General features: G+C 38.0%; 58 protein-coding genes, 5 tRNA genes and 1 CRISPR repeat array (2 of these 64 running past the window's edge). Of the genes, 29 read left to right on the forward strand and 34 right to left on the reverse strand.

From position 1 onward, the window contains the following. The 7 genes in view from rplV to rpsJ are tightly spaced (at most 20 nt apart) and all read right to left on the reverse strand, a layout consistent with a single transcriptional unit that may run on beyond the window. Window positions 1-204: the 5' portion of a 50S ribosomal protein L22 gene (gene rplV, locus CCAL_RS08660; RefSeq protein ID WP_169938266.1), read on the reverse strand. Its footprint begins 129 nt before the window's first position; only the first 204 of its 333 coding nucleotides appear in the window; it begins with the start codon at window positions 202-204; its stop codon lies off the left edge, out of view. A 10-nt stretch (window positions 205-214) separates the two neighbouring features. Then, window positions 215-496 (reverse strand): 30S ribosomal protein S19, encoded by a 282-nt coding sequence (rpsS, locus tag CCAL_RS08665; protein WP_169938268.1) that lies wholly within the window; start codon window positions 494-496, stop codon window positions 215-217. A gap of 2 nt (window positions 497-498) precedes the next feature. Beyond that, window positions 499-1,332 carry a 50S ribosomal protein L2 gene (gene rplB / locus CCAL_RS08670; RefSeq protein WP_169938270.1) on the reverse strand — a complete coding sequence of 278 codons (834 nt, stop codon included), beginning with the start codon at window positions 1,330-1,332 and terminating at the stop codon, window positions 499-501. Window position 1,333: 1 nt separating this feature from the next. After that, the gene (locus tag CCAL_RS08675) at window positions 1,334-1,615 is read right to left on the reverse strand and encodes a 50S ribosomal protein L23 (protein WP_169972375.1); all 282 of its coding nucleotides are present in this window, start codon (window positions 1,613-1,615) and stop codon (window positions 1,334-1,336) included. A 1-nt stretch (window position 1,616) separates the two neighbouring features. Beyond that, window positions 1,617-2,231 (reverse strand): 50S ribosomal protein L4, encoded by a 615-nt coding sequence (rplD, locus tag CCAL_RS08680; RefSeq protein WP_170016407.1) that lies wholly within the window; start codon window positions 2,229-2,231, stop codon window positions 1,617-1,619. After that, on the reverse strand, window positions 2,228-2,806 hold the full coding sequence (gene rplC / locus CCAL_RS08685) for a 50S ribosomal protein L3 (protein WP_170016405.1): 579 nt from the start codon (window positions 2,804-2,806) through the stop codon (window positions 2,228-2,230). The genes rplD and rplC overlap by 4 nt, the downstream gene beginning before the upstream one ends. Before the next feature lie 20 nt (window positions 2,807-2,826). Beyond that, window positions 2,827-3,135, reverse strand: coding sequence for a 30S ribosomal protein S10 (gene rpsJ / locus CCAL_RS08690; protein WP_169938278.1), 309 nt, complete (start codon window positions 3,133-3,135; stop codon window positions 2,827-2,829). Window positions 3,136-3,412: 277 nt separating this feature from the next. Here rpsJ and CCAL_RS08695 point away from each other — a divergent pair, with 277 nt between their 5' ends. The 5 genes from CCAL_RS08695 to CCAL_RS08715 all read left to right on the forward strand — a co-directional run bounded on the left by CCAL_RS08695 (window position 3,413) and on the right by CCAL_RS08715 (window position 9,687). Continuing rightward, window positions 3,413-4,504 (forward strand): ATP-binding protein, encoded by a 1,092-nt coding sequence (locus CCAL_RS08695; RefSeq protein ID WP_170016403.1) that lies wholly within the window; start codon window positions 3,413-3,415, stop codon window positions 4,502-4,504. A 9-nt stretch (window positions 4,505-4,513) separates the two neighbouring features. Further along, window positions 4,514-5,335, forward strand: coding sequence for a hypothetical protein (locus CCAL_RS08700; RefSeq protein ID WP_170016401.1), 822 nt, complete (start codon window positions 4,514-4,516; stop codon window positions 5,333-5,335). Continuing rightward, window positions 5,328-5,894 (forward strand): ribonuclease HII, encoded by a 567-nt coding sequence (locus tag CCAL_RS08705; RefSeq protein WP_170016399.1) that lies wholly within the window; start codon window positions 5,328-5,330, stop codon window positions 5,892-5,894. Before CCAL_RS08700 ends, CCAL_RS08705 begins: the two co-directional genes overlap by 8 nt. An 86-nt stretch (window positions 5,895-5,980) precedes the next feature. Beyond that, window positions 5,981-8,752, forward strand: coding sequence for an EAL domain-containing protein (locus tag CCAL_RS08710; protein ID WP_172285149.1), 2,772 nt, complete (start codon window positions 5,981-5,983; stop codon window positions 8,750-8,752). After that, the gene (locus CCAL_RS08715; protein ID WP_170016393.1) at window positions 8,752-9,687 is read left to right on the forward strand and encodes a bile acid:sodium symporter family protein; all 936 of its coding nucleotides are present in this window, start codon (window positions 8,752-8,754) and stop codon (window positions 9,685-9,687) included. The genes CCAL_RS08710 and CCAL_RS08715 overlap by 1 nt, the downstream gene beginning before the upstream one ends. Before the next feature lie 2 nt (window positions 9,688-9,689). Here CCAL_RS08715 and CCAL_RS08720 read toward each other — a convergent pair whose 3' ends face one another. The 11 genes from CCAL_RS08720 to CCAL_RS08770 form a co-directional block, all read right to left on the reverse strand. Next, window positions 9,690-9,908 (reverse strand): hypothetical protein, encoded by a 219-nt coding sequence (locus CCAL_RS08720; protein ID WP_169972378.1) that lies wholly within the window; start codon window positions 9,906-9,908, stop codon window positions 9,690-9,692. 71 nt (window positions 9,909-9,979) lie between these two features. Next, complete coding sequence (locus tag CCAL_RS08725; RefSeq protein ID WP_170016391.1) at window positions 9,980-10,612, reverse strand: protein-L-isoaspartate(D-aspartate) O-methyltransferase; 633 nt, start codon at window positions 10,610-10,612, stop codon at window positions 9,980-9,982. Window positions 10,613-10,664: 52 nt separating this feature from the next. Next, window positions 10,665-11,402, reverse strand: coding sequence for a carbon-nitrogen hydrolase family protein (locus CCAL_RS08730; protein ID WP_236860511.1), 738 nt, complete (start codon window positions 11,400-11,402; stop codon window positions 10,665-10,667). Continuing rightward, window positions 11,392-12,414: a ribonucleotide-diphosphate reductase subunit beta gene (locus CCAL_RS08735; protein ID WP_169938296.1), complete on the reverse strand. Its 1,023-nt coding sequence runs from the start codon at window positions 12,412-12,414 to the stop codon at window positions 11,392-11,394. The genes CCAL_RS08730 and CCAL_RS08735 overlap by 11 nt, the downstream gene beginning before the upstream one ends. A 69-nt stretch (window positions 12,415-12,483) precedes the next feature. Beyond that, complete coding sequence (locus tag CCAL_RS08740; protein ID WP_169938298.1) at window positions 12,484-13,584, reverse strand: PepSY-associated TM helix domain-containing protein; 1,101 nt, start codon at window positions 13,582-13,584, stop codon at window positions 12,484-12,486. A 66-nt stretch (window positions 13,585-13,650) separates the two neighbouring features. After that, window positions 13,651-14,073, reverse strand: coding sequence for an RDD family protein (locus tag CCAL_RS08745; RefSeq protein ID WP_170000434.1), 423 nt, complete (start codon window positions 14,071-14,073; stop codon window positions 13,651-13,653). Further along, on the reverse strand, window positions 14,073-14,681 hold the full coding sequence (gene pyrE / locus CCAL_RS08750) for an orotate phosphoribosyltransferase (protein ID WP_169938302.1): 609 nt from the start codon (window positions 14,679-14,681) through the stop codon (window positions 14,073-14,075). Before pyrE ends, CCAL_RS08745 begins: the two co-directional genes overlap by 1 nt. Window positions 14,682-14,683: 2 nt before the next feature. After that, window positions 14,684-15,241: a ribosome recycling factor gene (frr, locus tag CCAL_RS08755; protein WP_172285150.1), complete on the reverse strand. Its 558-nt coding sequence runs from the start codon at window positions 15,239-15,241 to the stop codon at window positions 14,684-14,686. Between the two features lie 150 nt (window positions 15,242-15,391). Then, on the reverse strand, window positions 15,392-15,730 hold the full coding sequence (gene secG / locus CCAL_RS08760) for a preprotein translocase subunit SecG (RefSeq protein ID WP_170016389.1): 339 nt from the start codon (window positions 15,728-15,730) through the stop codon (window positions 15,392-15,394). A 63-nt stretch (window positions 15,731-15,793) separates the two neighbouring features. After that, window positions 15,794-16,177 carry a thiamine-phosphate pyrophosphorylase gene (locus CCAL_RS08765; protein WP_169938307.1) on the reverse strand — a complete coding sequence of 128 codons (384 nt, stop codon included), beginning with the start codon at window positions 16,175-16,177 and terminating at the stop codon, window positions 15,794-15,796. Beyond that, window positions 16,170-16,874 carry a Bax inhibitor-1/YccA family protein gene (locus CCAL_RS08770; protein ID WP_169938309.1) on the reverse strand — a complete coding sequence of 235 codons (705 nt, stop codon included), beginning with the start codon at window positions 16,872-16,874 and terminating at the stop codon, window positions 16,170-16,172. Before CCAL_RS08770 ends, CCAL_RS08765 begins: the two co-directional genes overlap by 8 nt. Before the next feature lie 147 nt (window positions 16,875-17,021). On the opposite strand from CCAL_RS08770, the gene CCAL_RS08775 reads away from it, so the two are divergent. Genes CCAL_RS08775 through CCAL_RS08795 form a run of 5 tightly spaced genes read left to right on the forward strand, consistent with a single transcriptional unit; the run spans window position 17,022 to window position 21,899 of the window. Then, on the forward strand, window positions 17,022-17,663 hold the full coding sequence (locus CCAL_RS08775; protein ID WP_170016387.1) for a carbonic anhydrase: 642 nt from the start codon (window positions 17,022-17,024) through the stop codon (window positions 17,661-17,663). Beyond that, entirely contained in the window at window positions 17,656-19,554 is a 1,899-nt protein-coding gene (locus CCAL_RS08780) for a mechanosensitive ion channel family protein (protein WP_170016385.1), read from the forward strand. Before CCAL_RS08775 ends, CCAL_RS08780 begins: the two co-directional genes overlap by 8 nt. Continuing rightward, on the forward strand, window positions 19,551-19,703 hold the full coding sequence (locus CCAL_RS08785) for a hypothetical protein (RefSeq protein ID WP_169938315.1): 153 nt from the start codon (window positions 19,551-19,553) through the stop codon (window positions 19,701-19,703). The genes CCAL_RS08780 and CCAL_RS08785 overlap by 4 nt, the downstream gene beginning before the upstream one ends. Before the next feature lie 37 nt (window positions 19,704-19,740). Continuing rightward, a complete protein-coding gene (locus CCAL_RS08790; protein WP_170016383.1) occupies window positions 19,741-20,802 on the forward strand; it encodes a GGDEF domain-containing protein in 1,062 nt (353 codons plus the stop codon). Continuing rightward, entirely contained in the window at window positions 20,802-21,899 is a 1,098-nt protein-coding gene (locus tag CCAL_RS08795) for a GGDEF domain-containing protein (protein ID WP_170016382.1), read from the forward strand. Before CCAL_RS08790 ends, CCAL_RS08795 begins: the two co-directional genes overlap by 1 nt. Before the next feature lie 95 nt (window positions 21,900-21,994). Here the strand turns inward: CCAL_RS08795 and CCAL_RS08800 are convergent, their stop codons facing one another. The 3 genes from CCAL_RS08800 to CCAL_RS08810 are packed head-to-tail and all read right to left on the reverse strand — an operon-like array spanning window position 21,995 to window position 24,829. Next, window positions 21,995-23,278: a TRAP transporter large permease gene (locus CCAL_RS08800; RefSeq protein ID WP_170016380.1), complete on the reverse strand. Its 1,284-nt coding sequence runs from the start codon at window positions 23,276-23,278 to the stop codon at window positions 21,995-21,997. Further along, complete coding sequence (locus CCAL_RS08805; protein ID WP_169938323.1) at window positions 23,275-23,832, reverse strand: TRAP transporter small permease; 558 nt, start codon at window positions 23,830-23,832, stop codon at window positions 23,275-23,277. The genes CCAL_RS08800 and CCAL_RS08805 overlap by 4 nt, the downstream gene beginning before the upstream one ends. 4 nt (window positions 23,833-23,836) lie before the next feature. Further along, complete coding sequence (locus CCAL_RS08810) at window positions 23,837-24,829, reverse strand: DctP family TRAP transporter solute-binding subunit (protein WP_169938325.1); 993 nt, start codon at window positions 24,827-24,829, stop codon at window positions 23,837-23,839. 231 nt (window positions 24,830-25,060) lie between these two features. Between CCAL_RS08810 and sodB the strand changes: the two genes are divergently transcribed. Further along, window positions 25,061-25,684: a superoxide dismutase [Fe] gene (gene sodB, locus CCAL_RS08815; RefSeq protein WP_170016378.1), complete on the forward strand. Its 624-nt coding sequence runs from the start codon at window positions 25,061-25,063 to the stop codon at window positions 25,682-25,684. 53 nt (window positions 25,685-25,737) lie between these two features. On the opposite strand, the gene CCAL_RS08820 is transcribed toward sodB, so the two are convergent. Genes CCAL_RS08820 through CCAL_RS08830 form a run of 3 tightly spaced genes read right to left on the reverse strand, consistent with a single transcriptional unit; the run spans window position 25,738 to window position 30,121 of the window. Then, window positions 25,738-26,904 carry a MalY/PatB family protein gene (locus CCAL_RS08820; protein WP_169938330.1) on the reverse strand — a complete coding sequence of 389 codons (1,167 nt, stop codon included), beginning with the start codon at window positions 26,902-26,904 and terminating at the stop codon, window positions 25,738-25,740. 15 nt (window positions 26,905-26,919) lie between these two features. Next, the gene (gene recJ / locus CCAL_RS08825) at window positions 26,920-28,497 is read right to left on the reverse strand and encodes a single-stranded-DNA-specific exonuclease RecJ (RefSeq protein WP_170016375.1); all 1,578 of its coding nucleotides are present in this window, start codon (window positions 28,495-28,497) and stop codon (window positions 26,920-26,922) included. Beyond that, complete coding sequence (locus tag CCAL_RS08830; protein WP_169972388.1) at window positions 28,487-30,121, reverse strand: CTP synthase; 1,635 nt, start codon at window positions 30,119-30,121, stop codon at window positions 28,487-28,489. The genes recJ and CCAL_RS08830 overlap by 11 nt, the downstream gene beginning before the upstream one ends. 207 nt (window positions 30,122-30,328) lie before the next feature. On the opposite strand from CCAL_RS08830, the gene CCAL_RS08835 reads away from it, so the two are divergent. The 5 genes from CCAL_RS08835 to CCAL_RS09475 all read left to right on the forward strand — a co-directional run bounded on the left by CCAL_RS08835 (window position 30,329) and on the right by CCAL_RS09475 (window position 34,938). Further along, window positions 30,329-30,544 (forward strand): DUF4492 domain-containing protein, encoded by a 216-nt coding sequence (locus tag CCAL_RS08835; protein WP_169972389.1) that lies wholly within the window; start codon window positions 30,329-30,331, stop codon window positions 30,542-30,544. 28 nt (window positions 30,545-30,572) lie between these two features. Further along, entirely contained in the window at window positions 30,573-32,075 is a 1,503-nt protein-coding gene (locus tag CCAL_RS08840; protein ID WP_170016373.1) for a phosphoethanolamine transferase, read from the forward strand. Between the two features lie 78 nt (window positions 32,076-32,153). Continuing rightward, complete coding sequence (locus tag CCAL_RS08845) at window positions 32,154-33,683, forward strand: cytochrome ubiquinol oxidase subunit I (protein WP_170016372.1); 1,530 nt, start codon at window positions 32,154-32,156, stop codon at window positions 33,681-33,683. Beyond that, window positions 33,676-34,794, forward strand: a complete 1,119-nt coding sequence (gene cydB, locus CCAL_RS08850) for a cytochrome d ubiquinol oxidase subunit II (protein WP_170016436.1) — start codon at window positions 33,676-33,678, stop codon at window positions 34,792-34,794. Before CCAL_RS08845 ends, cydB begins: the two co-directional genes overlap by 8 nt. Window positions 34,795-34,803: 9 nt before the next feature. Further along, on the forward strand, window positions 34,804-34,938 hold the full coding sequence (locus CCAL_RS09475; protein ID WP_257792133.1) for a hypothetical protein: 135 nt from the start codon (window positions 34,804-34,806) through the stop codon (window positions 34,936-34,938). Between the two features lie 79 nt (window positions 34,939-35,017). Here the strand turns inward: CCAL_RS09475 and CCAL_RS08855 are convergent, their stop codons facing one another. The 3 genes from CCAL_RS08855 to CCAL_RS09405 form a co-directional block, all read right to left on the reverse strand. Beyond that, complete coding sequence (locus CCAL_RS08855) at window positions 35,018-35,701, reverse strand: response regulator transcription factor (RefSeq protein WP_170016367.1); 684 nt, start codon at window positions 35,699-35,701, stop codon at window positions 35,018-35,020. Between the two features lie 187 nt (window positions 35,702-35,888). Continuing rightward, on the reverse strand, window positions 35,889-36,905 hold the full coding sequence (locus CCAL_RS09400) for a PDC sensor domain-containing protein (protein ID WP_228026740.1): 1,017 nt from the start codon (window positions 36,903-36,905) through the stop codon (window positions 35,889-35,891). A gap of 33 nt (window positions 36,906-36,938) precedes the next feature. Continuing rightward, window positions 36,939-37,238, reverse strand: coding sequence for a hypothetical protein (locus CCAL_RS09405; protein ID WP_228026739.1), 300 nt, complete (start codon window positions 37,236-37,238; stop codon window positions 36,939-36,941). Window positions 37,239-37,523: 285 nt separating this feature from the next. Here CCAL_RS09405 and CCAL_RS08865 point away from each other — a divergent pair, with 285 nt between their 5' ends. Next, window positions 37,524-39,350, forward strand: a complete 1,827-nt coding sequence (locus tag CCAL_RS08865) for an aryl-sulfate sulfotransferase (RefSeq protein WP_170016364.1) — start codon at window positions 37,524-37,526, stop codon at window positions 39,348-39,350. Window positions 39,351-39,642: 292 nt separating this feature from the next. Then, complete coding sequence (locus CCAL_RS08870; protein ID WP_170016362.1) at window positions 39,643-41,490, forward strand: aryl-sulfate sulfotransferase; 1,848 nt, start codon at window positions 39,643-39,645, stop codon at window positions 41,488-41,490. 125 nt (window positions 41,491-41,615) lie between these two features. On the opposite strand, the gene CCAL_RS08875 is transcribed toward CCAL_RS08870, so the two are convergent. Next, window positions 41,616-41,691, reverse strand: a tRNA-Ala gene (locus CCAL_RS08875). Window positions 41,692-41,808: 117 nt separating this feature from the next. On the opposite strand from CCAL_RS08875, the gene CCAL_RS08880 reads away from it, so the two are divergent. From CCAL_RS08880 to CCAL_RS09595, 7 genes are all read left to right on the forward strand, one after another. Next, a tRNA-Gly gene (locus CCAL_RS08880) sits at window positions 41,809-41,883 on the forward strand. Window positions 41,884-41,896: 13 nt separating this feature from the next. Then, window positions 41,897-41,982, forward strand: a tRNA-Leu gene (locus tag CCAL_RS08885). Between the two features lie 21 nt (window positions 41,983-42,003). Then, a tRNA-Cys gene (locus tag CCAL_RS08890) sits at window positions 42,004-42,077 on the forward strand. A gap of 16 nt (window positions 42,078-42,093) precedes the next feature. Then, a complete protein-coding gene (locus CCAL_RS08895) occupies window positions 42,094-42,249 on the forward strand; it encodes a hypothetical protein (protein ID WP_169938356.1) in 156 nt (51 codons plus the stop codon). Window positions 42,250-42,296: 47 nt separating this feature from the next. Next, window positions 42,297-42,386, forward strand: a tRNA-Ser gene (locus CCAL_RS08900). Window positions 42,387-42,566: 180 nt separating this feature from the next. Further along, window positions 42,567-42,947 carry a hypothetical protein gene (locus tag CCAL_RS08905; RefSeq protein WP_170016360.1) on the forward strand — a complete coding sequence of 127 codons (381 nt, stop codon included), beginning with the start codon at window positions 42,567-42,569 and terminating at the stop codon, window positions 42,945-42,947. Between the two features lie 26 nt (window positions 42,948-42,973). Next, the gene (locus tag CCAL_RS09595; RefSeq protein WP_394346920.1) at window positions 42,974-43,246 is read left to right on the forward strand and encodes a phage integrase N-terminal SAM-like domain-containing protein; all 273 of its coding nucleotides are present in this window, start codon (window positions 42,974-42,976) and stop codon (window positions 43,244-43,246) included. A gap of 400 nt (window positions 43,247-43,646) precedes the next feature. On the opposite strand, the gene CCAL_RS08915 is transcribed toward CCAL_RS09595, so the two are convergent. Then, window positions 43,647-44,915 carry an ArsS family sensor histidine kinase gene (locus tag CCAL_RS08915; protein ID WP_170016358.1) on the reverse strand — a complete coding sequence of 423 codons (1,269 nt, stop codon included), beginning with the start codon at window positions 44,913-44,915 and terminating at the stop codon, window positions 43,647-43,649. Continuing rightward, window positions 44,908-45,579 (reverse strand): response regulator transcription factor, encoded by a 672-nt coding sequence (locus CCAL_RS08920; protein ID WP_216656461.1) that lies wholly within the window; start codon window positions 45,577-45,579, stop codon window positions 44,908-44,910. Before CCAL_RS08920 ends, CCAL_RS08915 begins: the two co-directional genes overlap by 8 nt. Before the next feature lie 190 nt (window positions 45,580-45,769). Between CCAL_RS08920 and CCAL_RS08925 the strand changes: the two genes are divergently transcribed. From CCAL_RS08925 to CCAL_RS08940, 4 genes are read left to right on the forward strand one after another with little or no spacing between them, the layout of a single operon-like run. Beyond that, entirely contained in the window at window positions 45,770-46,609 is an 840-nt protein-coding gene (locus CCAL_RS08925; protein ID WP_170016356.1) for a hypothetical protein, read from the forward strand. After that, window positions 46,602-47,165 (forward strand): hypothetical protein, encoded by a 564-nt coding sequence (locus CCAL_RS08930; protein WP_172285151.1) that lies wholly within the window; start codon window positions 46,602-46,604, stop codon window positions 47,163-47,165. The genes CCAL_RS08925 and CCAL_RS08930 overlap by 8 nt, the downstream gene beginning before the upstream one ends. Window positions 47,166-47,188: 23 nt before the next feature. Beyond that, a complete protein-coding gene (locus tag CCAL_RS08935) occupies window positions 47,189-48,952 on the forward strand; it encodes an FAD-dependent oxidoreductase (RefSeq protein ID WP_170016352.1) in 1,764 nt (587 codons plus the stop codon). After that, entirely contained in the window at window positions 48,949-49,476 is a 528-nt protein-coding gene (locus tag CCAL_RS08940; RefSeq protein WP_170016350.1) for a cytochrome c3 family protein, read from the forward strand. Before CCAL_RS08935 ends, CCAL_RS08940 begins: the two co-directional genes overlap by 4 nt. A gap of 685 nt (window positions 49,477-50,161) precedes the next feature. Next, a CRISPR array of direct repeats spans window positions 50,162-54,611; the repeat unit is 30 nt; unit sequence GTTTCAAAAGCCAACGGCTTAAATTTTAAC. Between the two features lie 136 nt (window positions 54,612-54,747). Here CCAL_RS08940 and cas1 read toward each other — a convergent pair. The 4 genes in view from cas1 to cas3 are tightly spaced (at most 9 nt apart) and all read right to left on the reverse strand, a layout consistent with a single transcriptional unit that may run on beyond the window. Next, window positions 54,748-55,746, reverse strand: a complete 999-nt coding sequence (gene cas1 / locus CCAL_RS08945; protein ID WP_170016348.1) for a CRISPR-associated endonuclease Cas1 — start codon at window positions 55,744-55,746, stop codon at window positions 54,748-54,750. A 9-nt stretch (window positions 55,747-55,755) separates the two neighbouring features. Further along, window positions 55,756-56,034: a CRISPR-associated endonuclease Cas2 gene (cas2, locus tag CCAL_RS08950; protein WP_170016346.1), complete on the reverse strand. Its 279-nt coding sequence runs from the start codon at window positions 56,032-56,034 to the stop codon at window positions 55,756-55,758. 8 nt (window positions 56,035-56,042) lie between these two features. Further along, a complete protein-coding gene (gene cas4, locus CCAL_RS08955) occupies window positions 56,043-56,540 on the reverse strand; it encodes a CRISPR-associated protein Cas4 (RefSeq protein WP_169938582.1) in 498 nt (165 codons plus the stop codon). After that, a protein-coding gene (gene cas3, locus CCAL_RS08960; RefSeq protein ID WP_228026738.1) for a CRISPR-associated helicase Cas3' crosses the window boundary here: on the reverse strand, window positions 56,540-57,010 show its 3' portion. 1,734 nt of this gene lie beyond the right edge of the window; only the last 471 of its 2,205 coding nucleotides appear in the window; its start codon lies off the right edge, out of view; the stop codon is at window positions 56,540-56,542. The genes cas4 and cas3 overlap by 1 nt, the downstream gene beginning before the upstream one ends.

A 57,010-nucleotide genomic window follows, 5' to 3' on the forward strand; every position in this document is an offset into this window, starting at 1 on the left:
ACTGCTAACTACAACCTCCTCAGGCTCAAAACCGCCGTTTGCAACAGCTGAGCTGATAGCGTTTGCTATAAATTTAGCACCGCGATTTGGCATAAATTGCAAACTTGCAAGGGCTAATTCGGCATTCATGCCTTGAACTTCACGTGCAATTAGTCTAGCTTTTGTAGGAGAGAGTCTTACAAATTTTATAATAGCTTTACTCATACTCTACCCCTTACTTGCCGATTTTCTTTTGCACAGAGCCTTTATGACCCTTAAATGTGCGTGTTGGAGCGAATTCACCAAGTTTATATCCAATGTGGTTTTCAGTAACATACACAGGGATAAAGCTTTTGCCGTTATGAACGTTAAATGTTAATCCAATCATTTCAGGTACGATCGTGCTACGTCTTGACCATGTTTTGATTGGTTTATTGTCATTTGCAGACTTAGCCGCAACGACTTTTTTCATTACATGCTCATCTACGAAAGGACCTTTTTTGAGTGATCTTGCCATCTCTATTTTCCTTTCCTTCTTGAAATTATAAGCTTATCGCTTGCTTTTTTGCGGCGAGTTTTAGCACCCTTAGTCGGTTTACCCCATGGAGTAACCGGATGACGACCAGAGTTTTTCTTACCTTCACCACCACCGTGTGGGTGATCTACCGGGTTCATCGCAGAACCACGAGTTTGTGGGCGGATACCGCGGTGGCGATTACGTCCTGCTTTACCTATAGTAACATTTGCCCAATCTTCGTTGCCGACAACACCTACAGTAGCCATACACTCAGCAAGAACTTGTCTCATTTCACCGCTTGGCATTCTTAGGATAACGTATTTTTCTTCTTTACCCATAAGTTGTGCATAACCACCAGCTGAACGAGCGATTTGAGCACCTTTGCCAGGTTTTAACTCGATATTGTGAACGATAGTACCAACAGGGATAAAGCGTAATTTCATAGCGTTACCCGGTTTTATATCAAGTGATCCTTCGTCGATCGAAGCTACAACATCGCCTACGTTTAAGCCGCTAGGTCTGATGATATATCTCTTCTCGCCGTCTTTGTATGATATAAGTGCGATACGGCAGTTTCTGTTTGGATCGTATTCGATCGCTTCAACTTTACCTTCGATACCGAATTTGCGGCGTTTGAAGTCGATGATACGATATAATTTCTTAGCACCTGCCTCTTTATGGCGAGATGTTATACGACCATTATTATTTCTACCACCAGTTGCAGGAAGTTTGATAAGAAGACTTCTAACACTTGGTTTAGCCGTAATGTCTTCTGAACTTAGTCCAGTGATATATCTACGGCTTGGAGTATATGGTTTATATGATTTTATAGCCATTTTATGCCTCCGTATTTTCTAGGCTTACGCCTTCCGGTAATTTGACATAAAATTTCTTGAAATCATCTCTTACGCCAACTCTACCTCTAAAACGCTTAACTTTGCCGTCCATTCTAAGTGAATTTATGCGAAGTGGCGTTACACCGAAATACTCTTTTAAAACCTCTTTTAAGCCGTTTTTAGTAACCTTTGGTGAAGTTTGGATAACTACAACGCCTTGTTCTTGAAGGCCAAGAGTTTTTTCTGTATAAATAATTGTTTTGATATCAGTTATATCTGCCATTTTAGCCCTCTTTTGTTATAGTTTGTAGTGCTGCTTTTTCGATAATAACTGCACTATATGTTGCTACCAAATAAGCATTTACTTCACTTGCATCAACAACATAGCAATTTGCTAGGTTTCTAAAAGCTAAAAGTGTTTTATCGTCAAGTAGATCTTTAACTACTAAAACATCTCTTACGTTTAGAGCTTTGATAACTTTTGCAGCATCTTTAGTTTTTCCGCTTTCGATAGCGATGCTATCAACAGTAAAAAGCTTATTAGCTGCTGCTTTTTCATTTAGAGCAAATTCAAGAGCAAGTCTTTTTTGCTTCTTGTTTACTTTTTGGAAATAGTTTTTATTATTTGTAGGACCAAAAGCTACTGCACCGCCAACCCATACGTTTGTTCTAGTTGAACCGGCACGTGCACCACCACGACCTTTTTGTCTCCATGGCTTCTTGCCGCCACCGCTTACAAATGCACGACTTTTAGTGTGAGCCGTGTTTGCTCTCATGCTAGCTAGGTAAGATTTTACATAAAGATAAAGATTGTGCGGATTTACTTCTGCAAATTCTGCAGGAAGCGCAAGTTCGCCTGACTTTTCAAATTTCTCGTTTAATACTAAAACTTTACTCATTTTACAATCCTTATTCTACCCATTGCACCGTTATGTCCCGGAACGCAACCTTTTACAACAACGATACCGTTGTCTGCGTCAAAACTTACTAATTCATTTTTAACGGTTACTTTCTCATTTCCCATGTGTCCAGCCATTTTCATACCAGGTTGAACACGTCCAGGCCATTCGCAGTTACCGATAGAACCGTGACGTCTATGGAAGCGTGAGCCGTGAGATTTAGGACCGCCTGCGAATCCGTGTCTTTTAACAACGCCTTGATATCCTCTACCTTTTGAGTTAAAGCTAACTTTTAAAACTTTAGCTTCTGTTAAAGGTGTAACATCAAGATTTCCAGCCTCTGTATTTACTACAGTCAAAGTTGCAAATTTGTTAAATTCGGCAGTTAGATTGTATTTTTTTTGCTGACCAGCTATGGCTTTATTAGCTGCTTTAGTGTCTGCATAAGCAACGATAGCACGTTTATTAGCATCAACTTCGCATACCTTAGCTTCAACAAGTCTTAGTAGTGTAACCGGTGTGCTTTGAGCAGATACCGTTCTACTCATGCCTATTTTTTCTACGATATATTCCATACTCTTTTCCTTTTATCCGCTTACTTCATAGCACGAACTTCGACATTTACTTCTGGAGCAAGGTCGAGTTTGGTTAGGCTATCTACGGTCTCTGGAGTAGCTGCTACAATGTCAAGCATTCTAGCGTGTATTCTCATTTCAAACTGCTCACGTGAGTCTTTATTTACGTGTGGAGAGCGTAAAACTGTGTAGCGTTTGATCTTCGTAGGCATTGGCACCGGACCACGAACATCGGCACCGGTTCTTTTGACAGCTTCTACAATTGCTGCAACTGTGCGGTCTAGAACTCTATGGTCATAAGCTTTTAGCTTAAGCCTGATTCTTTCCATGTTTTTTCCTTTAAAAAGAACTTGTCGCAAACTCGCGACCTCTTTACATAATCAAAACTTGCATAGGATTTTCTACTTTGCTACTCTCGTAACTTTTCAAGAAGCATTGAAATTTCAATGGCTTTAATCATACAAGCAGACCTAAGTCTTTCGTAAAGAGATCGCGATTCTACTAAAAAAAATCTAAATTTGCAAGTAAATGGGTAAATTTGAGTTAAATTTAGTAAATTTATTTCCTTTTAAAAAGGAAAGTATATAATTTGCAAAAGGATAAAATTTGAAAGATTTGGATTTTTTTTATCATTTGCCGTTAAAAAGCATAAAATTCATCGCCAGAAAGGAGTTTATCTCCAGTGCGAAAACACTTATTTTAGGATATCCCGGAAGCGGCAAAACAAGCCTTATACTTGACGCACTAGATGAGTATAAACAAGAGGAAAAGCTTTACATAAATTTAAAGGATTTACGCATTAATGCCGATACAATCCTTGCAAATTTGATAGAATTTTTAAAAGAAAATCAATCCATAAAAATACTTGCGATCGACAATGCGACAACGCAAGATCAAATGCAAAAATTATCTCAAATTTCAGAACTTGAAAAGATCATAATATCAACAAACAACAAAACTCTAACCATACCAAATTTTAGAGTTCTTCACCTTGAGTATCTCGACTACGAAGAATTTATGCTGTTTTTTAGAAAAAACATTTCACCAGAGGCTTTTTTTAGCCATTTTTTAGCTCATGGAACATCTGTGGCAAACACCATGGTAGAGCCGAGCGAAACAGCGCAAATCACACAAAACAAACTAAGAGCGGAGCTTAGTCAAACAAATTTACAGATCATAAAAGAATGTGCGAAAAAATGTGCCGAAACCATAAGCGCACATGAAATTTATAAAATTTTAAAAGAACGGATAAAGATCTCAAAAGACAGCGTTTATGCCGGACTTATCGAGCTTGAAAATAACGGCTTTATAAAATTTTTGAGCAAATTTAACGAGCCAAATGCGGCAAAAAAGCTATTTTTTAACGATTTTTCCGTAAGAAATGCTCTAAATTTAAAAAAAGACTTTAATGCAAATTTCTCAAATATTGTCTTTTGTGAGCTTTCAAAATTTAAAGATGAAATTTTTTATACGAATGAGTTTGATTTTTTCCTTACTAGAAGGAAACTCGCTATAATATGCGTTCCATTTACGGATAGCGAAATAGTGTTTTTAAAATTTAAAAAACTTCATGCGACGCTAAAACGCATGAATATAACTAGACTGCAAGTTATCAGCGTAGCAAACGCCGGTGAAATAACCATAGAGGGTATAAAATGCGAAATTTTGCCGTTTTCACGCTGGGCTTTGGGTATATAAGGAGAATTTATGAGAGCGATTTTTATGGTTTTGTTGTGTGTTTGCACACTATTTTCTTATGAGATAAGACATGAAAACGAGGGTAAAATTTACAAATTTACAGGTGATGCAAATGGAGAAAAGTTTGAATTTTACATAACAAATCTTAGCGCCGAATTTGAGAATTTTAACTCCAAAGATGCTCTAAAAATTCCTCCAAAAATGCAAGGTCATCTATTTTTTAAGGGCTCTAAATTTGAATTTAGCAAAGGCGAGATAGTATATGATAACGGCAAAATACTCCAAATAAACGCACTTTCAGAGTGGCTAAATTTAAGCATAAAAAGAGAGCAAGGTGATAAATTTGAAGGCAAGCTAGCCATAAAAGGCAAGGCGATGAAAGCTACGGCAAAGAAAGTTTTTACATATGAAACCTTGGTGCTAGCGTCACAAACCATAAATTCAAATAAAACAAGAACGGAGGTTTTATCAAGTGATTATTTTGGTTCTAAATTTAAACAAAAATACAAAAACACACTCTCATCAAGGCTCGACGAACTAAGATCACAAAACAAAAACGCAATATCTTCTGTAAATTTAGAGTATCAAAACGACAAAATCAGAAGCTCGGTCACGCTAAAAAACGATAGTAAATTTTGCTCTACCGTGAAGATAAAAGATCAAAAAAAGCTAAAGCTAAAGGATGTTTTTAAAAGTAATGATCAGAATTTAACAAGTGAAAATTTCATGATTTCTCCACTTGGAATCTCATTTTGTGATGAAGAAAAAACTATATCCATAGAAGAGATAAAACCCTATCTTAAAGAAAATTTCGGACTTTTAGATGAATAAAATTTGTGGGATTGACGAAGCGGGACGGGGAGCGCTTGCAGGATGTATGGCGGTTGCCGCTTGCGTGCTAAAATGCGAGATAAAAGGACTAAATGATTCAAAACAACTAACCGAGAAAAAACGTGAAGAGTTATTTGAGCAAATCGTGGCAAATTCAAATTTCTTAATCACCTACTTTTCAAACAAACAGATCGACACTTTGGGTCTTAGTGAGTGTTTGCGCCGTGCTTTAAATTTATTTAAACTACATTTTAGCGAGTATGAAATTTTATACGACGGCAACGCAAACTACGGCACCGGCATAAAAACGATGATAAAAGCCGACGGTAAAATCTCAGAAGTAAGTGCAGCAAGTATCTTGGCAAAAGTTAGCAGGGATAGACTAATGAGAGCTTGGGATAAAATTTACCCCTCATACGGATACGCTCTACATAAAGGATATGGAACAAAAGCGCACATTAATGCGATACAAAATTTAGGAGAAAACGAACTTTTGCGAAAAAGTTTTACACTTAAAAAGGTCGAAAATTCGCTATTTGAAGATACCAGCCTTTATTGAAACAAAATTTTATAAGGTGCCTATTTAATTAAGCTCTTTAACCATAAAGTTATGCTAGCATATCAGATTAAAATTTAAGGAACACCTTGTTAAGAAATGTATCTTCAATGGGGAAATTTGCCTTTTCCTCGATAATCATCACCGCATTTGTCATTATGGCGATGCTTGAATGTTTTAACCTGGCTCATATTTATTCAAATTATCAAAATAATATATCAAATTTAAAAGAATTTTTTATACTACAAGAGAAAGAATCAATCCGCAAAGAGGTATATGAAACAACAAGTAAAATACAAAGCGACTACGACAGGCAGTATAAAAATTTTATAGACGCAATCAAACATAAAACCCTAAACGCGCTAAATGCAGCTAGAGAATTTCATAAAATTTCATCAAGCAGAGACGAATTTATAAAAAAAATGAGAGAGGATGTGACCAGCGAAGACGAAGGGTATTTTGTATATGACCTTAGTGCAACGCCTTTCATACAAAGCGAATTTCATTCGACAAAAAACGTCAGCACGGTCGTTTCAAATATCGTCTATAACCATATCGATATAACCACAACCACAAAAAAAGGACGTAACTTCATAAGCCACGCTATCGTCTATGAGCCGGCAGGCGTCGTCATAGGATATGCGAAAAATTTGGATGAATTTAATGAAAATTTCACAAATAAAACAAGAGACTACATCCGTTCGTTATCAAACGGAGATAGCTATATCTTCATCATCGATAGGAAAAACAACAAAATAGTTAGCGGCGACTCAGAAGAGATACAAGATAGTAGCTTTAGCTTATTTGACGAAAAACGCAGACAGGCCCTATACAAAATAGGCAGCGCTACAAGAGGCGGTAACGAGGCATTTATAGCCTACAAATGGCTAAAGCAGGACAAAACAATAACTGAAAAAATATCTTTCATCAAAGATATAAATTTACTAGACTGGTCGATCGGCACAGGGATATACCTGGACGATATGCATAACTACTTAGATAAACAAAAAAATATCTTTTATAGCGACTTTGGCTCAAAACTTATACTGTTTACCTTTTATCTTTTGGTCGTTGTTGCCGTGCTTTATATGCTAGCAGTTAGCGCAAAAAAGAGAGTAGTAACGTCATTTACCACTTTTGCAGACTTTTTTAACAACCAAACCGACTTAAAACGCCTTGAAACGGACAAGATAAAATTTCAAGAACTAAAAGACATAGCAAGCAATATCAATAAAATTTTAGATGAAAAAGATGAGTTGCTTGATACGAAAAACCAAATACAACTTGCCTTAAATAAATACAAAAATTCACTCGAGACATCAAATATCGTCTTTAAATTTAACGAGAAAAACCTCATAACATTTGCAAACAGCGCATTTTGTGACTTGATCGGTTACGCAAAAAATGAACTCATCGGCAAACCGATTAGAAGTATCTTTATAAAAGAGAGAAACAACAGCAAGATAAAAGAGGTAAACGAAGCCGTCTTAAGAAAGAGCGAGTGGGAAGGCGTCCTAAAAGCACAAAAGAAAAACGGCGAGATATGCCATATCAAAGCAAATGTAGTGCCGATAGAAACTACAGACGCAAAAAGCAAGCTTAACTTTTTATGCATCTGCCAAGATCTTACGACGTTCATGGAGCATCAAGAACTTATGCGAACTGAGCTACAAGACCCGCTAACAAAACTGCCTACAAGGCAAATGCTTATTAACAAACTATCAAAGCAGCAAGGTCAGTTGTTTGTAGCAAATTTTGATATATTAAAATTTAGACAGATAAACGAATACTACGGTCTTGACATAGGAGATATGGTTTTAAGTGAGGTCGCAAATATAGTTAGAAAACTAACAAAAGATAAAAATTTAGAGCTTTATAAACTAGAAAGTAACAACTTCGCCATAGTAGGAGATAAAAAGCACTGGAAAAACGATGACTTTTACAAATTCTGCGAAAAAGCCATAGAGTATTTTAAGACAAATTCCGTCATCGTAGAAAACAATAAATTTTATATCGATCTAGCCTTTGGTATATCTTCGGATATGCAGATCATGACATCAGCTATCGCAAAAGAACAAGCTAAAGATATGAACCAACAGATAGTAGTATTTGAAGATAAAAAGGACGAGCTAGCGCACAATGTCGTCCTAACTAGAGCCATACAAAAAGCCATAGAAGAAGACAAAATAGTGCTATATAAACAAGCAGTGATCGATAATAGCACAAATACTGTATCAAAATACGAATGTCTTGTTAGGATGGTAGACGACACAAATAACGTTGTTCTTCCGATAGACTTCCTTGCCGCTGCCAAAAAGTCAAATTTATACAAAGAGGTAACAAAGATCGTCATCGAAAAGGCATTTGCGTATTTTGCAAAAAATAACGAAAATTTCGGTATCAACCTAACGATAGATGACGTGATGGATGGTGAATGCCTATCGCAGATCAAAGATCAATTTAGAAAACATCCCGGCATAGGTGAGCGTTTAACTATAGAGCTTACAAAAAATCAAGAGATAAACGACTTTGATAAGATAAATTTATTTATCGACGAGGTTCGCAAATTTGGTTGTAAAGTCGCGATAGATAACTTCGGTACAGGATATACAAATTTCGAATATCTTCTAAAGATCAAAACAGACTTTATCAAGATCGATGGTTCTATCATAAAAAATATCGACCACGACGAGCACGCAAGAAAAATCGTCAAGCTAATGATAGAGCTTGCTAAAACACTTGGCATACAAACGGTTGCCAAATACGTGCACTCAAGCGATGTAAGCAAAATGGTAAATTCTATCGGTGTAGATGCCTCTCAAGGTTTTTACTTTGACATGCCAAAACCACTTGGAGCATAATGAAAGCGTTAATTTTCCCCATACTAGCTATTATTTCATCAGCACTTGCCTGTTTTATGCCTGAAATTTTTGTAGGCTACAAAGGTCACATTATCACTCTTTTAGTTATTATCATGCTTGGCATGGGTATGACACTCACGTTTAATGACTTTAGAGATATATTTTATAAAAAGTCTGCCCTAGGCATCGGTATAACCCTTCAGTTTGTCGTAATGCCTATTGTCGCACTTGGCGTCTCCATGATGTTTGGACTAGAAAACGAGCTTATGGTTGGGATGATGCTAGTTGGCACTAGCGCAGGAGGCACAGCCTCAAATGTTATAACCTATATCGCAAAAGGAGACCTAGCCCTATCCGTAAGCATGACACTTTGCTCTACTCTGCTCTCTATCGTTTTGATGCCGTTTTTAACCTGGCTTTATATCGGGCAAAAAGTTCCTGTTCCTGCCATAGATATGTTAATAGATCTTATTAAAATAACACTTGTTCCACTAACGATAGGAATTTGTTTAAACACATTTGCCCACAAATTTATACAAAAAATTCAAAAAGTAATGCCTACTATTTCAATGGGCGCGATCATACTCATCATCGCGATAATTGTTGCGGCAAATAATGCAAATATCCAAAAAGTAGGACTTTTAGTAGTTTTAGCGGTCATGATACATAACTGCTCTGGGCTTTTGTTTGGCTACTTTGGAGCAAAAATTTGTGGTTTTAGCGAAAAGATAGCACGAACGATCGCTATTGAAGTAGGTATGCAAAACTCAGGGCTTAGCGTAGCCCTTGCCATAAAATATTTTTCAGGACTTAGCGCATTGCCAGGAGCTATATTTAGCATATGGCATAATATCTCGGGCGCTCTACTGGCTAGCTTTTGGGCTAGCAAAACTAACCTAGCACAAAAGAGTAGCATTAAAGCTACCCTTTTGTAGTTTTACTTTTTGTCTTCTAGTTTGGCTAGGTGTCCTGCCAAAAACGAGCCAAATTCCTCTTGCGTGAGAACTCTTTTATCCCCAAGCAAAGCTTTACACTCTTTACCAAGCTCGCATAAAATTTTACGATTTACCTCGCTTTGTGATTTACCATTTTTAGCAAGTATGTTGTTTAACTCATAATCCTCTGAAAAATTTACCAACTCTGCGTCTTTTGCCATTTTAACTCCTTGTAAAGATATTTTAAAAGTATACGCCTTTTTGGTTAATGCATGGATAAATTTAAATCAAGTTACTCTCTGCCTGTTAGCAAAGACACAAAAAGACACTCGTCAAAGATATGCTCACTTATATTTGCATCAGAGTCCTTTTTATACTGGACTATGTATTGTTTATCGGCTTTTTTTATAGGAGCCACTAAAATTCCACCGCTTTTAAGCTGGTTAAAGAGGGTTTGAGGCACTTCGTCGGTTGCTGCAGAAAGAAGAATTCTATCATATGGAGCATAGCTTTTCCAGCCGTTATTACCGTCGTCATATCTTACATGAACATTTCTGATCTTTAGCGTTTCAAAACGTTTTTTTGCCTGCATGGCTAGTTTTTCGATACGCTCTACACTAAAGACGCGGTGAGCAAGGTTTGAAAGTATAGCAGCTTGATAACCGCTTCCACAGCCTATCTCAAGCACATTATCGATATTTTCACACTCAAGTGCGCTTGTCATCTTTGCCACGGTTAGCGGTGAGCTTATCCATTGATTACCTGCGATAGGTTGGGCATTAAGTGAATACGCATGTGCGCCAACAGGAGAAAATATCTCCCTTGGGGTGTTACAAATAGCCCTATAAAGCTTTGGTGTAAGCATTATCTCATCAGCTATATCATCGGCTAAATTTTTACATTTTATCTCTTCTAATGCGTTCAATTTTCTCTTCCTAACTTTTACATAATTTCTAAATTTTGTTTTATTTGAGTGATTAAATTTCTGTCAAATTTTGTGCTTTTTTGAATTCTCCATCCGGTAAAAAAACACCACTAAACTCAAGATCAAGCGAACTTGCAACTACGACATAGCAAATATTTACCATAGCTAATGCCTTGCAAAGTAACACAAAAGCTTCTTTCCTCTCTTTGCCCCACATAGCCGGGACTAAGATGATCTCAGCACTCTTAAGCCTTTGCCAAAGATCTATAAATCTAAGCTCAAAGCAGATCAAAACTCCGACCTTAATACCTTTAAATTCAAAAATTTTTACCTCGCTCTCATCGGCAGCACTAAATTTTTCATACTCCAATTTTGGACGAAAGAGTTTTGTTTTGGATTGAGCGTGAAAAACTTGCGTATCATTTAGGATAACAAATTCATTAAATATCCTTGCAGATACTTTTTCATGCTCTTTAGTGGTATCAGTCTTTTGTATGCTCTTTAGATGGGTAAAGGCTAAAAATTTATCTTCGCTTAAAGCGTCTTGCAACTCCTCCATCAAGATAGAGTCAAAGCTACCTAACATCTGTGGTAGCATGGCGCTATTTGCTCCTGCAAAAAATCCGTCAAAATCATATCCGCTAACACAAAGCTCGCTTGCAAGCATTAGCGAATTTCTGGGGGCTTGTGAGATTTTATCCATCAACTCAAGCTTTCGTAATTGAACATTTGATGCACTAAGCGTTACCGGATATAAATTTAACTCCGTTAAATTTTGATCAGAAGTCATCAAAACTTAAGCTGCCCTTTGAGTAGTTTGTGACCTTGCTTTCAAAGAAATTTGACTTTTGATCGTTAAATTTAGCAAAGTCATCAACCCATTTTATCGGATGTTTGGCATTGTATTTGCGCTTTAAGCCAATAGCAACCAAGCGTTGATCTACAAGATAATGGATGTATTCTTCGATGATATCGTCGGTAAGACCCATGATTTGATTTTGAGTGATATATCTACCCCATTTTATCTCTAAATTTCCGGCTTTTTCAAACATGTCATAAATTTTTGCTTCAACTTCAGCCGTAAAGAGGTCTGGGCGCTCGGTGCGAACACTGTTTATCATGTTTTGAAAAAGTAGTAAGTGAGTTATCTCATCTCTTTGGATAAAGCGTATCATTTGGGCTGAGCCTAGCATTTTACCGGCACGTGCAAGCGCATATATCGCCGTAAATCCGCTATAAAAATAAATTCCCTCTAAAATTTGGTTTGCCACCATTGCAAGCAATAGCTTTTCATCCGTTACCTCGCCAGCTAACTCCTCATAAACGCTTGAGATATAGTCATTTTTCTCCCTTAAAACCTCGTCGTGCTTTTCCATCTCATAGATAAGGTCGGTATTATCACATATCGCCTCAACCATAACAGCATAAGACTTAGAGTGGTTTGCCTCTTCGTATGCTTGGCGAGCTAGACATGCGTTGATCTCAGGAGCAGTGATGTATGGATTTATATTGTCGGCAAGGTTATTTGTTTGGAAACTATCCATGGAGATTAGTTGGCTCCAAACAAGGTCATACATGCGCTTTTCTGCCTGAGTTAGGTTGTAGGCGTAGTCGCGCACGTCATCAGTAGTATCTACTTCTTTTGGAAACCAGGTGTTTGCCTCCATTAAGTCCCAAAGCTTTAACGCCCATTGATACTTTGCCTTGGTGAAATTTAAGATCCCGTGCGGATTGCCGTTAAATACGCGACGATCTGTCAAGGTTTCATTTGAACTTGGATTATAAATTCGTTTTCTATTCATGTTTTACCTTTAGTTTTTAGGTGATTTTACCCAAAATAAGGTTAAATAAAGTTTGTGACACACACCAAGTTATCTATTTATACGTTTAAAAGTAAGCATAAACCCACTAATCGTCAAAATACAAAATAAAATACAAACAAGCGAAAATATAGCTCTTCCAACCTCGCCAAAAACATCTCCTTGATGAATGCTAAGCACAAATCGACTTACATCTCTTGGAGTTTTAAATTTGCTATCGTTTTTGTTTGGCTCGACTTTTATCTCCGAACTAAATTCCATCAGCTTTCCGTTCTTAGCCACCTTGAAAAATCTCTCATCACCCTTATCATGTCGCACACTATAAATACCGCCTTGCACAACCAGTGTAGTATCGCGTAAATTTGAGTCGTCATAAATTTCATCGATATATTTAAATTTTTCGCTATCTAGCGGATTAAAAGCTCTTTTATGATGCTTGTGGCTCATGCTTGCGGTTTGTAGTCCAAATGCTTTGTTTACGCCATTTTTGATAAATCCGTAAGACCAGTAAAGCCCTGTTAAAGCCATTATGAGCAAAAAAAGTGCACACCACACACCAAGCACACCATGTATCTTGTATAAAAACGCATATCCGCGACTTTTAAAGCTTATGCTCATTGCATTTTTGATACCGCGTCTTAGCAGCGGCATATAAAGCCAAATTCCACTTAATATCAACAGCACAAGGCTTACCGTGCTAATGGCAACTATATGTTTACCGGCAATTCTTGCTGTGTCATTTTGCATAAAAGAAAGGGCTAAATTTCTATGAAGCATAAGCATAAACTGCGCGACTTGCCTAGTCTTATCCTCTTTGATATCGCCCGTGTAGGGGTTGATAAAAAGTGTTTGAAGGGAATTTGTGGTTTGAATTCTTGCTATTAATGCGTCATCTTTAAGGCTTGAGATTTGCATGCTGGCAAAGCCTATTTTTTCATATTTTTTGATAATGTTTTCTAAAATCTCACTTGGCTTTAGCCTTTTTTCATCCAGTGGCTCGACCTTTAAATTTGAGCTATTTACGACGCCAATTATCTCATTTTGATACTGGACAAATACTGCACTAAGCGTGATAATCAACAAGGGTAATGTAGCAAGAAATGACAAAAGCAAGTGGAGATTAAAGACAAATTTATTGCGCCTAAAAAGCATTATACTCCTTTTTGAAAAAGATATTTTATATCAAAAAGGAGTATTATACAATAATAAAAAATTATTTTAAATATTTTTTTTACAAACAGGAGCACTTTTAGTAAGGATATCATGTAAATTTAATCTATCCTTCCTAAAAAAACAAAGCAATAACCCAACCACACTAAAACCGGCGATAGCAAAACAAATATATCGCAAGATGGCGTGAATAAAACCAACCTTGCGCCCAGTAGCTAAATTTATAAGGTAAATTCCTTGCGCCCTATAACCTGGGCTTTGGGCACTTATTGCAAAAAATAGCGATAAAAGCAGGCAAAAAGCGATGTTGCACATAAGTATGGCAATTTGCGAATTTTGAAAGTCGTTTTTGCCATCCATTATAAGATAGGTCGTTATATAAAGGATCGGCATGAAGATTATAAACATATCGATAACAAAGGCTTTAAAGCGCAGATACACAGGCGCTATCGTAGCCTTTGTTTTTGGCATTAATTACCCCTACTTCCGGGCTTTATCGCTTCGCTTCCGTTTTTGCAGAGTGGACAGTCGCTTGGCTCATAAATTTCAAATTCGAAATTTCCAAGCGCAAAAAGCGGCTTATTAAATGGCAGCTTACACTCAGGTTTTCTATCGCTGTTAATGTTTGCAAGTGAGCAAAAACCACGATTGGCAAGTGCGGCAAAACCAACTACAACACCGCCAAGCTCTTCGATTATCCTAGCGCTTTCAAGAGCCGAGCCTCCAGTAGTAATGATATCTTCACAGATTATAAATCTCTCGCCCTTTTTAACCTCAAAACCGCGTCTTAGACTCATAATCTTATTTACGCGCTCGGTAAATATAAATCTTTTTTTAGCAGCACGCGCTAGTTCGTAACCCGCCAAAACTCCGCCTAAAGCAGGAGAACAAACGCTATCAAATTCAACACCGCTTTTAACTATTACGCTTGCTAGCTCGTCAGATAATTTTCCGGCTAGTTCAGGGTTTTCAAGAACCTTTGCGCTTTGTAAATAAAACTGCGAGTGGTTGCCACTACTTAATAAAAAATGACCCTCCAAATACGCTCCGGCTTCGCGATAAATTTGCTCTAAATTCATTATCAAACCTTTAAAAGTTCAGCCTCTTTGTCTTTAACAAGAGTGTCTATTTTTGTATTGTAAGCGTCAGTTATCTTTTGAACTTCCTCTTGTCCTTTTTTGCTCTCATCCTCGGAAACCGCTTTATCTTTTTCTAGCTTTTTAACATCATCATTTGCGTCTTTTCTGATGTTTCTTACGGCGACTTTTGCCTTTTCGCCCATTGCTTTAGAGCGTTTTACGTTTTCTTGGCGTTGCTCGATAGTCATAGGTGGGAAAAACAGCTTAACGCATTCACCATCGGAATTTGGATTAACACCGATATTTGCGGCTTGTATAGCAGATGATATAGCCTTTATCATGCTTTTTTCCCAAGGAGTTATCGTGATAGTTGAAGCATCACTAGCAAGAACGGTAGCGACTTGATTTAAAGCGGTCATAGAACCGTAGTAATCAACCGTGACATTATCAAGGATGTTGATATTTACTTTACCTGTTCTTAGTGTTGTAAAATCTCGCTTAAGGGCAGCTATAGCTTTTTCGCAACTCTCTTTTTGGGCTGAATAAATTTCATTTAACATTTTTTTCCTTTATTAAAATTTTTATGCTTTTAACCTAAGCCGGTGCAAGTCTTGCGGCTTCAAGGATCGTTTAATTAAGAAGCCGTAGCTGCAAAACCTTAAGCCTAAAATTTATAAAACCGCAAACCGCCAAAAGCGATTATGCGATGATTATTTTGCTGCCGGAACAGGTGCGCTAGGAGCTTCCGGCACTGCCGGTGCAGCTGGACTTTGTGGTATTACAAGCGATTTTACGTCTACACTATCTACCAACGAGCGCTTCATGTCTTTGTTGTAAAAATATCCAAGAACCAGTGTGTTTAGTATAAAAAGTAAACCTACGATAAAAGTAAATTTAGCTAAAAATCCCGCCGGTCCCTTTGCTCCAAACAAGCTTTCGTTGCTACCGCTATATGCGCCAAGACCCATAGACGAACTTTTCTGCAATAAAACCGCGATAGTGATAACTACAGCCAAGACGAATTGTAAAATTAAAAACAATACACTCACTGAAATTCCTTTAAATTTGAAAAATATTGATGGTCATTATACAAAAAAAGTTTTGAATTTTGATTAAATTTGCTTTTCTATCTCGTAAAGCTCATAGCGTATGGATTTGAATAATTCGGAGTATTGCAAATCAATAAGTTTAAAGCACTCTTCAAGCACACGTGCGCTCTCTTGAGCTCTTTTTAAATTTGCCACAGTTAAATCGCTTAAATTTGTTCTAGCTTGCTCGGCCTTTGTGCTTGGTTTTAGCACATCGTTTGCGGCATCTCTAAATTTAATATACTCTTTTGAAGAAATTTTTGCCTTGTGGCGGAGGTTTTTTATCTTATATGCGAGGTTTGCCTCGTCAAAGACATAACGCATTATATCCTCAACTACGCGCAAACCCTCTCTTAAGCGATTTAAATTTGCATCTATCACGCGATAAATGCGTTCATTTTCACTCATCTCTTCCAAAAATTCCTAAAATTTGAAGAAGCGAAGTAAATAAATTCACAAAATCAAGATACAAGGCAACAGCACCCTCGATAGGTGTTTCATAGTTACCGCGGATAATATTTTGCGTATCATAAAGTATGTAAGCACTAAACAAGATAGCGCCTATACTAGCTATCGCTAGTTGAACCAAAGGACTTGCAAAGAAAATATTTATCAAGCTTGCCACGACGATAACGACAAGGGCGATAAAAAGCATCTTGCCCATTGTAGTAAAATCGCGCTTTGTATTCATAGCAAATACACTAAGAGCACCAAATGCAACAGTCGTAAGAGCAAAAGCTTGAGCTACGATACTAGCGCCACTTGGCATACTTAAGATGGCAGATAAAAGCGGGGTAAGCGTAAGACCGCTAACAAATGTAAAGGCAAATAATAAGACCATATTTAGCCCCTCTTTGCGCTTAGCCGCCATAAGACCGAAAAGCAAAACAAATTCGACTATTACAAGTCCCCAAAATAGCATTTTGTTACCCGCAAAAACATGCGCCATGCTAATGCCCACATAAGCACCCGCAGTAGCTGAAAGTAAAGATGCGGCAAAAAGCTGATAAGTTTGCTTAATAAACGAACTTAACGAACTTTGAGAATACGCAACCTCTTCTCTTTGAGAACTTTGATCAGCGTAGTTTCTGTTATACAAACTCATATTAACTCCTTAAATTTTTCCCCTAAATTTAGCCAAAAATAGGTAAATAATAATTAAAATTTTACTTAATTACGAAAAAATCACAAACATGTTCGTATTAAATAAAATTTGATATAATTAAACACAATTAACGTTTTTGGAGATCTGATGCAATCACTACTTGAAGGTGCCGTTAAATTTATGGAAGACGGCTTTTTGGAGCATAAAGAGCTTTTTGAAAGCTTACAACACGCTCAAGATCCACACACCCTTTTTGTCTCTTGTGTTGATTCTCGTGTTGTGCCAAACCTCATCACAAACTGCCTTCCTGGCGAACTTTTTATGGTAAGAAATATCGCAAATATCGTCCCTCCTTACCGTGTAAGTAGCGAATTTTTAGCTACTACATCGGCTATAGAGTATGCGCTTGAGGTATTAAATATCAAAAATATCATAATCTGCGGTCACTCAAACTGCGGAGGATGCGGGGCGCTATATCAGGACGAGTCTAAATTTATAAACACGCCAAATGTTAAGAACTGGATAAAGCTGATAGAGCCTATAAAATACGAGGTCTTAAAATTTACAAGCGACGATCCTGCAAAAATGGCTTGGCTAACAGAGCGCTTAAATGTCATAAATTCGATCGAAAATATCCTTACGTATCCAAATGTCGAGCGTAATTATTTAGATGGGAATTTAGCTATTTACGGCTGGCATTATATAATTGAAACGGGAGAAATTTTTAGCTATGATTTAGAGAGTAAAACCTTTAAACTTTTAGCTATCAGACAGGATACTCATGAGTAAAATTTTACTTGCGTTTTTACTATGCTTTAACCTTGCTTTTGCGGGTGAAAAAGGCGAAAACAACCAAACCGCTTCACTTGAGCCAAAAAATATAGTAGAAGCCACCGCTCAAATTCAAACCCTAAACGGGCAGATACAAATTTTAAAACTACAGCAACAAGACTCAAACGCCTCAAATACAAGCGCTTCAAATTTATCTACTCTTGAAAAGAGAAAAGAGAAGCTTTTAGACAAAATTCCATTTCTTATCATGCAAATAGACGTCAAACAAAGCGATATAGATAAATTTAAAGCACGAAAAAATTCTGCAGAAAACAAGGTCGCAAGATATGAAAAGTCAGGCAATAAAAAGCTCTTTGCACAAAATGCCATCGAGCTTGAACAGCTAAGGATAAGCGAAGCCTACTATACTGCACTCATAAAGCTTGAAGAGTTGTTTAAAAAGGGTGCAAAAGACAGTCAGATAAAAGATCTCATCGTAGCCGAGCTTTTAAATTTACAGACAAATTTATACCTAAACATTAAAGATCTAAAGGAATTTTTAGGCGATGATGTGGCGACATATAGCAACGAGATCGCCCTGCTTGAACTGCAAAAACAAACATCTGAAGAAATTTTAACATATATAAAAAACAACGCCGCACTTTTAAGCTCAAGCTTCATACTCTCTGAGTTAAATTTAAAAAATGCGATCGATCTTATAAATGAAAAAGTTCCCGTCAATACAAATAAATTTAATCTCGGCAAGACGGCCATTATAATTTTTATATTTTTATTTTTTATATCACTAACAAGACTTTTAGCAAAATTTACCTACTGGTTTATCTCGCTATTTGCAAAATTTGAAGGTAGCGAGGACATAAAAGATCAAATTCTTGACATCGTCAAACGACCGATAAGTTCGATACTTATAATCTATGCACTAAATATCTGCATAAGAATCGGCTACTATCCTGTGCCTATGCCTATAAATATCGCAAATACCTTTTCGATAATTTATATCTTGGCGTTTGCCTGGCTACTTTTAACCATGCTTGATGGATACGGACTTATACTAATCGGCAAGATCGCTCAAAAAAGCGGACGAAAAGAGGTTGTAAATTTAATCCTTAAAATTATATATTTTATCGTTCTTACGATAGCAACCTTGCTTGTTTTAAGCCGCCTTGGATTTGATATATCGGCACTTATCGCCTCCCTTGGTATCGGCGGTTTGGCTGTTGCTTTTGCGGCAAAAGACATCATCGCAAATTTCTTTGCCTCGGTTATGCTTCTTTTTGATAACTCCTTTTCACAAGGCGACTGGATAGTTTGCGGTGATATAGAGGGAACGGTTGTCGAGATAGGACTTAGAAAAACAACGGTTAGAAGCTTTGATAACGCACTTATATTTGTGCCTAACTCAAAGTTGGTAAGCGACCCTATACGAAACTGGACAAGACGTAAAATCGGACGCAATATCAAGCTTACCATCGGACTTACTTATAACTCAACTATTAAGCAGCTTCAAAAATGTATAGACGACATAAGAAATATGCTTCTTGATCATCCAAGTATATCAAAGCCTGATAACGGTGGTCAGTTTATGGCAAAAGATAGCAGGTCTAGATTTAAACAAAATATCGTAAGTATCGATGATCTAGCAGGTTATAAGAGCAACTTAACCGTAGCGCTTGATAACCTAAACGACAGCTCGGTGGATATCGTTGTAAACTGCTTTGCCAAAACAACCGTAGGCGCTGAATACGTCCTTGTAAAGCAAGATATTATATTTAAGATCATGCAAATCGTAAGCGAAAACAACCTTTCGTTTGCATTCCCAAGCCAAAGTCTTTATATAGAAAATACAAATTTACCACAAGATGAAATTTTACAAAAGGAGAATTTATGAGCACGGAATTTGAAGACGACTTCGATTATGAAGAGAGTATAGGAGATGATGACTACGACTCATCTAACACGTATAGTTATAATTATGACGAAAACGACTATGACTACGATGACGGTGACGAGGAAGAAGATAGCTACGAATCTTATTAAACGCTATTAAAATTTACATAAAGGAAGTTGCACTTTCATGAGCAAAGAAGTAGGACATGCTAGTTATAAAGCCGTAGAAAATATCTACAAAACGCTTTTATACATTTTAATCATAATAAATTTAACCTGTGTGCTTTTGTTCTACTTTATAAATGCAAATATCGCTATATTTTACGCCATGTCGGTGATTGTATTTGTATTAATGAGGTTAAATTTTAACATCAAACACAGCATGCTAATATCGGTGCTGTTTCATGCAAATACGATTATCGGCGCTACCTTGGGTTCTGTAGTATTGGGCTGGGCTTCAGGCATGTGGATCATGCTTGCATGCACCATACTTGTAAATTACTTTTTGGATTTTGACTCAAAACGTATCACATACGCGATCGTTATCATGGAGCTGCTTATATTAATAGCACTTTACTTTTTTACAAAAGATATCAACATCGGGCTTTCGAAAGAAATTTTACTTATAACAAACACAGCGAACATTATCTTGATATTTTATACAAGGATAAAACTTTCAACATACGCCGACATCATAACGGCAGCTGACTATCAGCGACTTAAAAACGAAACGGATGAGCTTGAAAAGCTTTCAAAAAGAGACTTTCTCACCGGTCTTTTAAATAGGCGCTCTATAAAAAATATCCTAAGATACGAGCTAAGCGCGTTAAAAGAGAATGAAAATCCAAACTCAAATTTAGTCGTTATGCTTGGCGATATAGATAACTTTAAAACGATAAATGATACATTCGGACACGAGCGAGGAGATGCGGTTTTAAAAGATGTTGCCGATATGCTTGTAAGTATCTTCAGAAAAGATGACTATATCTGCCGATGGGGCGGGGAAGAATTTCTTATAATACTTCCGAATACAAAAACCGACTTCTTATACAAGATCACCGCAAGGCTTACGCGAAGCATAAATTCTATCAAACTACCCGATAAATCAGCTGTGAGTATGACATTTGGTATGGTTGTTTGCACAAATAAAACGATCATCACGATGGACGAGCTTATAGGCAAGGCAGACGCCCTGCTTTACCAAGGTAAAAGAAACGGTAAAAATCGCATAGAATGGAAATTTGACTAGTGAGTATCTTTGTTAAAAATATAAAAAGAAACATAAATCCTGAGCTATTTTTACAGATAGTTTTAACCCTGTCATTGATAACTCACATTGTGTATTTTGTTTTATTTCTCATCGCAAAAGAAGAGAGCCTAGCCGTGGTTAATATATTTTCGATAATAAGCTATATATTTTCGATTAAAATTTTAATAGACAACAAAACAAACGCAAAACTATCGTTTTTTATATTTCAAATAGAAACATTTGTATATGTATTTATCTGCACTATGGTGCTTGGCTGGGGATACGGCTTTGGTTTATTGTTTTTAACCTCAACGTTTACCATGCTCTTGCCCGCATTTGCTTACAGAAAAGTCAACCACACTATCATAACGATACAAACCATAGCCGCCATTATATGCTTGCTGTTTCTTGCGGGGGAACCAAATAGACCATATGACGCGTGGCGTGATATTTTCATGGTGATAAACCTTAGTGTAATGACCTTTTTTGCTATAGCTATAGCCTATCTGCTTGAAGTGTCTAACAAGCTAATCTACGCAAGCGTCTTAAAACAAAAAGATAAAATTCGCATGATAGTTAACCACGACCCATTAACAGGGCTTTTAAACCGAACTTCTATGAATAGCGTCATGGACAAGAAGAGTCTTTTTGAAAATATAAATTTCTCCATCGTAATGTGCGATATAGACAACTTTAAAATCATCAACGATACTTACGGACATAGCGCAGGAGACGCGCTTTTGGTTGATTTTGCAGGAATTTTACACAAAACATTTAAAGAAAACGACTATGTTGCTCGCTGGGGCGGAGAAGAATTTCTTATCATAACTTACAACGCGACATCTGGCGAAGCTCTAAAAAGTATGCAACAAGTAAAAGAGCTGATAAGTCAGTCAACAACCACATATCAAAACACCGCCATAAAAGCAACGATGACATTTGGTATGGTATCGCACGATGGAAAAGAGCCATTTAATATAAAAGACATGATAAGACAAGCCGACGCACTACTTTATCAAGGTAAAAAACGAGGTAAAGATATCATTGTAAATGAAAAATACAACCACGCGCTATGGGGGGGGGCGGAGCACCCCTAAATAACACAAAGCCCTCTTTATATCAAATCCAAATTTAAAGTATATAAAATTTAAAGATTATGACGGAGGTTATCCGCCATAATCATAAAGAAGTTTTAATTGCCATACATTAAATTTGGCAACCAAAGTGAAATTTCAGGTATATAAGTTATAAGTATAAGCCCCACAAACAGCGTTAATGTCCATGGTAAGCACGACATGATAACATCTTTTAAGCTCATGCCCGTTAGTCCGCTAGCAACAAATAGGTTAAGCCCCACAGGTGGCGTGATCATGCCTATCTCCATATTCACGATAAGAACTATACCAAAATGTATCGGATCGATACCTAGCATAGTAGCTATCGGTAAAAGCAGCGGCACCATGATCATAACAACAGATGACGGCTCCATAAACTGACCCATGATAAATAGCAATATATTTACGATGATCAAGAATGTTATCTTGCCGATATTTGCACTTAGCATAGCATCCGCGATAGCTTGAGGTATCTGCTCACTTGTAAGTAGATATGCAAACACAACCGCGTTTGTAATGATGAAAAATATCATCGCGGTAGTCATCGCCGAATCAAGACATATAGCCCAGATGTCCTTAACTTTTATATCCTTATACACAAAAAGCGATATAACAAGCGCATAAACGGCACTAGCCGCAGCAGCCTCGGTCGGAGTAAAAATTCCGCCGTAAATTCCGCCTATAACGACAACAATGATCAAAAGCGCCCAAAACGCCTTACCGAATTTCTTAATACGCTCACTCATCGGCTCAGGAGTAGTTGCCTTAAAGCCTAGTTTTCTTGCTCCGATATAAGTTTGAGCTATCATCATAGCACCAAGCATAACACCCGGTATAACGCCCGCCATAAATAGCTTACCTATACTAACCTCAGCCGTTACACCATAAACGATCATAACAACAGAAGGCGGTATCAAAATTCCAAGTGAACCCGCAGTCGAAATTCCTCCTACGGCGTAAGTTGCGGGATAGCCCGCCTCTTTTATAGCTACAAACATGATAGAGCCGATCGCAACAACCGTTGCAGGAGAACTTCCAGAAACTGCCGCAAATATTATACAAGCAAATATCGCACTCATCGGAAGACCACCAGGCAAATGTCCTACCATAGACTTTGCAAATTCTATAATACGCTTAGCAGAACCACCTTTGCTTAGTAAATTTCCCGCCAAGATAAACATAGGTATCGCCATAAGCGAAAATTTGTTTATACCGTCAAATATAAGTTGAGGAATTCCCGCTAGCTCCAAGTCTGTAAAAAGTATCATAGTAAGCACAGTGCTTGCGCCAAGTGAAATGGCTACAGGCACACCTATAAGCATAAGCCCAAAAAGAGCGATAAATAAAAACGCTATGGTCATTTTTGCTCCTTTTTAACAACAGAAACAGCATCTCTGATGGTTTCGGCTTCTGCATTTACGATAACTTTGTCAGCAGGTGTTTTGGCTATCTCGAAAATTTTCTCTCCAGCCCTATAGCTTGCACCCAAAAATGCTATCGGAAGAACAAGCATTGGTATCCATTGAGGAATTCCAAGGTCAACGCTCATAAATTCCATCTCGTGAAGTATCATGAGGTATTGAACACCGTAAACTACGATAAATAACAAAAATACCGTTGTTAGGATACTTGAAAATATCATATAGACTTTAGCGATCTGTGGAGGAAATTTTTCTATTAGTATGGTTACGCTTATATGAATGCCCTTTTTAAAACCATAAGCGGCAGCGAAAAATGCAGACCAGATGAAAAGGTAGTTTACCGTTTCACCTGCCCATGCCCAGCCACTGTTAAAACAGTAGCGCATAACGACATTGATAAAGGCTAGCAGCGTCCCGGCTGCTATACCTACGACGGCGATCGTCTTGTTTACACTAGCGATGCCGACATCTAAAATCTGAAAAAATCTTTGCATAGTATTACTTTGCATTTATAGTTTTTTCTACTAGATCTTTACCTATGATATCGTAAAATTTAGGATAGATAGGTTGCATAGCCTCAGACCATTTAGCTCTTTGAGTATCATCAAGTTTGAAAATTTCAAGCTTCTTAGTCTCTGCTGCGTATTTTTCAAGCTCTGCTATAACGTGTGCGTCCTCTTTAGCGGTCTCTTCACGCTCATAATCAGTAGCCTCACTAAGTGCTTGAGTAACATACTTTTTCATATCTTCAGGCAAACTCTTCCAGAATTTATCGCTAACTACTACAAGATAGCCAAGATATCCGTGGCTTGAAAGCGTAAGCGAACTTTGAACTTCATGGAATTTTGTGTTATAGAAATTTGAAAGCGGGTTTTCAGTCGCATCTACAACGCGTTGTTGAAGCGCAGAGTAAACCTCCGAGAACGGAAGAACTTGAGGGTTGCCTCCGACTGCTTTCATTTGTTCTTCTAAAACTTTTGAGCTTTGAATTCTAAATTTTTGTCCTTTAGCATCTTCGGGATTTACGATAGGTTTTGTGCTTGAGCTAAAGTGTTTAAAGCCCGCATCCCAATAATCAAGCGCAACAAAACCTTTTTTAGTAACTAGGTCTTTTAAAGCCTGACCAACTTCGCCGTCTTGAACTTTATGCAGGTGATTTTCATCTGCAAATATAAACGGTAGATCAAAAAGCTGAAACTGTGGAACGATAGGCGTAAATTTTGAAAAACTAGGCGCTGCCATTTGAACGTTGTTTAGCTTTAAAGCACCAAATACACGATCATCATCAACAAGTTGAGCCGAAGGGAAAACTTGAACTTTTATCTTACCGCCGCTTATCTCCTCAACGCGTTTTGCGAAGAAATCAGCCGCTTTTCCTTTTGGTGTACTTGCCGCAACAACGTGCGCGAATTTTATTGTATATGTTTTTTCAGCTGCAAATGCACTTACTGCAACTGCGCAGCTTAGTATTGTTGAAATTAAAACTTTCATGAGTTTCTCCTTTGTTTGGTTTTAAGCCCATTATAATATTTAAATTTTTGATTTTGTATAGTTTGTTACATTTAGTTACTTTTATTTCATTACAAATGTTACTTTTTTACTCATTTAATATTTTAAAAGTGGTAAAAATATCCTATAAACGATAAAAATACTCAATTAATAATTTAGTTACAAATTTGTAATATAATGTGACTTGTAAAATTCAATATATAAGGAACCAAAATGTTTACACTAAGACAACTTCCGTTTGACGCTAAAACAAATGCCGTCGTAAGCGAGCAAACCTGTAATTACCACCACGGCAAACACCACGCAACTTATGTCGCAAATTTAAATAATCTAATAAAAGATAGCGAATTTGCAAATGCAGGACTTTATGAGCTTCTAATAAGCGCTAAAGGCGGACTATATAACAATGCGGCTCAAGTTTATAACCACGACTTTTACTGGGATTGTATAGCTAAAAAAAGCCAGATGAGCCAAGAGCTACAAGCGGCGCTATCAAATGAATTTGGTAACTTTAAAGACGAGTTCATTAAAGCCGCTACAACACTTTTTGGTTCAGGCTGGGCATGGCTTGTTTATAGCCCGTCAAGCCAAAAATTAGAGATCGTTCAAACTTCAAATGCCGTAACTCCGGTAACCGAAGGTAAAATTCCACTTCTTGTTGTAGATGTTTGGGAACACGCGTATTATATTGATAACTTCAATGCTCGCCCAAAATACCTCGAAACATTTTATGAAAACATAAACTGGGAATTTGTTTCATCTGCTTATGAGTGGGCAAAGAAAGAGGGTTTAAATTCCGTTAAATTTTATATCGACGAACTTCACGGAAATAAATAATAGTTACCATTTGTAACATAAGTCTTAGGTGAACTACACCTAAGACAAATTTATCATTTTGCGTTTTGATAAGCCAAAACTCCGGCTTTTAATCGCCTAAGCCCTTCCAAAACTCGCTCTTTTTGGGTTGCAATATTCATTCTAACAAAACACTTTCCACCACGATATGCATTGCCGTCATTTAGCCACAGTCCTGCTTTTTCTCTTAAAAATTTAGTAAATTCGCTTGAATTCTCACAAATTTTAGAGCAGTCTAGCCATAACAAATAAGTGGCGTCCGAAGGAACTAGACGGATAGGTAAATTTTCTCGCTCGATAAATTCCTTAACCAAGAGTTTATTTTCATATACATAACGATTTAGCTCATCAAGCCATGCCTCACCCTCGTTAAATGCGGCTATAGTTGCCGTTATAGCAAAGGCGTTTGCTTCGGCAACCTCGTCTGTATTTAAAGCTCTGTTCATCCTGACTCTTAGAGTTTTGTTTGGAACGATAACGGCTGAAGTCTGAAGTCCTGCGATGTTAAATGCCTTTGTGGCAGAAACGCAAGTGATAGAGTTTTGCGCACAAATTTCATTTATACTAGCAAATGGCACGTAACTTTTCCCGGGATCGGTCAAGTCGCAATGTATCTCATCACTAAGCACTAAAACGCCGTATTTATAGCAAAGCTCACCGATGCGAGCAAGATCGGTTTTGCTCCAAATTTTACCTGCTGGGTTTTGAGGGTTGCAAAGCAACATCATAGTCGTGAGCGGATCTGAAAGCTTTTCTTCAAGATCATCAAAGTCGATACAATACTCACCATTTTCATAAACAAGGTCGTTTGATAGGACTTGTCTGCCGTTGTTTGTTATGCAGTTAAAAAACAGATGATAAACCGGGGCTTGGACTACTACCTTGTCTCCAACGCTTGTAAATTTGCGCACGGCAGAGCTCATAGCAGGAACTATACCCGTGCAAAACATCATGGAATTTGGCTCAAATTTTACTCCATGTCTGCGTTGCCACCAAGAGCAAATCGCCTCATTCCACTCATTTGGGATATACGAGTAGCCAAATACGCCATTATCAAGTCTTTTTTGTATAGCAGATAAGATTTCTGGTGCAGCCTTAAAGTCCATATCTGCCACCCACATAGGCAGTTCATCGCCATTGGTGCGCCATTTTGATGAATTGGTGCCACTTCTGTCAACCAAGGTATCAAAGTCGTATTTCATGCTCTTCCTTTAAATTTAGCTTATTTCCCTGATCAAAAGTTGCGGAGTGATGAGTCCGCGAAATGAATTTTTTGAAACCGAAAATACTATGTCTATGACATCACCCGCTCTTGCATGATGATTAAAGTTAAAAAACAGCGCCTCAAGCGTCTTATCATCTTTTTGCAATATAAGCTTTAAGTGATTTTGGTCCCTGCCTATGAGGCGTTCATTTTTCACTAAAATATCTCGTATCTTAAACACAGGGCGTGGATTTTTCTGCCCGTAAGGCTCGAAAGACTCTAAAATTTCAAGCAACTCAAAGTCGATTTCGTTCGCATCTATATCACCAAGCAACTCATCTGAATGAAGAAATGTTTGCAGGTCATCCATTAAAAAGCAGCTTTGATTTATCGCCTTTTTAAATTTCTCTAAATTTTCCGGATCGCAAACAAGCCCTGCCGCACCCTTGTGTCCGCCGTAACTATTTAAAAGTTCGTCATGTTGTGCGATAAGCGAAAGTATATCAAGCTTACCAACACTTCTGGCACTGCCTTTGGCTCTTCCTTTATCTACGCTAAAAACTATAGCCGGCTTACCAAAATGCTTTGCTAAACGGCTTGCAACTATGCCGATAACTCCCTCATGCCACCGCTCACCCCAAGTTACAATAATCTCGTCATTTTCAGAAACATCCTTTAACGAGCACTCAAAGAGCGTCCTCTCCTCTTCTTTACGAGAGTTATTAAATTCTATGATCATGTCAAGGTATTCATAGGCTTCGTTTATGTTTTTAGAGCGTAAAAAATAAAACGAATTCATCGCATCATCCATGCGACCGGCCGAATTTATAAGAGGTGCGATAAGAAAACTAATGTCGTCACACTCGAATTTATCCTTGCCGTAAAATTCTTTTATCGCTGTAAATGCGGCACGTTTTGAGCTGTTTAACCTTATAACTCCCAGTTTAACAAGCATCCTATTCATATCTCTTAATTCCATCATATCAGCTATGATAGCTATAGCTAAGAGCTCTAAAAATTTCGCCATATCATAGTTTAGTTTGCAAATTTCTTTCATCGCGCCAACTAAATACCACGCAACTTCTGCACCGCAAATTTCGATATTTGGAAAGGAGCAGTCAGGCTGCTTTGGGTTAATGATAGCATAGGCCTCAGGCAAGATAAGCGGGGGCATATGATGATCTGTTATGATGAGATCAATGCCCTTTTCTTTACAAATTTTGGCTGCCTCGTTTGCACTTATGCCGTTATCAACGGTGATGATAAGCGATACGTTATCATCGAGTTCATCGATCATATCAGGACTTAACCCGTATCCATCCTTAAAGCGATTTGGTATGCGAACTTGATAGTTGCTAACTCCCAAATCATCAAAAAATTCTGCCAATATCACACTAGAGACGACGCCGTCTACATCATAATCCCCAACAATGACTATATGTTCTTCACGCTCTATCGCCTCTTTGATACGCGTCGCGCCTTTAAAGATATCCTTTAAGACGCTTGGAGTAGGAATTTCAGAAAGCTTCTTGTGTATGTCTTTGCTAAATCTAAGCTCTAATAAATTCCTAATCTCCTCCTTACTTAGCATGGTTTGCTATACTAGCGCGTATAAAGCCCAGTATTGTTGGGTTTGGCTTTGTTAAACGCGAAGTAAATTCAGGGTGAAACTGCACTCCTATAAACCATGGGTGGTTTTTGATCTCGATAGCCTCTATCAAGCCGTTGCTTTCACCGCTTACTATAAGCCCGGCTTTTTCAAAACTCTCTCTGTATTTTGGATTTGCCTCATAGCGATGGCGATGGCGCTCTTTTACGGTTTTTACCTTGCCGTAAATTTCACTTAACAAAGAATTTGCTTTTATGTCACATGCATAAGCGCCAAGTCTCATAGTGCCACCTAACGGGCTTTTATGTGTGCGAATTTGCTTTTGACCGCTAGCGTCTATAAAGCTGTCTATTAGATAGATGATCGGGTTTTTGCATTCGGTATTAAATTCGATCGAATTTGCATCTTCGAGTTTTAAGACATTTCTTGCAAATTCTATAAGTGCAAGCTGCATGCCAAGGCAAATTCCAAGATACGGGATCTTGTTTTCACGGGCAAATTTTATCGCCTCGATCTTTCCGCTAACACCACGTTCGCCAAAGCCGCCTGCTACCAAAACACCGTCAACATCTTTAAGCAACTCTTCGACATTCGTTGGCTCTATCTTCTCGCTATCTATCCACTTTAAATTTACTCTTGCGTCTAAATTTGCTCCTGCATGGATGATACTTTCGGTTAGACTCTTATAACTCTCTTTTAGATCAACGTATTTGCCTACAAAAGCTATAGTCGTCTCGTCAGTTGGCGCGATGATACGTTTTACCAAACTATCCCATTGCGACATATCAGGTTTTAGCTCGCCAAGCCCTAAATTTTCAGCTATAGGAGTTAGTATGTCTTGCTTTAAAAACGCAAGCGGAATTTGATAGATACTTGCGCTGTCCGAGCTTTCTATAACGCAATTTTTCTCCACGCCGCAACTTGACGCGATCTTATCTTTTAACTCACGGTTTAGAGTCATTTCGCTTCGGCATATTATCATATCGGGGCTTATGCCGATACGGCGAAGCTCGCCCACACTGTGTTGTGTAGGTTTGGTCTTTAACTCGCCGGCAACTTTGATATAAGGCACGAGCGTTAGGTGGATATTCATAGCGCGTTTTTTACCAACCTCAACACGAAGTGCACGGATAGCTTCTAAAAACGGCAAACCTTCGATATCGCCGACTGTTCCGCCGATCTCTACTATCAAAACGTCTTTACCCTCTCCTGCTTTTTTGATACGGTCTACGATCTCACCAACGATATGAGGTATAACCTGTATCGTCTTACCAAGGTAGTCCCCTCTTCGCTCTTTTTCTATAACGGCGCTATAAACGCGACCTGTCGTAAAGTTATTATCCTGACTTAGGCTTTCATCTAAAAATCTCTCATAATGTCCAAGGTCAAGGTCTGTCTCCGCACCGTCATCCGTAACAAAAACCTCACCATGTTCAAGAGGGCTCATAGTTCCCGGGTCAACGTTTATATAAGGATCTGCCTTTAGCATACTTACCTTTAAGCCGACATTCTTTAAGAGTGTGGCGATACTAGCAGCCGCGATACCTTTACCAAGTGAGCTTAAAACGCCACCTGTTATAAAAATATACTTCGTCTCTTTAACCATAAATTTTCCTTTATTTTAATATTTTAATGGCTCAATTATATCTTTTTAAATTTAAAATACACCATGTTTTAATCACAAAACACCCACAAAAGCGGTTTAAATATATAAAGAGCAAACAGGAAAATTCGAGTAAAAACGACATTGTTTCACGCAAAATGACTTGATAACTAAAACCTAGTTTAAGTTTGATTATTATAGACTTTGCGGATGAGTAAAAACTATCTAATAAATTTCTTTAAACTATACAGCGACGGCTTTAAAAACATGAAACTCGGCAAGAGGCTCTGGGCGATTATTTTAATAAAGCTTCTCATTATGTTTGGTATACTTAAGATATTTTTCTTCAGTGAAACACTCAATACCAAATTTCAATCAGACGACGAAAAAGCAAATTTTGTCATCGAAAATTTAACAAAAGAGTAAAAATTTATATTTATGTTGGATACAAAAGATGAAAATTTTTATAAATTTGGCATTAGCGCTGGCATGCGTATATATGTGCCTAGGAACCGGGAGATTAACATACAGCGGAGGATACAACGAGCTTTTAAAGCTACTTCTTAATACCTTATATCTTTATGGTAGCGTTTGGCTTTTTGTGAAATTTCGCTATATTTTTTGGCTGATATTTTTCCCTTTCGTGCTATTTTTATGCTTTTATGCACCGGTGGGACTTACAAACGGTATGGTAAATGAGGCATTTGTAATGTCGATATTTGGTACCTACTTAAGCGAGGCTAGCGAATTTTCAAGAACTCTGCCTGCAGAGTATGTTTTGCTTTCGATTTTTTCTTTATCTTTGATAATTTATCTTAGAAAAACAAATAAAACAGTTTTAACAAAAAGGCAAATTTTTATATTTTTTACACTTTTTGCCGTAGCCACAGCTACTGGAAAACTCTGGGGTATAGCAACTACTAGTTCTTTTTTTAAGTCAATTAAGTTTTTTCAAAAATCATACAACGACTTAAAACTATATCAAAACACGGTCATAAAGCCGCAATGGCAAATAAAAAGCATAGATAACAAATACCAAAACCATGTCGTTGTTATCGGTGAGAGCGCAAGACGTGACTATCATGAAATTTACGGCTATAGCATCAAAAACAACCCGTTTTTAAGCAGTGTAAACGGCACTTTCATAGACGGCTTTAATGCAGTCGGGATAAACACCATCCCTTCACTCAATGGAACTTTAAATCACAATAGAAATTTAAATTTAAACATCGTCGATCTGGCAAATTTAAGCGGCTTTGAAACATTTTGGTTTTCTAACCAAGGCTATCTAGGATGCTACGACACACTTACTACCTTGGTTGCTAAACGCGCAAAAAATGTGTATTTCATGCCAAAAGAAGGAGGCGGTAAATTTGATAGCGATTTGGTTGGTCATTTTGCTAAAATTTTTGATACTCCATCACAAAAACCGCGTGTTATATTTTTGCATTTTATAGGCTCTCATCCGATAACTTGCAACAAGCTATCTTCAAAAGAGTATCTTAAATACCCAGACGAAGCGACATTTAAGATAAACTGCTATGTCGAAAGCATAAGGCAAACGGACAACGACCTTAAGTCGGTTTATGAAATTCTGACAAGAAATTTACAAGAAAACAACGAAAGTTTTTCTATGATATATTTTAGCGATCACGGGCTAACTCACGTCAAAAAACCTGTTGAACTTTTGGCGGTAGAACATATAGCAAAAGAGCATTTACAGGTACCTTTACTTAAAATTTCAAGCGATGATAATGGTAGAAAATTTATACAAAACGAGAGTTATCAAAGCCATTTTCCACAAAGCTTTGCAAAATGGATCGGTGTGCAAACTGAAAATTTTAACGAGATAAGTGATGTTTTTGAAGAAGTCAAACAAGATGATTTTTTAAATTCAAAAATGCTGATAAAAAATATAAGCGGTGATCCCGCAATTGATATTAGCAGCTTTAAATAGCCGTTTTTAGCAAATTTATTTAAAAAAAATGAAATTTGTATTATAATCGAGAATAATAATTTTTTTTAAAGGAAAAATATGGCTGAATTAGCTTCGGTTGATTGGTCTAGGGCACAGTTTGCATTAACGGCTCTGTATCATTTTCTATTTGTTCCGCTCACACTGGGACTTAGCTTCATTATCGCGATAATGGAGAGCATTTATGTCAAAACAGGCAACAAAGAGTGGCGTGACATAACCAAATTTTGGCTAAAACTTTTTGGCATTAACTTCGCTATCGGTGTTGCGACGGGCATCATAATGGAATTTGAATTTGGCACAAACTGGGCAAATTACAGCTGGTTTGTGGGTGATATCTTCGGAGCACCGCTTGCGATAGAAGGACTACTTGCGTTCTTTATGGAAAGCACATTCTTTGCCGTAATGTTCTTTGGTTGGGATAAAGTAAGTAAAAAATTTCACCTTATCTCTACTTGGCTTGTTGCGATCGGCTCAAATTTAAGCGCACTTTGGATACTTGTCGCAAACGGCTGGATGCAATACCCTATCGGCATGAAATTTAATCCAGATACCGCAAGGATGGAGATGGAAAATTTCTTCGAAGTAGCACTTAGCCCGGTCGGTATCATTAAATTTTTACATACGGTTACTAGCGGATATGTCATCTCTGCACTTTTTGTTATAGGAATTTCGGCATGGTTTATCCTAAAAGGTCGTCATCTTGTTATGGCAAAAAAGAGCATGATAGTAGCTACTAGTTTTGGACTTATCACGTCTTTGTTTTTACTATTTAGCGGTGACGAGAGCGGATACCAAGCTGCAAAAGCTCAACCCATGAAACTAGCTGCAATGGAAGGTCTTTATAAGGGAGATACTAGACAAGGTCTAGTCGCTATGGGAATTTTGGATCCAAGTAAAAAACCCGGTGATGACAAAGATCCGTTCTTAATAGACCTTGAAGTACCTTACATGCTATCTTTGCTTGGCACAAGAAGCATAGAGGGCTTTATACCGGGGATCGACGACTTGGTTTACGGAAATGAAACACATGGCATAGAAAGTGTCGCAAGCAAGATGGAAAAAGGCAAAATCGCAGCCGACGCGCTTAAAATTTATAAAGAAGCTAAGAAGTCAGGCGATACGCAAACAGCCCAAGATGCTGCAAAAATTTTAGATGAAAATATGAAATTTTTAGGCTACAACTACCTTGATAAACCAGAAGATGCCATTCCTCCTGTAGCAACTACATTTTACAGCTTTCACCTTATGGTTACACTTGGGGGTTACTTTATAGCGCTATTTTTGGTTGTTACCTACCTTTGCATGGCAAACGAGATCGAAAACTTTCCAAAACTCCTTTGGCTTTGTGTGCTTAGTATACCGCTTGGATACATTGCGGCTGAGGCAGGATGGATAGTGGCAGAAGTCGGTCGCCAACCTTGGGCGATACAAGACCTCATGACCGTAGGTGTCGGCGCTACAAATTTAGCCGATACAAACGTGAAAATTTCTTTCACGCTATTTGCCGTGCTTTTTACGACGCTACTTATAGCTGAGATAAAAATCATGTCAAAACAGATAAAGATAGGATTTGAAAGTCATGTTTAGTTTAGAAATTCTTCAATTTTACTGGTGGTTTATAGTTAGTTTGCTTGGCGGGCTGCTTGTGTTTATGATGTTTGTTCAAGGCGGACAAACACTTATCTTTTCACTCGCTAAAAACGAACTTCAAAAAGATATGATCATAAATTCTATCGGTCGCAAATGGGAGCTTACCTTTACCACGCTTGTTATGTTTGGCGGCGCTTGTTTTGCGGCATTTCCACTCTTTTATGCAACAAGCTTTGGTGGTGCGTATTGGGTTTGGCTTGCGATCTTGTTTTGTTTTATACTTCAAGCTGTAAGCTACGAATACCGCAAAAAACCTGATAATTTTCTAGGTGTAAAAACTTATGAAATTTTTCTTTATATAAACGGCTCGCTTGGCGTTATCTTGATAGGAATGGCAGTTAGTACATTTTTTTCAGGAAGCGACTTTATGCTAAATGAAAGAAATTTCGTTGATTGGCAAACACCTTGGCGCGGACTTGAAGCTTTAGCTAACCCGATGCTATACCTGCTTGGTCTTGCGATGTTTTTCCTGTCTCGTATAGGCGGTGCTTTATATCTTATAAATAACATAAACGACGAGGAGTTAAGGGCAAACGCAAGAAAAGCGGTGCTTAAAAATACCATTTTGTTTTTACCGTTTTTCTTGGCATTTTTGTTTTGGATACTTACAAAAGACGGATTTGAATACGATGCAAACGGCGTGGTTACGCTAAGCAAATACAAATACTCTCTAAATTTAGTAAAAATGCCTATGATCGCACTTGCGATGACTGTTGGTATCGTAACCGTTCTTTATAGTGTTTTTAAAGGTGCTTTTACAAAGAGTATACACGCGATCTTTCCTTATGGACTAGGTGTAGTCTTGGTTGTTACTTCATTGTTCTTGATCACAGGACTAAACAATACCGCGTTTTATCCGTCTTTTAGCAACCTACAAAGCTCGCTTACGATAAAAAATGCAAGCTCAAGCCACTATACACTAAACGTCATGGCTTATGTTAGCCTGCTTGTACCTGTGGTTTTAGGCTATATCTTTGTGGTTTGGAGAGCTATAGATAGCAAGAAGATCACAAAAGAAGAGATCAAAAACGATCAACACGCTTATTAAGGAGAGATGATGATATCGGCTTTAGTATTTTTCTTTTTGTGGATTTTATCTCTGTTTTTAGGGTATAAATTTGTGCTCTTAAACATAAAAGAAGTTGAAAAATATCCGCAAAGATACTTTGACTTTGAAGATAAAAACAAATAAACAGACGGGGCTTTCCCGTCTTATCGTAAATAAACCTAAATTTAAACTTACCAAATATACTTTAAAACCAAAACAAAAGCTACTTACTAGCACACAGCATGTATCCGCCGTCAAAGATGTTTTTGACATTTAAATTTAACTCGTTTTTAAGACGTGATATAGCCTTTTGCGCGCTGTTTTTGCTTGTCGGCTCATTACTGTAAACAAATTCGTCTATCATCTCATAGCCAACTAAAGAATTTAGATTGTAAGCTAGTAGCCAAAATAGTCTATTTTGTAAAAACGTAAGATATATTTCTTGACCATCTTTGTAAATTTTTTCCTTAGCCAAATTTATGCTAACCCCGTCACTTATCTTGACAAGCTCGTCTTCGTTTTTAAAAGTTAAAGTCACAAGCGCACCCCTAATAGTTTGCATGTCGATCGGTTTTTTCAAAAACAGTGTCGCACCCTGCTTTATGCTTTTAATTAAATTATGATCTGTATCATACGAAGTAAATATTATAAATTTTTGACGTGATTTTACCCTCAATATCTCTTTCATCATATCAAAGCTGTTCATTAACGGCATGTGAATATCGGTTAAAATTATATCGGGGTTAAATTTATTAAACAGTTCAACTCCTTCATACCCATCCCTTGCAACATTTACGGCTTTACAACATGGACGCAACCCTTCAGTTATCGTTTCACGAGCTATCTCGTCGTCTTCAGCGATTAAAACCGAGATCGTTGATAATAAGCTTAATACCTCATCATTCATATTTTTCCTTTTAATTTATAGCAAAACTAAAACAAAACACCGTTGGATCTTTGACGCTCAAGAGCTTTAAATCACCGCAGATTTTCTCGTTTGCGAGCTTTTTACCAAAGTAAAGTCCGATCCCGCTACCAAATTCTTTTGTCGTCTTTGGAGTATCAAATATCTTTTCTTGTATGCGTTTATCTACTCAGCAACCAAACTCACTTACCTTGATATAGCAGTATTTCTCATCAAATTTCACACTTATACTAATCACTCTTGATTTAAAATCATCTTTAAATTTTTCCACTACGGCATCTTTTGCGTTGTGGATTAAAATAAGCAAAATTTGCTGGATGATATTTTCTACTTGACTGATATTTCTATCCTCAAATTCTTCAAGCACCACACCTACATTTGCACGACTTAGCTCAGTATGCATAAGAGTTAAAAGATTTTTAATACTCCTTTTTATGCTAAATTTGCTTATGTTTTCATTTGTTTTATAAAAATTTCTAAAAATTTCAATAGTATCGCCTAAAAGCATGATTGATTTTTCTTGATTTTTTAACATTACTTCTAGTTTTTCATCACTTAGATGACCGTCTTTTTTCAGCGCATTTATGGTTGTTGTTATTAGCCTTAAGGAATTTACAGGCTGGATAAATTGATGATTTATGCCGCTTAACAACTCTCCTATCTCGCTCATTTTTGCCTTATGCATAAGTAAAATTTCATACTCTTTTTTTCGAGCATTGATTTTATTATACATAAAGTTATGCAAGAAATTTGCAAGCAAGCTAAGAACTAAAAAGCCACAAAGAAGCAATGCAGCGTTTTTACTGATATCGTTTAAGAGATTATCGATCTCTTTTTCATTATCAACTCCTGCTCCAACAAACCAGTTTAGGTATTTTATCTCTGAAAACGAGATAAAATTTGAGCCTATATTTAATATTTTTGTATTATTTTTATTAAGATACAACTCCTTAAAGTTCTCTTGTATTTGCGGCTTTAAAGAGTTATCTTTCATAGGTGTTAAAATCTCCCCGCCGTTTGTTATAACAAATGAGTATGAATTTGGCGATAGCTTGAAATTTTTAATCTTTTCAAACAAACTTTGAAGCTTTACAACACCGCATAAAACAGCATTAAATTCACCTTCGTAAAAATTAGGCACACAAAAATTTAACGTCTCTTGTTCTAATATCGCGTGTTTTGGCATGAAATTTACGGTAGGCGCTAAAGTATCTTTGGTCTACGCATACCATATAAGATCTGCCCTTATAGCCTGTCTATCATAAGACGGCAACATCTTACCGTCAACCCAGATATCGCCGCTTTTAGCCTGAAGCTGAACGACATCGAATTCTTTTGAATTTTTGGCAAATATTTTTAAAAATTCGTTAGTCTTGTTGCTATCTGATAAAAGGTTTGAACTCTCTACAAATTCAGAAACTCGTATCAAAGAATTTATCCTTTCATCAAACCACGCTTGAAATGTATCTATGATATTTTCACCGGCTATGATTTTGTTTTTATTTGATAACTCTATCATCCTATTTTTAGCACTGTCTTAAACATTAAAGCCTAAAAGAACGACCGCCATACTTGCTAGCAAAACAACGATATAAGTACTGTTTTTAAAATACCCAGACACTACACTTATCCTTTAAAGAAAACTTTTAAATTTCAGTATTATAAAATTTTATTTTTAAAAAAGATAAAAATTGAAAAATTTATTAATATACATAATTTAAGTTAAATTTAATTTCAATGTCATAATTTGGACAACTCTGCAAATTATGATCTCATTAAACATTTTTTTAACAAGGAGAATTCCATGAAAAAGTTAGTTTCATCTGCTGTTGTTGCAGGGCTATTGGTCGGTGGATTTGCCATGTCTGCCCTTGCTGCTGGTGGTGGAAGCGGGCCAAATACATATCGCGGTGTCAGACAAATAGGTGCCGTGGTTATGAACCCATACAAAGTAGCGCCTTTAACCGCTTTAATAAGAAGTGCGGGATATACACTAACGGATGTCAAAGTAACAGTAAAGGCTAAAAAAGACGGTGTAGATATCAGCTATAACGTGTCTAATCAAAAAGTTCTTCAACACGGCGGTATCCCTGTTTGGGGCCTGTATCCTGATTATGTAAACGAAGTTGCTGTAAGCTACAAGAAAAATGGCGAAGCGGTAAGTGAAACATATAAAATTTATGCTCCGGCTATCGGACTATATGGCTCAGGAACAGGACAAAAGCAAATTCTGCCTGATGCAACTATCACAAAAGACAATCCAAAATACCATAAAAATATCTACCTAATGAACCACCTAAGCTCCATCCTTCCAAATGCGGCTCAAGTTACTTGGAACAACCCTGTAGGCGGCGCACTTGAGTGGGATTATGAGAGCTATGTTTGGATGGTTGATGGCAAGGGCGATATCAGATGGTATCTAAAGACTGATGAATTTAGAGATCCTAATCACATCATGAAAAAGGGCAACATGATGGGCTTTGACCAAACAGCAGATGGCGATCTTATCTGGGGACAAAGCCAAGTAATGAATAGATACGACCTTATGGGACGTAAAATTTTCCAAAGAGAGCTACCAAAAAGCTATATCGACTTCTCTCACCATATGGAAGAGACATCAAAAGGAACATTCCTCTTACGCGTGGCTTCAAGCGACTACAAACGTAAAGATGGTAAAAATGTCCGAACTGTTCGCGATGTTATCGTAGAGCTTGACACAAATGGCAATGTCGTAGATGAGTGGAAGATAATGGATATTTTGGATCCTTACAGAGATGTTAATTTACTAGCACTTGACCAGGGTGCGGTTTGTCTAAATGTCGATGCTACCAAAGCCGGACAAACAGCAAACAAAGAGGATCTTGAAGATGATCATGCACCTTGGGGCGATGTAGCAGGCGTTGGAGCCGGTAGAAACTGGGCACACATAAATTCTGTTAACTACGATGCAAACGATGACAGCATCATTCTTTCTGTAAGAAACCAAAGTGCGATTGTAAAAATCACTCGCGATAAAAAAGTAAAATGGATCCTTGCTTCAAAAGAGGGCTGGACTGGCGACCTAGCAACAAAAGTACTTAAACCTATCGATGCAAACGGCAAAGCTATAGACTGTGGCGAAAGTGGCTCAAAATGCCCTGGATATGAAAGTGATAAGGGTGGATTTGACTACACTTGGACACAACACACAGCTTATAAAGTAAATGAAAAAAGCAAAGGTAGCAAGGTTCACGTAAGCGTATTTGACAATGGTGATAGTCGCGGTATGGAACAACCGGCACTTATAAATATGAAATACTCACGCGCGGTTGAGTATGTCGTAGATGAGAAAAACATGACTGTTCAGCAAGTTTGGGAATACGGCAAAAATCGTGGCTTTGAGTGGTATAGCCCGATAACTTCGGTTACTGAGTATAACCCTAAATTTGACACTATGTTTGTCTACTCTGCCACAGCCGGACTTGGTGATGTTAAGGCATTCCGTGCTGGTAAAGCAGCTCTTACTCCATTCTTAGAAGAGATTAAGTATGGCACACAAGAGGTTGAGTTTGAGATGAAATTTATTAACTCAAATACCATTGGCTATAGGGCATTACCTATTGATATCAATAAAGCCTTCAACTCCAAATAGACACTATATACAAACGACCTTTGCATAAACAAGGGTCGTTTTGTGTAAATTCTATACGTTGTTAAACGAAGAGCAAGTTTTTTGTGATTTATTAAAGGATTTATAATGTATAATGCAACTTTTCCTACGCCATTTGAATAATATCTCCTTTCCTCATCATATTTCTTTCATTTGGCGTTCTTTAAATTTTTATCTAAATTCAATTTTAAGCATTTTATAATATTAGCGATAGTTTTACAAGAAAACAAACTGCTATAATTCAAATTGATAAAAATTTTCAAAAGGAGAAAATATGAAAAAGATTCTTTCATCGGTTGCAGTTGCAGGATTGTTAGTAGGCACAGTTGCTACAACAGCTCTTGCTATCGGCGGACCAAGTGGCGCACATATCGACTATGCGATACCTGGACAACTTGGTGAAGTAGTTGTAAATCCTTACGATACAGCTCCTCTTACGGCTGTTATCAAAAACGGCGGCTATACCATCAAAGACGCAAAAGTAACAGTTGTCCCAAAACCGGGTGGACAAGTGATAAGCTATAAAGTAGCCGACAAACATCTACGCACACACGGGGGAATTCCTGTATTTGGCATGTATCCGGACTACCAAAATACTATCGAAGTCGAATACACAAAAATTTATAAAGGTGTCGAAGAGAAGATAAAAGAAACGTATAAAATTTACGCTCCTGCCATATATCTTGAAAGCACAGGCATGCCAAATCAAAAAGGAGCACTTTTTGATAAGATCGAGGTTGTAAAACCTGCTTCTAAAAAATTTGAAAACAGACTTTACTACGTAAATAACTTTGTTAATAAAACAGGAAAAGGCACAAAAGTCGTATGGAACAACCCAGCAGGCGGCGCGATAGAGTGGAACTATAGCCCAAACAACTTTATTCTTGATACAAAAGGTGAGGTCAGATGGTATCTTGAGCCAAGTAAAATTTACGACCTAAAACAACCTTTTAACGCAGGCGTTATGATGGGCTTTAAACAAAATCCAGATGGAGCTATGACTTGGGGGTACGGCCAACATTACGCCAAATACGATATCTTAGGGCGTGAAATTTTTAACCGCGAACTACCTGCTGGATACAACGACTTCTCTCACTCTATGGACGTCATGGATAACGGACACTATCTACTACGCGTTGCAAACGCAAACTACAAAAGAGCCGACGGTAGAAATGTCCGCACTGTTAGAGATGTGATAGTTGAGGTCGATCGCGACGGTAACGTAGTGGATGACTGGAGATTATATGAAATTTTAGATCCTTACAGAGATACTGTCCTAAAAGTGCTTGACCAAGGTGCAGTTTGTCTAAACATTGATGCTTCAAAAGCCGGTCATACAGCCTCAACAGATGAGCTAATGTCTATGGATAAAGAGGAAAAATGGGGTGACATCGTAGGATCAGGTCCGGGACGCAACTGGGCTCACGTAAACAGCGTAGATCATGATCCAACAGACGATAGCATCATAATAAGCTCACGTCACCAAAATGCCGTTATTAAAATCGGACGTGATAAAAAAGTCAAATGGATAATGGGCGGACACAAAGGCTGGAAAGAGCAATTTAAATCAGCCTTGCTTCAACCGATAGATAAAAACGGCAACAAAATAGTCTGCGAAGACGACTACACAAAATGCCCGGGATATGAAAGCGACAAGGGTGGATTTGACTGGCAATACACACAGCACACAGCATTTAGAATAGACAGCAAGTCTAAAAAAGGTGTTGTTTACCTAACAGTATTTGATAACGGCGATAGTCGTGGCTTTGAGCAACCTGCGATCGCCGGCATGAAATACAGCAGGGCGGTGGTATTTAAAATAGACGAAAAAGCCAAAACAGTAGAGCAAGTATGGGAATACGGCAAAGAGCGAGGCTCAGAGTGGTATAGCTCGGTTACCAGCCTAACCCAGTATCAAGATGATCTTGATAGCGTATTTGCCTACTCTGCTGTTGCCGGTATGCAGTTTGATATAGCAACAGGTCGTCCGGTAGGTCAACCAAGCCCACATATCAACGAATTTGAATGGGGTGCAAAAGAGCCCTCTATTGAGATTAAGATGACAAACGCGATGGGATATCAAGCGTTTCCATTTAGCGTAGAAAAGGCATTTACAAAGTAATGCTTTTAGAATTTAAGCCTCAAAAATGGGGCTTAAATTTCATACAAATCCGCTTTAATGATTAAATAAAATATCCTCAAAAATAGTTGCGAGTTTAAAATGAATGGAATAAATAGAATAAATTTTGGTGGAGTTAAGCGGGATCGAACCGCCGACCTCTTGAATGCCATTCAAGCGCTCTCCCAGCTGAGCTATAACCCCAAAATGTTTCGGTATTTTACACAAAACATTCTTACAAAATTTTGAAATTTTACAAAATTAAAGCAAAATCAAATAAATTTTTAAGCAAAGATTGGTTAAAATTGCTCCTTTTAAAACGCGGGAATAGCTCAGGGGTAGAGCATAACCTTGCCAAGGTTAGGGTCGCGAGTTCGAATCTCGTTTCCCGCTCCATTTTTTATTTGTTGCCCAGGTGGTGGAATGGTAGACACAAGGGACTTAAAATCCCTCGGATTTTTTTCCGTGCCGGTTCAAGTCCGGCTCTGGGCACCACTTTTGTTAGAGTTTTTGTATGGCGACATGGCCAAGTGGTAAGGCAGAAGCCTGCAAAGCTTTTACCCCCGGTTCGAATCCGGGTGTCGCCTCCAAGACTAAGGGATGTTCATGAGAATTTTATCTTTTGTTTTTGTTATTTTTGTATTTTTTACTGGTTGTTCAAATACATGGAGTGGCATAAAGGCTGATAGCTCAAACGCAGCTGAATGGACAAAAGAGAAGATAAATGATGGCGCTACTTATGTCAAGGAAAAAACAGAATAATTTATATCAAATTTTAAGCTAATTTTGATATAATCACAACTTATTTTCGGGAGATGGCTGAGCGGTCGAAAGCGGCGGTCTTGAAAACCGTTGAGGTGTGAAAGCCTCCTGGGGTTCGAATCCCTATCTCCCGGCCACTATTTATAAAAAATCCCCTTCAAATGTCGTTTGTATCAGCATTAAGTCAACTTTTCATTTATATCAAATTTTGCTATTTTTGATGTAAATTTGCAGATGCGGAATAGAAATAGCCCATTTGTTGAATAAATTGCATCTCTATACCATACGTTTTTTCGTGCTGATTTTAGGAGTTTGCCATGGCTTCTAAGATGATAATGAAAATAAAAGACAGATCGAGCTATTATTATTTTGATCAAGCTCTTAAAGATGGAAAACGGGTAACTATCAAGCACTCTCTTTTTACAGATGATGTTTATGAGGCTAAAGCTATCGCTATAAAAGTAAAATCAACAGTAGATAAAATTTCAACAACTCAAAAGAGTGGTTACCAAGAGTCATACACTAGTTTTGAAAAATATATCAAATCCATTAAAAACAGCGCAGATATTGTCAAAGGCTATATAGACTATAAAGAGTATAGAGAGATATTTAAGCGAGTAGTGTCTGACTTCTATCGACCTATCTCTTTAAATAACGAGAAAAAACCACTCAAGAGATCAAGATCGAACCAAGCATAAGTCCAAAAGATATCGCTAAGAAATTTATAAAAACAGAGTGTGTCAAACAAAAAAGCACTGAAAACACCAAAAACAAATACTTGCTAGCCGCTAGAGAGTTTGATAAATTCTCAAAGAATAAAAATCTATCCAAGATAAACTATGGTGATGCTGAGGACTATAGCAACTATCTTGTGAAGGCTAAAAATTTGCATATAAAGACTGCAAGATTCTATACAAATTTCATGATTTATCACAAGATAGTTATGCGCTTTCTGGGTATACTAATCCAAAAATTGTGGCTATTCATTGTTGGGTGAGGATACTTTTTGTCTGATAAATCTGACAAAATATCTCACTAGGGGTGACCACTAAGACCCCACAAAGTACAACCCGTTAGCTTAAATTTATTCAAATCTTATTTATATGTAAACCAATTATGCGATAGCTACTGACCCTGTATCTCCATAAAACACACAATAGTTCTTTGCCTTCATCTCTAGAATTAGTAGTCTGGTTTACTATATTGAAATTTTAATTTATAGCAGCTGCAACAATTAGTCGACAAACAGTTTAATTAATCCCATCTTGTGCATACTACATGATTTTTAAAAACTATACAATCATATTTTTGTATAAAAAGAATTTCGGAAACAAAACAAACGACGCTGAGATCAAATTTTAAAATGTCTAAATCAGCTTTTGATGTTTTGACTCGCATTAATTAAAACAAATCATAAAATTATTTTTACCATCTTCGTGTTTGTATTTTAAGACATGCCCGTGTTTTTTAAAAATTTGATTTGCTATATAAAGTCCAAGACCAAGCCCTGAGTTTGATGTCTCAACCTTTCTGTTAAATGCCCTTTCAAAGTCAAGTCTTTGCTCTTCTAGTTTGTCCCCCACGCTACTTATGCAGAGCTTGTTTTTATCTATGCTTACGATGACTTTGTCATTAGAGTATTTTAAAGCGTTGTCGATTAAATTTTTAACTCCGGTTGCATAAAGTTCAAAATCAACCTCCACTACGCTTACTTCGCTCTCTGCTCGTACCTCTATGCGACTAGTATCCTTTAGTAAAAGTAGGTCTACTGAGTGGTCGATGATGTCCATAACTCGGTGTCTGTTCTTCTTAAGCCCCCATTCATTAGATACTAGTTTTTCTACCTTGACGACTTCGCCTAGTATTATCTCAAGTCGTGTAAATATCTGCTTTAGTCTATTTTTAAAGTTATCATCTTGTAGTAGTTCCGCTATCACGTCCGCCATGATCCGCCCCTTCATTATCGGGTTGCGAAACTCATGCAAGATGTTGCGTAAAAATAGCGCTCTTGCTTCCTTTATCGCATTTATTTTTTGCATTGTAGTATTAAACTCGCTAGCGATTTGATCTATCTCATCATTTGCTTCTATTTTTATTAGTCTGAATTTATCTTTTTCTCCTGCCTCTCTTATCATGTTTTTTAAATTTCTAAGCTTTAGTAGCTTTCTTAAAACAGCTATAAAAAAAGTTATCATAACGATATTTACTATAAACCAAAGTATCCAAATTCTGCGTGTAGACATCTCTTCTAAATTTTCTAAAGGCACTTCGTGTGTTGTGATGTCGTTTTTTAGTGGATCAAGCCCTGCTGCTATCATAATACGTGGTAGCATTTTGGCATCTACAGAAAAAAATCTAGGCACAAAATAGAGCTTTTTGTTATATCTTATCATATCGGCATATGAGTCACTAAAAATTTTCTCACCGTTTTGCCTGATCTCATTTGGGTCATACTCGCTGTTTTTAAGCCCTATTTGCTTTAACTGCTCGGTAGCACCACTGTCTTCTTGTCCGCGTATACGCATACCTAGCATAAAGCGCTGATAAGTAAAGTACTCTGCGTCTCTTATCTGCCTGTTTGATTCGATATAAAATGCTGAGTTTACTATGATAAGAGCGATAAAAAAGAAAAAAGTTATTAGCTTTACTATAGATATACTACGCATTGATAAATTTGTACCCTATACCGCGCACGGGGTGGATATATCGTGGATTTTTAGAGTCATCTCCTATCTTTTGACGCAGTCGCCCTATAGCTACATCGATGCTTTTAAGTCCGCTTTGAAATTTTGACTGACCTAAATTTATCAAAATATCCTCTCTTGGTATGACCACTCCCTCTTTTTCATAAAAGTAGATAAAAATATCAAATTCTGCTTTTGTTAGTGATATTTCCTCTTTGTTTTTTATGACGATACGTCTTTGTTTATCTACGCAAAAAGTTTTGGAGTCGCTAGTAATCTGTATCCCTCGGCGCAGTATGGATCTTATCCTAAAGACAAGTTCTATAGGGTCATACGGTTTTGCCATATAGTCATCGGCTCCAAGCTCAAAGCCCTTTATCTTATCTAGTGTCTCAGTGCGAGCCGATGATATGACTATTGGTAGTACTGGATAACCATATCTAACTTTTTTGCAAACTTCAAGACCATCCATATCTGGTAAGCCTAAATCAAGTACCAGTGCATCAAAGGTATTTTTTTCGTTTAAAATTTTAAGTCCTTCAAGCGGATTTGTAGCTATAGTTACATCAATCTCGCTTTTTGCTAACGCATATTTTAAAAGCTCAGCCAAATCAAAGTCATCTTCTATAAGTAAAATTTCTATCATGGTGGTGATTATATCAAATTTTAAAAATTAAAACTAAAAATTATTTTTTAGGTAATGTTACCAAAATCTTACCGTTTTTAGTAAGCCTGCGTGTTATGATTTCGTTTACAAATTAAAAATGGGCATTACACAACAAGCTGGGTCCAAGACTCTCTTGCTAAGGGGTGTTCAAAAATTAAAGGGGTTTACAATGAAGACATCTGTTTTAACAATGGGTAAGCGCGAGTTTGCCTTTAGTTTGGCTGCACTTATGGCTATGACATCTAGTGCTTATGCTAGTGATAGCTTAGAGCAAGCTCTACAGGCAAGTACGATGAGTGCTACAGTATTTTCATACTATGATATGGATAAAACCGAGTACTTTCCGCCTGCTAGCAGTACAAATCCAAATCGCCAACACATCGGCGGTATCGGTGCTGAGCTTAGATTTTTAACCGGCTCTTACTATGGCTTTAGACTTGGTCTTACGACTCAGGGATTAGTAAATTTTGCTCCATCAAATGCTGCAAAAGATTTTTACGCATATGACTGGAATAGTGAAGGTGTAGCACTTTCAGAGACTTACTTAGGATATGAGCATGACTACATCGACCTTAAAATCGGTCGTCAATACCACAACTCAAAATACACCGGACTAGTGCCACCACTTGTCGCTACAAATACAGATGTGGGATATAAAGAGGCGTTTGAGGGTGTGAGCGCTAGGATAAAGCTTGATAGCATTGATACTGTTATCGGTGTGGCTGACTTTTGGAAATTTGCAGGTAGATCAAACGCTGTAACAGGAGGTGATGATGGCGCGCCAAGATTTAAAGATAGAGTTATCATCGGCGGACTTGGGCCTTACGGTTTTAAATTTGATAACATCTTTAACTCATTTGTGACATATAGCGGGCTTTCTGGTGTTTCGCTCACAGCTGCTTATGCTAATGTATCGGGTCTTGAGTATGATGACGCGGCTAACTCAAAGGGTGATATAAATTTCTACTTTGCACACGCTGGTTACAAAACACCCGCACTTTATGTATAAAGGCTCAAGAACAAACGGCACTTTAAAAGAAAATTTTGACTTTAACGGCGATTATTACACAGGTATGGTCGGACTTTATAACGCCTATGGTTTTGATTTTAGATATGCGTACTCAACTGTTAGTAAAAACCAAATGGCACTTCAAGGCATAGGTAACGACTGCGGTGCATTTACGGCTACTCCTATTTATGGTCCGTTTTTATTTATGTCTTTTGCAGGTATGAATTTACATAAACTTAGTGTGGGTTATGATCTTAGCAATATAGGAGTTGACGGTCTAAGAGTAGATGCTGACTACTGGTATGGCGAGCAACGCAACGGTAATAACGTCCGCTCAGGTGGCTTACACGGTCAAGCACCAGGCACTAGGATAGATGTAGAGGGCTGGGATATGCAACTTACTTACAATGTTCCTGCAGTAAAAGGTCTAAAGATATCTGCTATCTATGAAACTATGGATAGAAAACTAAAATACACCAACGGTAGCAGTAACGGCAAAACGACAGATGAGGAGTTTTGGCTAAGAGCGTCTTATGACTTTGATATATTGAAATAAATTTTATAAACAAGGAGTATAAAATGGTAGAAGAAAATGAACTATCACGCCGCTCGTTTTTAAAGCGTAGTGGAGCGCTCACACTTGGCTCAGTCGCAGCTGGATCTGCACTGCTAACAGGCTGTGAAAACCCAAACAATCACCTTATCCACCTAGAAAAGGAGGCTACAAAAGCACCAGAGGTACCAAAGTGGCTAGGTATTGAGCCACAAATTTCAGATGCACAGATAAAAAAGACACTTGATACAGATGTGCTTATCATTGGTGCTGGTGTTTCCGGACTTCATGCTGCACGCGCTGCTAGTGAAAAAGGCGCAAAGGTCATCGTTATAGAAAAAGCTGGTCGCTTTCAGGTTAGAAGTGGTCAGTACGGCACTCTTGGGAATAAATTTCAAAGAGAGCTTGGTATCACATATGACAAGCACGCAGCTATAAATGAGCACTTAAAACAGATGGGATACCGCGCCGATCAGCGTGTGTGGAACTACTGGGCTGATCACAGTGGTGAAGACTTTGACTGGATGATAGACCTTGCGCCTGGGGTGCATTTTATGATGGAGACTGATACACAGCTTGATAGAAGCAAGATAAATTTGATGCTCATGCACTATCCGCTTCCTGCTGCATATGATCCAAACGAGGAAAATAGCCCAAGCTATCCAACTGTTATGACATTTTTGCCTAACCAAGAGCCGATGATGGAGCTAGTCTATAAAAAATCCATAGAGCAAGGTACAAAGTATATCTTTAAAACTCGCGCGCAAAAGCTACTTCGTGATAAAACTACTGGCAAAATGCAAGGAGCTATCGCGCAAGATATGGCTGATGGCTCATATATCAAGATAAATGCTAAGTCGGTGATTTTAGCTACTGGCGATTATATGAATAACCCTGAAATGGCAAAAACATTTGTGCCTTGGGTGGCAAATTTCTTCTGTCCATTTCCAAACCTAGACTATAAAAATAACCCTACAAATACAGGGGACGGACATAGGCTTGGCTCATGGATAGGCGCGAAACTAGAAGATGGACCGCATGCGCCAGTTGCGCACACTCTTGGTGGACCACTTGGCGTTGATGCGTTTTTGCTGACAAATGCAAAGGGAGAGCGCTTTACAAATGAAGATCTTAGCGGACAGCAAGTCACTCAGCCACTCTCTCGTCAGCCAGGAGGCTTTGGTTGGCAGGTGTTTGATGCTAAATTTCCTGAGCAGGTCGAGTTTATGGGTGTATCTCATGGTAGTGTAAATCACTGCGTGGCACCGGAGGACAATCCAAAACTCCCACCTGACTGCCAATGGGCGATAGGTAAAACATCGTATATATCGGTAAAAGATCTTGAAGAGATGCCTGGTGTCTTTAAGGCAAACAGCATAGAAGAGCTTGCCGGTATGCTCTATCCTGATAACAAAAAAGCACAGACCAAATTTTTAGCGACTATAAAACGCTACAACGAGCTATGTGATAAGGGACATGATGATGACTTTGGTAAGACTGCTAAAAGGATGTTTCCAGTGCGCCATGCACCGTTTTATGCTGGCAAGATGGATGTTGGTGCGAGCCTAGTTGTCATGGGTGGCTTTACCGTTGAGCCAAATACTGCAAATGTACTAGATGCTGAGTATAACGAAATTTCGGGTCTTTATGCCTGCGGTAATGTTATGGGTGGACGCTTTTTAGGGGATTACCCAGTGGTACTAGCCGGTACTAGCCATGCGACATGCCTATGCTACGGACGCTTAGCTGGCTATCAAGCTGCGGCAAACGCAAAAGGAGGAAGAGCATGAGCAAGAGAAGAAAATATACGCTACTAGGTTTAGTGCTAGCTGTTATCGTGGGTTTTGTAGCGTTTCATCAAGTGCAAGCAGCTAGCCATAAGGCTGAATTTTGTATCTTATGTCACAACATGCAGCCACAGTACGACTCTTTTGTAAGTGGAAATATGCTAGCTAAAAAGCATAATGACGCAAATGTAACGTGTCATGACTGCCACACCCCAACTATACCCGAGCAGTTAAATGAGGTTAGGATGTATCTAACTGGCAACTTTGATATGCCAGCAAAGCAAAGAGGCTTTAAAAACGAGCAGTGTGTGGGATGCCATAAGGTGGATGATATCAGGAAAAAGACTGCAAGCTATGGTATGTCTAACCCTCATGAAGGCGTTCACAATAAAGACAATGAGATGCTAGAGTGTCAGTCGTGTCACGCCGTGCATCATCCACAAAAGCTAAATACTTGTATGTCTTGTCACCCGATAGACTGGAAAGTGGATAGTAGCTGGAGGATGTATCTACCTAGTGAAAAATAATCTCTAATCCGCCTCACTTGGGGGCGGACTTTCTGTTTTGCTAAACTCATAGCTTTTGAAAGAACTCTTATTAATTTTAGCAAAATGTAATAGAGTTCTTTTGTGTTATTGCTATTATTAAGTCTAAAATAGCATTCATTAATACAAAACAGTAAATTCCATTGCTTTATTTAAAAAACAAGAAAAGTTCAAAATGGCTTGGAATACCGATTTTATAGTGTTTCGATGTTCCTATCTCCCGGCCACTTACTTCAATACAACAAACAGCATAATACTATAATTACTTCCTTGCAACAAAAAACACACCATTTTATATATTTAGCTAACATTTTGGTTAAATTACCATAACTTAAAAGATAAGCATTTAAGTAATTGTCTCAACTGTCATGCGTTTTTGTGTGCAGCTCATGTTTTAGCTACAGCTCTCCGGGATTTATTTGTCATTCTTTGTCTTTATGCCACATTATCACCCACTAGAGCCACCATAACAGTCATGCAACTTTATTAAGATACAAAAGAGCGGGCACAACTAACTATTAATAACTTTTTTATGCTCATCTTACACAATAAGGCAAATTAAGGCTTCGTATCTATCAAGCATAACTTTGAGTTGTTTTACATCTTGCATTTTCTTTCTCCTTTACGTTTAAAATAAATTCCAGCCTTGCCTGTCTTCATTCATTTCAATTCAAAAACCAATGGCTTAAATTTTAACCCTAGTAGGCTATCCAACCAATCCGCCCACCATTGCAATTTCAAAAGCCAACGGCTTAAATTTTAACAGGGAAAAATGTTTTACCAGTTCCAGGTATGCCAACGTTTCAAAAGCCAACGGCTTAAATTTTAACCCTACGTTGTAAACACTCATCACTCTTTTATAGTCTAGTTTCAAAAGCCAACGGCTTAAATTTTAACGCAGCCTTAGCAAACAAAAATACAAAGATGAATATCGTTTCAAAAGCCAACGGCTTAAATTTTAACCCTCGGTTTTTGTCCTGTTTTTCACAACGCCGCGCGAGTTTCAAAAGCCAACGGCTTAAATTTTAACAAAAAGCATATCTGAAGAAACAATGGTTGGCGAATAGTTTCAAAAGCCAACGGCTTAAATTTTAACGAAATTTTAAGTGTTGAGCTACTTGTGTCGTAGCGTTTCAAAAGCCAACGGCTTAAATTTTAACTCCGTCAAGGCGAATATCCCTTGAAAGCATAGGAGTTTCAAAAGCCAACGGCTTAAATTTTAACATTGCCGTTTTGATTTTGTGGATCGCCTAACATTTCGTTTCAAAAGCCAACGGCTTAAATTTTAACCAAATCATCTAAAACATATTTTTCACCAAATGATTGTTTCAAAAGCCAACGGCTTAAATTTTAACTTATTCGGTTTTGCTACTGGTGCAAACTATTGGACGGTTTCAAAAGCCAACGGCTTAAATTTTAACGCGAAGCCAAAGGCTGGGGAGTATGGGTTGGAGCTCGTTTCAAAAGCCAACGGCTTAAATTTTAACACTTTGAGGATTTGGGACATCTTGAAGCGAGTGAGTGTTTCAAAAGCCAACGGCTTAAATTTTAACGCGTATATCGCGCAAATGCTTGATCCGTATTTAGCGTTTCAAAAGCCAACGGCTTAAATTTTAACCGCCTACGACGATGACGTAAGCGATGAATTTCTAAACGTTTCAAAAGCCAACGGCTTAAATTTTAACCAACTACCGGTTAGCGCAGATGTTCTTATTGAAACAGTTTCAAAAGCCAACGGCTTAAATTTTAACTTTTTAGCTCTTCCCATTTTTGCGGCAACCATATTTGTTTCAAAAGCCAACGGCTTAAATTTTAACTCGGCGAGCAGCTAGCAGGGCTTGATCTAGGCGTGAGTTTCAAAAGCCAACGGCTTAAATTTTAACATTGCCGTTTTGATTTTGTGGATCGCCTAACATTTCGTTTCAAAAGCCAACGGCTTAAATTTTAACCGTGGCGGCACTGCGTTTTCATCGGGTTTATTTGTAGTTTCAAAAGCCAACGGCTTAAATTTTAACTGTGATATACGAGTTGTATGCTCACCGCCACTATTGTTTCAAAAGCCAACGGCTTAAATTTTAACGCAAAGCAAAGCCATTGAGCGCGAGATAAACGAGCGTTTCAAAAGCCAACGGCTTAAATTTTAACTTGTAGGCTAGGTATTGGTCCCACAAGATAGGGTCGTTTCAAAAGCCAACGGCTTAAATTTTAACGCAGCGAAAACGAATACGAGGTTTACACATGGCTTTGTTTCAAAAGCCAACGGCTTAAATTTTAACCTACTACCAATTCTCTCTCTTTGCTGGAATTTTCTAGTTTCAAAAGCCAACGGCTTAAATTTTAACTCCTTATATTTGATGAAGTGCCACGCTCTGCACGAAGTTTCAAAAGCCAACGGCTTAAATTTTAACTCTAGGCGGTTTGCTCCGCCTCATTACAAAATCAAAGTTTCAAAAGCCAACGGCTTAAATTTTAACCTTTCAAGTCCGATGTCGTATTCGTCATTGATGGTAGTTTCAAAAGCCAACGGCTTAAATTTTAACACAGAGCCCGATCGCCTAGTGCGAATGCTAGGGGTAAGTTTCAAAAGCCAACGGCTTAAATTTTAACCTTATTGCCGTAGGTTTTGATTTTAGGTGGTTTTCATGTTTCAAAAGCCAACGGCTTAAATTTTAACACTATCCGCGAGAGAAAAACGGCGAACCGCTAAGCGTTTCAAAAGCCAACGGCTTAAATTTTAACGACTGGGTCGCGGCTGCAAACGAAAAAAAATAAAATAGTTTCAAAAGCCAACGGCTTAAATTTTAACCATCACTGGGTAAGAAAAACATAGCATTACCGCCGAGTTTCAAAAGCCAACGGCTTAAATTTTAACGTTCTCGCTCACCCTTTTATTGTTCTCATCCACAAAAGTTTCAAAAGCCAACGGCTTAAATTTTAACTAAACGGCTACAAATCTCAAATCAAACAGCATAAGTTTCAAAAGCCAACGGCTTAAATTTTAACCACGCTCCACTTGCGGTTACATATTTGACAAACCGGAGTTTCAAAAGCCAACGGCTTAAATTTTAACGTATGCCTCTCTTGAAGTTTGTGCGATCATTTATGTTCCGTTTCAAAAGCCAACGGCTTAAATTTTAACCTACTCCAAAATGCGGCGCAACGCATTTTTTAAGCTCCAGTTTCAAAAGCCAACGGCTTAAATTTTAACAGTTACCACCATGTGCAGTTGTGTTTGCCTTAGATGCAGTTTCAAAAGCCAACGGCTTAAATTTTAACCAGATGCTTAACCCAACTCTCACTGTAATACTTGAGGTTTCAAAAGCCAACGGCTTAAATTTTAACATCGATTTGCGCCGAAAAGCAAATTAATCCCGATCTTAGTTTCAAAAGCCAACGGCTTAAATTTTAACCGCTAATGCAGGCTCGAAAGAAGAACTGGACGCAAGTTTCAAAAGCCAACGGCTTAAATTTTAACTTATGCCGCTTAGCTCATCGCCGTTTAGCGTATCTTGTTTCAAAAGCCAACGGCTTAAATTTTAACCCAAAGGCTCTCCACTGCGCTGTATCTCATAAAGGTTTCAAAAGCCAACGGCTTAAATTTTAACCTAAATAGTTTTTGCGGATCGCTTTTTCAACTTCGCTTAAAGTTTCAAAAGCCAACGGCTTAAATTTTAACCGGTGCAAACTCAGATTATTCTTAGCGTTTTTACGTTTCAAAAGCCAACGGCTTAAATTTTAACCGATCAGCCCTGAAATTTATTTTGTGGATGAGAGGTTTCAAAAGCCAACGGCTTAAATTTTAACAGATTTGCAGATTTCTTTTAGTGTTGAAAAAACAAGTTTCAAAAGCCAACGGCTTAAATTTTAACATAGCCGACGCCTTTTGTGAGATCAAGTTTAGCGAGTTTCAAAAGCCAACGGCTTAAATTTTAACGTGAGTGCGGTTTTGACGCACAAGGGACTTGAAATTTGTTTCAAAAGCCAACGGCTTAAATTTTAACTATTGCTCCCACAAAGCTGGGTCAAGAAAATGAGGGTTTCAAAAGCCAACGGCTTAAATTTTAACGCCGAGAATTCAAAATAGCTCCTGATATTGTATCTGACTTGTTTCAAAAGCCAACGGCTTAAATTTTAACTATCCCCCAGTTCATGTGAAAAGTCAAAAAAGACAGTTTCAAAAGCCAACGGCTTAAATTTTAACGTTGCGCCTTGCTTTCAAAGTCGCCCTCTACCGCTTCGTTTCAAAAGCCAACGGCTTAAATTTTAACTCAACAAGGAAGTATAAAAGCGTTTATCAAAATAGTTTCAAAAGCCAACGGCTTAAATTTTAACAGAGATAGCTCCGCTGTATGGGCTGGGGTTTAGGTGTTTCAAAAGCCAACGGCTTAAATTTTAACTCGAGAAAATCGCATTTGACAATAAAATTTCACTCTGTTTCAAAAGCCAACGGCTTAAATTTTAACCCATCGTTGGCTCTGCCAGCTGCGGAGTACCAGAGCGTTTCAAAAGCCAACGGCTTAAATTTTAACAAGAACAGCTAGGCGTAGCTTAAAATTTAAAGGAGTTTCAAAAGCCAACGGCTTAAATTTTAACGTCATATTGTCCGTTAAAATTGCTTAAAACCATAGTTTCAAAAGCCAACGGCTTAAATTTTAACTCCTTGATAGCCGTCAATAGACAGCATCAGTCCTTGTTTCAAAAGCCAACGGCTTAAATTTTAACAAAGAATACGCGGTACGTTTGCTCCGTTTGTCTTGGTTTCAAAAGCCAACGGCTTAAATTTTAACCGAGTTTTAGCCTCTGGCAGGCGGCTGCTTGGGTGCGTTTCAAAAGCCAACGGCTTAAATTTTAACTTTTAGCCCGCTTGCGCTTACGCCCTCGCTAGCGTGAGTTTCAAAAGCCAACGGCTTAAATTTTAACCAAATCTAGGCAAGAGCTTGCCGCTTTTGTCTTTGTTTCAAAAGCCAACGGCTTAAATTTTAACGCGAAGACGGCAGCGGGTATCTGCCCTATGTAGTGAGTTTCAAAAGCCAACGGCTTAAATTTTAACTCTCATCGCTCATTTTCGTCCTTCTCGCACATAAAGCGTTTCAAAAGCCAACGGCTTAAATTTTAACAGCACCAAAACACACATTTTAGGGCTGTTTGCAAGATAAAGTCTATATCTATTTACCTTATAAAAGGCTAAATTTTACTCACATCAAACAGCCAAGTGCCCAAAATATCGGGTCATCATAAAGCTTAAAACAAGCTTTATCTCCATACAAACCCCTCATAAGGCGCGTCCTCACAAATACACTTTTTAAGCCTATTGGCTTCTCGGCGGATCACCTGCCTCCACGTGAGCTTTTGCCCCGCTATTTCTACTTGCTCGGTGAGCTTGCCGATTATCTTTATCTCGATCTTTTGCACGGCTTCGTTGCTAAATTTGATCCGTCCGGCGTTCGTCTCAAAGTCCTTTGCCGTGATCTCACGACGATTTAGCATTGTAAAGATCAGCGTATCGCCCAAAATCGGCTTAAAAATCTCAGCAATATCAAGATGCAAGCTAAGCGCACGGTAGTTTGGCTCGTGTAAAAAGCCGATCCTTGGATCTAGCTCGGTCTTATAAATCTCACTTAGACAGACATTATAAATGCGTGTATTTATGTAGCTTATGAAGCTGTTTATCTTGTCTGCGGGCGGGCGCTTGGAACGCACTGTAAATTTAAAGCTCTTTTGATCGGTGATTATCTCGTTCCATTTTTCGTAATACAGCTTTTGAAAAGCACCTTCGGCTGCCATTATCTGCGCTATCGTTGTTGCTCCCTCAAGTGCTGCGATATGCGGACTTATGTCAAAGCTCACGCCGTGTTTTTTACAGTTCATCGCATCGTTTAGGATATGTGCCCTAGTTATCTCACGTGCGATATATAGGCGCTTTACGCTATCGTCAAAGGCACGAAGCTGCTGCAAGAGCACAAAACCGCTTTTATTTACGGAGTTTGACGTGTTTGGGAAAAAGTTACCACGAAAGCTGCCGTAAGGGCTAAAAAAGTGCAAAAGCACGTTATTGTCAGCCAAAAATGCAAGCGTATAGCTGTCTATCTCAACTCTGGCTAAAATATAGACCTCATCAATGGCGTTAATAGGCAAAATTTTAGTCGCACATACGCTCAAATCCTCGTCAAATTTATCAAAATACAGGTTGTTATCCCGCCGCCTAAGTCGCCCGGGGCTAAGTATAAAGTGTGTTCTGTCGTTCTTTTGCATTTGTCCGCCTTAGCTAAATAGTGAGCCGTTTTTGTCCTGTCCGATGACTAGGCGCTCGGAGTATTTGAGCGAGTTAAACGTGTAAATCACGATGGAGTCAAGCTCCTTGTCGCACTCCTTTTGAAGTGTCGCCGTGAGCCTTTTAAAGTCACTTTGTCTTATCTCGCCCTCAAAGACCGAAAACTGCACGCGCGGCAGATACTTCTCCACCGCTTTTCTTATGCGGTTTGCATTATTTTTCTCTTTTTGCTCGGATCCTGCAATATCATAAAAAAGTATCACATACATCTTGCCTCTTATATACAATAGTTTCTATAAGCACAGTTGTCGCATATCTTTTTGTGCTCAAATTTAGGCGGCACGGGCATGTTGGCGAGCTCCTCTATCTCGCCTAGTATTTGCTCTAAAATGGCAAAATTCTCATCGCTATCCTCCACGAGCACTACTTTTTTACCGCTTATTATCTTGCCTTTTACCTCTTTTAAATTTAAACCTGTTTTTAAAAGATAGATATAAAAAAGTAGCTGCATTTTAGCGGCATATTCGTTTTTTAGGCTCTTTTTGTATTCGGTTACGACGTAGTGTCCGCGCTCTTTTGAAAGCTTGTCAAATTTCAAATTTGCAAAGGCAAACTCTTGTAAATTTTGCTCTTTTATATCCGCCATCGCCTTGCCAAATGCGACGTTTTCATCCTCTTGATCAGCGTGGATATGATGGGCGTATAGCCACGCTTCACGCTTGCAAGTGGCGTAGTAGTTCACAAGCGTTCCGGTGATCTGTTCTTTGTTAAACATTAGGTAAAAGCCTCGTTTAATGCGTCCAAGTTCACATCTTTTTTAAGACCAAAAGAGTCATTATACATAGTATCGCCAAAGGGTAGATAATAGACATCTTTAAGCCCCAAAATAGGCTTCAATGTTAAATTTTGACTATCTTTGATAGACACATTTACACCAAATTTTGAAATTTTCTTTATCGTATTTTTTAGCATATCTTTGGCTTTGAATTTATCCATATTTTCATTTTGCCTGATAGCTAAAATTTCACTCTCAAACTCCTTTGCAAAACCGGTCTTAGGCTCTATAACCACAAGCACTTTATACTCATCATTCATTACCTCATCGATCACTTTATTTATGTCAAAAAACACTAGCTCCTTCATCTCTTTATGCAGCAAATAGCCCTCAAGGTGTGTGCTGATATCTGCAAAAAATTGATTTATAATCTCTAAAATTTCCTCTTCTTCAATACACTTTTGCAAAAG

The sequence above is a fragment of the Campylobacter sp. RM6914 genome (assembly GCF_004803835.1).
Lineage (GTDB): Bacteria > Campylobacterota > Campylobacteria > Campylobacterales > Campylobacteraceae > Campylobacter_A > Campylobacter_A californiensis.

What these genes read in the sequence shown, in the direction of transcription:
- CCAL_RS08675 (WP_169972375.1), bottom strand. Translation starts at nt 1,615, where the DNA reads ATGGCAGATATAACTGATATCAAAACAATTATTTATACAGAAAAAACT.
- CCAL_RS08715 (WP_170016393.1), top strand. Translation starts at nt 8,752, where the DNA reads ATGAAAGCGTTAATTTTCCCCATACTAGCTATTATTTCATCAGCACTT.
- CCAL_RS08780 (WP_170016385.1), top strand. Translation starts at nt 17,656, where the DNA reads ATGAGTAAAATTTTACTTGCGTTTTTACTATGCTTTAACCTTGCTTTT.
- CCAL_RS08920 (WP_216656461.1), bottom strand. Translation starts at nt 45,579, where the DNA reads ATGATAGAAATTTTACTTATAGAAGATGACTTTGATTTGGCTGAGCTT.
- CCAL_RS08915 (WP_170016358.1), bottom strand. Translation starts at nt 44,915, where the DNA reads ATGCGTAGTATATCTATAGTAAAGCTAATAACTTTTTTCTTTTTTATC.
- CCAL_RS08820 (WP_169938330.1), bottom strand. Translation starts at nt 26,904, where the DNA reads ATGAAATACGACTTTGATACCTTGGTTGACAGAAGTGGCACCAATTCA.
- CCAL_RS08865 (WP_170016364.1), top strand. Translation starts at nt 37,524, where the DNA reads ATGAAAAAGTTAGTTTCATCTGCTGTTGTTGCAGGGCTATTGGTCGGT.
- CCAL_RS08905 (WP_170016360.1), top strand. Translation starts at nt 42,567, where the DNA reads ATGGCTTCTAAGATGATAATGAAAATAAAAGACAGATCGAGCTATTAT.
- CCAL_RS08790 (WP_170016383.1), top strand. Translation starts at nt 19,741, where the DNA reads ATGAGCAAAGAAGTAGGACATGCTAGTTATAAAGCCGTAGAAAATATC.
- CCAL_RS08705 (WP_170016399.1), top strand. Translation starts at nt 5,328, where the DNA reads ATGAATAAAATTTGTGGGATTGACGAAGCGGGACGGGGAGCGCTTGCA.
- cydB (WP_170016436.1), top strand. Translation starts at nt 33,676, where the DNA reads ATGTTTAGTTTAGAAATTCTTCAATTTTACTGGTGGTTTATAGTTAGT.
- CCAL_RS08845 (WP_170016372.1), top strand. Translation starts at nt 32,154, where the DNA reads ATGGCTGAATTAGCTTCGGTTGATTGGTCTAGGGCACAGTTTGCATTA.
- pyrE (WP_169938302.1), bottom strand. Translation starts at nt 14,681, where the DNA reads ATGAATTTAGAGCAAATTTATCGCGAAGCCGGAGCGTATTTGGAGGGT.
- CCAL_RS08770 (WP_169938309.1), bottom strand. Translation starts at nt 16,874, where the DNA reads ATGAGTTTGTATAACAGAAACTACGCTGATCAAAGTTCTCAAAGAGAA.
- cas2 (WP_170016346.1), bottom strand. Translation starts at nt 56,034, where the DNA reads ATGTATGTGATACTTTTTTATGATATTGCAGGATCCGAGCAAAAAGAG.
- CCAL_RS08700 (WP_170016401.1), top strand. Translation starts at nt 4,514, where the DNA reads ATGAGAGCGATTTTTATGGTTTTGTTGTGTGTTTGCACACTATTTTCT.
- CCAL_RS08935 (WP_170016352.1), top strand. Translation starts at nt 47,189, where the DNA reads ATGGTAGAAGAAAATGAACTATCACGCCGCTCGTTTTTAAAGCGTAGT.
- CCAL_RS09405 (WP_228026739.1), bottom strand. Translation starts at nt 37,238, where the DNA reads ATGATAGAGTTATCAAATAAAAACAAAATCATAGCCGGTGAAAATATC.
- CCAL_RS08930 (WP_172285151.1), top strand. Translation starts at nt 46,602, where the DNA reads ATGTATAAAGGCTCAAGAACAAACGGCACTTTAAAAGAAAATTTTGAC.
- CCAL_RS08940 (WP_170016350.1), top strand. Translation starts at nt 48,949, where the DNA reads ATGAGCAAGAGAAGAAAATATACGCTACTAGGTTTAGTGCTAGCTGTT.
- CCAL_RS08735 (WP_169938296.1), bottom strand. Translation starts at nt 12,414, where the DNA reads ATGAATAGAAAACGAATTTATAATCCAAGTTCAAATGAAACCTTGACA.
- cas1 (WP_170016348.1), bottom strand. Translation starts at nt 55,746, where the DNA reads ATGCAAAAGAACGACAGAACACACTTTATACTTAGCCCCGGGCGACTT.
- CCAL_RS08745 (WP_170000434.1), bottom strand. Translation starts at nt 14,073, where the DNA reads ATGCCAAAAACAAAGGCTACGATAGCGCCTGTGTATCTGCGCTTTAAA.
- CCAL_RS08775 (WP_170016387.1), top strand. Translation starts at nt 17,022, where the DNA reads ATGCAATCACTACTTGAAGGTGCCGTTAAATTTATGGAAGACGGCTTT.
- CCAL_RS09475 (WP_257792133.1), top strand. Translation starts at nt 34,804, where the DNA reads ATGATATCGGCTTTAGTATTTTTCTTTTTGTGGATTTTATCTCTGTTT.
- frr (WP_172285150.1), bottom strand. Translation starts at nt 15,241, where the DNA reads ATGTTAAATGAAATTTATTCAGCCCAAAAAGAGAGTTGCGAAAAAGCT.
- CCAL_RS08830 (WP_169972388.1), bottom strand. Translation starts at nt 30,121, where the DNA reads ATGGTTAAAGAGACGAAGTATATTTTTATAACAGGTGGCGTTTTAAGC.
- CCAL_RS08895 (WP_169938356.1), top strand. Translation starts at nt 42,094, where the DNA reads ATGAGAATTTTATCTTTTGTTTTTGTTATTTTTGTATTTTTTACTGGT.
- CCAL_RS08835 (WP_169972389.1), top strand. Translation starts at nt 30,329, where the DNA reads ATGAGTAAAAACTATCTAATAAATTTCTTTAAACTATACAGCGACGGC.
- CCAL_RS08805 (WP_169938323.1), bottom strand. Translation starts at nt 23,832, where the DNA reads ATGCAAAGATTTTTTCAGATTTTAGATGTCGGCATCGCTAGTGTAAAC.
- CCAL_RS08855 (WP_170016367.1), bottom strand. Translation starts at nt 35,701, where the DNA reads ATGAATGATGAGGTATTAAGCTTATTATCAACGATCTCGGTTTTAATC.
- CCAL_RS08765 (WP_169938307.1), bottom strand. Translation starts at nt 16,177, where the DNA reads ATGAGTGAAAATGAACGCATTTATCGCGTGATAGATGCAAATTTAAAT.
- sodB (WP_170016378.1), top strand. Translation starts at nt 25,061, where the DNA reads ATGTTTACACTAAGACAACTTCCGTTTGACGCTAAAACAAATGCCGTC.
- rpsJ (WP_169938278.1), bottom strand. Translation starts at nt 3,135, where the DNA reads ATGGAAAGAATCAGGCTTAAGCTAAAAGCTTATGACCATAGAGTTCTA.
- CCAL_RS08800 (WP_170016380.1), bottom strand. Translation starts at nt 23,278, where the DNA reads ATGACCATAGCGTTTTTATTTATCGCTCTTTTTGGGCTTATGCTTATA.
- recJ (WP_170016375.1), bottom strand. Translation starts at nt 28,497, where the DNA reads ATGCTAAGTAAGGAGGAGATTAGGAATTTATTAGAGCTTAGATTTAGC.
- CCAL_RS08840 (WP_170016373.1), top strand. Translation starts at nt 30,573, where the DNA reads ATGAAAATTTTTATAAATTTGGCATTAGCGCTGGCATGCGTATATATG.
- rplC (WP_170016405.1), bottom strand. Translation starts at nt 2,806, where the DNA reads ATGGAATATATCGTAGAAAAAATAGGCATGAGTAGAACGGTATCTGCT.
- CCAL_RS08720 (WP_169972378.1), bottom strand. Translation starts at nt 9,908, where the DNA reads ATGGCAAAAGACGCAGAGTTGGTAAATTTTTCAGAGGATTATGAGTTA.
- CCAL_RS08870 (WP_170016362.1), top strand. Translation starts at nt 39,643, where the DNA reads ATGAAAAAGATTCTTTCATCGGTTGCAGTTGCAGGATTGTTAGTAGGC.
- rplB (WP_169938270.1), bottom strand. Translation starts at nt 1,332, where the DNA reads ATGGCTATAAAATCATATAAACCATATACTCCAAGCCGTAGATATATC.
- CCAL_RS09400 (WP_228026740.1), bottom strand. Translation starts at nt 36,905, where the DNA reads ATGCCAAAACACGCGATATTAGAACAAGAGACGTTAAATTTTTGTGTG.
- CCAL_RS08810 (WP_169938325.1), bottom strand. Translation starts at nt 24,829, where the DNA reads ATGAAAGTTTTAATTTCAACAATACTAAGCTGCGCAGTTGCAGTAAGT.
- cas4 (WP_169938582.1), bottom strand. Translation starts at nt 56,540, where the DNA reads ATGTTTAACAAAGAACAGATCACCGGAACGCTTGTGAACTACTACGCC.
- CCAL_RS08730 (WP_236860511.1), bottom strand. Translation starts at nt 11,402, where the DNA reads ATGACTTCTGATCAAAATTTAACGGAGTTAAATTTATATCCGGTAACG.
- rpsS (WP_169938268.1), bottom strand. Translation starts at nt 496, where the DNA reads ATGGCAAGATCACTCAAAAAAGGTCCTTTCGTAGATGAGCATGTAATG.
- CCAL_RS08740 (WP_169938298.1), bottom strand. Translation starts at nt 13,584, where the DNA reads ATGCTTTTTAGGCGCAATAAATTTGTCTTTAATCTCCACTTGCTTTTG.
- CCAL_RS08925 (WP_170016356.1), top strand. Translation starts at nt 45,770, where the DNA reads ATGAAGACATCTGTTTTAACAATGGGTAAGCGCGAGTTTGCCTTTAGT.
- CCAL_RS08785 (WP_169938315.1), top strand. Translation starts at nt 19,551, where the DNA reads ATGAGCACGGAATTTGAAGACGACTTCGATTATGAAGAGAGTATAGGA.
- rplD (WP_170016407.1), bottom strand. Translation starts at nt 2,231, where the DNA reads ATGAGTAAAGTTTTAGTATTAAACGAGAAATTTGAAAAGTCAGGCGAA.